The following is a 52058-nucleotide window of genomic DNA, read 5'->3' on the forward strand; positions in this document are numbered from 1 at the left end:
CCACCCGCTACGACAAACTCGCCGTCGTCTACCGCGCCGCCGCCGTCCTCAACGCAGTCATCGCCTGGACCCGACATTTGTCAGACATGCTCTAGTTCACGTCGCGGCGGTGGAAGACCGCGCCGCCGAGCAGGACCAGGACCACGAAGAGCGCTGCCAGGTACCAGGCGCCGTGCTCGAACGACAGCGACTTCTGGACGAAGTCGCAGATCGTGCCGTCGCTCTCGGTCCGGCACTCGGTCACGTTGTACTGCGTGCCGTGCAGGACGAACGCGTCGACGTTGAGCCGCACCAGCCACGGCTGCGCTTTCTCCAGGAACGAGCCGAACACGCCTTCGATCAGCACGACGTACCCCATCACAACGCCAATCGCGGCGGCGGTGTGCCGGAGCAGCAGTCCGGTCACGCTGCCGAGCACCGCAGCGGCAGCGGTCGTCAGCGCGGCACGACCGGCGAGCGCGAGCAGGTCGCCCCAAACCTTCCCGGTCGCGCTGGTGGTGTCACCCAGCCGGTCGATGATCAGGTACGTCCCGAACAACACGATCGCGAGGGCGATCGCGGCGACCGGGACGAAGCCGAGCGCGGCGGCGAGCAGCTTGCTGCCGTACACCCGCAGCCGACGCGGCTCGAACGTCAACCAGTTGCCGATGGCACCTGAGCTGAATTCCGCGGCCAGGAAGCTGGCCCCGATCAGGAACGCCGCGAACGCGAGGAAATACGTCGTTGCGTGCAGCAACTCGGGCGCGATCTGGGTGAACACCGCCTGCGGCTTGCCGAACTCCTCCAGCCTCGGCTCGGGATACGTACACATCTCCTCGACGCTCGGCTTCGGGTCTGGCTGGGCCTTCCAGTCCGCCTCGCACTGCGCGCGGATCTCGTCGCCCCGCTCGGCCCACTCCTGGTGCGCGCGCTCGAACTGTTCCTGGGCACGCCGCTGCTCTACCTCGGACAACGGGCGGGCGTCGAACCAGGTGGCCACGAGCAGCAGCAGCGTGATCAGAAACAGGCCCGCGAGCCCGATCACCGTCAGCCGACGGGCGATCAGCCGGCGCAGCTCGACCTTCGTCAGGCGAATCATCACAGGCCCTCGCCTTCGGTGAGCTCGAGGAAGACCGACTCGAGATCGGCCCGGACCGGGACCAGCTCGGACACGTACAGCTCGTGCTGCGCGAGCCGCCGGGTCACCTCGGCCGGATCCGGAGCGCCTTCGACCAGCAAATGGTTGCCGTCGGCCCGGACCGTCATCCCGGCCTCGGTGAGGATCCGGGTCGCGGCCTCGTGATCGCGTACGGCGACCTTCACCGCGGCCGCCGTACCGCCGCCGATGACGTCCGCGACGGTGCCCGACGCGAGCAGCCGACCGTGGCCGATGATCGACACGGTGTCGGCGACCTGTTCGACCTCGGCCAGGATGTGACTGCTGACCAGGACCGTCCGGCCCTGGGCACCGAGCCCGCGCATGGTCTCGCGGATCTCCCGGATACCGGCCGGGTCGAGGCCGTTGGTCGGCTCGTCGAAGATCAGCAGGTCCGGCTCCTTGAGCAGGGTCGCGGCGATCGCCAGCCGCTGCTTCATGCCCAGCGAGTACGACCGGAACCGGTCGTTGCCGCGCTCCCCGAGTGACGTCTGCTCCAGCACCTCACCGACCCGGCGGCGCGGTGCGCCGATCGCCTCGGCGAGCAGTTCGAGGTTCTTCCGGCCGGTGAACGCCGGGAAGAACTTGGGTGACTCGACGATCGCGCCGATCCGCGCCACCACCTGCGGCAGCCGCGCCGGTACCGGTTCGCCGAAGACCGTCATCGTCCCGGCGTCCGCGCGCACCAGCCCGAGCAGCATCCGGATCGAGGTGGTCTTCCCGGAACCGTTCGGCCCGAGGAAGCCGTGCACGCCGCCGGCCGGCACCTCCAGGTCCAGCCCCTGCACCGCCACCACCCGGTGACCGCGCCGGTTCCGGTACGTCTTGCGCAGGCCCCGCGTACTGACGGCCAGGTCGGTCATCCCCACCCCTTTCCTCGATCCAGCAGACGCACAGCGTGCCAGCTTTGTTCACCCGCCGCCATCACCCCACCGCCTGCGGTGTCGGGTCGAGTAGCGACGTACTGTGATCCTGAATACCCCCACTAGGTATCCGAGAGGACTTGTGTTTGATACCCGGAGGGGGTAATTTCATGGACGTGGAGATACCCCCAAGGGGTAGCTGAGGCGAGAGGACCACGAGATGACCAGTGAGCAGACGCACGTACACGGCTACACCGCCGAGAAGAGCAGCCACCTGAAGCGGCTGCGGCGGATCGAGGGGCAGATCCGCGGTCTGCAGCGAATGGTCGAGGAGGACAAGTACTGCATCGACATCCTGACCCAGGTGTCGGCGGCCACGAAGGCGCTGCAGTCGTTCTCGCTCGAGCTGCTCGAGGAGCACCTGTCGCACTGCGTCGTCGATGCCGCGAAGAAGGGCGGCCCGGAGGCGGACGAGAAGGTCCGCGAGGCCTCCGACGCGATCGCCCGCCTGGTCCGCAGCTGACTTCCACCAACCCGCAAGACGCACGCAACCCGTTTCGAGCAAGGGAGATCGCTATGAGCACCACCACGACCTACTCCGTCGCCGGCATGACCTGCGGCCACTGCACCGCGGCCGTCACCGAGGAGCTCAGCAAGCTCGTCGGTGTCCAGGACGTGAAGATCGACCTCGTTGCCGGCGGCACCTCCGCGGTGCAGGTGACGAGTGAGTCCGCTCTCGATGAGGCCGCGGTCCGCGAGGCCGTCGACGAGGCGGGCTACGAACTGGTGGCGTCGTGAGCCGGGCCGCCGCGCTCCGGCTCGGCGCGTTCGCCGGTGCGCTGGCGCTCGCCTTCGTGGCGGCGTTCGGCATCGGCTCCGCGGTCGACCCGATCGCGGCGGCCGACGAGCCCTCCGCGCCGGCGCACGGAGAAGAGATGGGTGGCATGGAGCAGACCTCAGGACATGGCGGCGGGCACCAGGAGTCCGGGCAGTTGCCCGGACTGGCGGTGTCCGACGCGGGGTACACGTTCGCCCCGGTGACAACGTCCTTCACCAGCGGCACCAAGAACGACCTGCGTTTCGTGATCCAGGGGCCTGACGGCAAGCCGGTCACGCAGTACACACAGACACACGAGAAGAACCTGCACCTGATCGTGGTGCGGCGGGACCTGTCCGGGTTCCACCACCTGCACCCGGTGATGGCGGCGGACGGCACGTGGAGCATCCCGTTCACGTTCACCGCCGGCGGCACCTGGCGGCTGTACGCCGACTTCCAGCCGACCGGCCACGACAGCACACTGACTCTCGGCACCGACGTCAACGTCACCGGGATGTACGTCCCGGTCCCGGTCGCCGAACCGGCGAGCGTCTACAGCTTCCACGGGTACGACGTGACGCTGCAGGGCAATCCGGTCGCGGGCAAGGAGTCCGAGCTGACCTTCACGGTGAGCCGTGACGGCAAGCCGGTCACCGACCTGCAGCCGTACCTCGGCGCCTTCGGGCACCTGGTCTCGCTGCGCGGCGGCGACCTGGCCTACCTGCACAACCACCCGGCCGAGCACGCCGAGCCCGGCTCGAAGGGCGGACCGTCGATCACCTTCGGGACGACCTTCCCGACCGCGGCGACGTACAGCCTGTTCCTGGACTTCCAGCACGCGGGCGCGGTCCACACGGCCGAGTTCACCGTGAAGGTGGGTGCGGATGGGACCACGATCACCCCGCCGAGCCCGAAGCCCACCGCCGTACCGACGGCACCGACTGCACCGACTGCACCGACCAAGACGGTCATCGAGCCCACGGACAAGCCGAGCACCCCGGCGCACGCCGAGACCCCACATGGCCACTGAGAGGAGGCACGTCGCATGACCACCAGCGAGCCCGGTCGTTCCGTCGAACTCATCATCGGCGGTATGACGTGCGCCTCGTGCGCCGCCCGGGTGGAGAAGAAGCTGAACCGGATGGAGGGTGTCAGCGCGACCGTCAACTACGCCACCGAGAAGGCGAAGGTGACGTATCCCGAGGGCATCAGCACCGATGACCTGGTCGCCACCGTCGAAAAGACCGGGTACACCGCCAGCCTGCCCGCCCCTGCCGTCGCGCCGGACACAGCGTCCGGCGCAGGGTCGGGCGGCGGGTCGGGGGCGGCGGAGCCGGACGCGCTCAAACCGCTGCGGGACCGGTTGATCGCGAGCATCGTGCTCGCGGTGCCGGTGATCGCATTCGGGATGATCCCGGCGCTGCAGTTCGACTTCTGGCAGTGGGCGTCACTGACGCTGGCGTTCCCAGTGGTGACGTGGGCGGCGTGGCCGTTCCACAAGGCCGCCTGGACCAACCTGCGGCACGGCGCCGCCACGATGGACACGCTGATCTCGATGGGCGTGCTGAGCGCGTTCGTGTGGTCGCTGTACGCGCTGTTCCTCGGCGACGCGGGCGAGCCCGGCATGAAGATGCCGTTCGCGCTGATCCCGTCCCGCAGCGGCGGCGCGGAGGAGATCTACCTCGAGGTCGCGGCCGGCGTGACCACGTTCATCCTGGCCGGCCGGTACTTCGAGGCGCGGGCGAAGCGTCGCTCGGGCGCCGCCTTGCGGGCGCTGCTCGAGCTCGGCGCGAAGGACGTCGAGGTCCTGCGAAACGGGACCGAGACGCGGATCCCGGCCGACCAGCTGGTGGTCGGTGACGAGTTCGTCGTCCGGCCCGGCGAGAAGATCGCCACCGACGGTGTGGTCGTGACCGGCAGCAGCGCGGTCGACGCGTCGATGCTGACCGGCGAGTCGGTGCCGGTCGAGGTCGGCGAGGGCGACGCGGTCGTCGGCGCCACGGTGAACGCGGGCGGCCGGCTGGTCGTCCGGGCGACCCGGGTCGGCGCCGACACCCAACTGGCGCAGATGGCGCGGCTGGTCGAGGACGCCCAGAACGGCAAGGCTGCGGTCCAGCGGCTGGCCGACAAGGTGTCCGGGATCTTCGTGCCGATCGTGATCGCGCTGGCGCTCGGGACCCTCGGCTTCTGGCTGGGCAACGGTTCGCCGGTGGAGATCGCGTTCACTGCCGCGGTCGCCGTCCTGATCATCGCCTGCCCGTGTGCACTGGGCCTGGCCACGCCGACCGCGTTGCTGGTCGGCACCGGCCGGGGCGCGCAGCTGGGCATCCTGATCAAGGGTCCTGAGGTGCTGGAGTCCACCCGCCGGGTCGACACCGTCGTCCTGGACAAGACGGGCACCGTCACCACAGGCCGGATGGAGCTGGTCGACGTACTGCTGGCTCCCGGTCAGGACCGGACCGAGGTCCTGCGGCTGGCCGGCGCCCTGGAGCACTCGAGCGAGCACCCGATCGCGCAGGCCGTCGCACGGGCAGCGGCCCAGGAGACCGGGCCGCTGCCCGAGGTCGAGGACTTCGGCAATGTCGAGGGCCTCGGCGTCCAGGGCATCGTCGACGGACACGCAGTCCTGGTCGGACGGACCCAGCTGCTGGAGGAGTGGAGCCAGCACCTGCCGGACGAGCTCGCACACGCCAAGGAGCACGCCGAGGCCGAGGGCAGTACGGCGGTCGCGGTCGGCTGGGACGGGGAGGCGCGCGCGGTGCTGGTGGTCGCGGACACCGTGAAACCCACGTCCGTGCAGGCGATCAAGGACCTCAAGGCACTCGGGCTGCGGCCCGTACTGCTCACCGGTGACAACGAGGCAGTGGCAACCAAGGTGGCGGCCGAGGTCGGCATCGACGAGGTGATCGCCGAGGTGCTGCCGGCCGGCAAGGTCGACGCGGTGAAGAAGCTGCAGGACGAAGGCCGCGTGGTCGCGATGGTCGGCGACGGCGTCAACGACGCGGCCGCCCTCGCCCAGGCCGATCTCGGGCTGAGCATGGGCACCGGGACGGACGTCGCGATCGAGGCGAGCGACCTGACGCTGGTGCGCGGTGACCTCCGCGCGGCGGCGGACGCGATCCGGCTGTCCCGCAGTACGTTGCGCACGATCAAGGGCAACCTGTTCTGGGCCTTCGCCTACAACGTGGCCGCCCTGCCACTCGCCGCAGCCGGCCTGCTGAACCCGATGCTCGCAGGTGCCGCGATGGCCTTCAGCTCGGTCTTCGTCGTCTCGAACAGCCTGCGCCTGCGGCGGTTCCGTCCGCTGGCCTGACCCCGGCGGGACAGGCAACCCGCCAACCCCAGGCAGCACCTTCCAACCCCAGGCACCACCTTCCACACCCCGGCGCCACCTTCCACACCCCGGCGCCACCTTCCACACCCCGGCGCCACCTTGCACAAGGTATTACCTGTGCAAGGTCCGTCCCGCCTGGCTCAGGTCTTGTGCGGAAGTGCAGGGAACCGGCGGGCTGTGGAAGGTCCCAACCGGCTGGGCACCGTACCGCCCACCTGTGCAAGGACGCCGCCGGCCAGGCGAACCTTGAACAGCCGCGCGAGACCTTGCACAAGGTATTACCTGAGCAAGGTCCCGCGTGATTGTGCAAGGTGACGCCTGGGTGTGGAAGGTGACGCCCGGGTGTGCAAGGTGACGCCTGGGGCGGTAAGTGCCCGCGGGGTGGGGGTTCGGGGGCAAGAGTGTGGGGTCAGCGGATCCAGGCGGTGGCGTCGGACGGCAGTTGGCCGTGCTCCAGCGGGATGCTGGTGAGGAGGACCTCCCGATACGGCGGGAGCTCGGTCGACGCCGTACCGAAATTGGTGACGCAGGTGAGGTTTTCGCGACGAAAAGCGAGGACGTCGGGTGCGGTGTCCAGCCAGGTCAACGTGCCGTCGCCGAGCAGTTCGCGTCGTAGCCGCAACCCGGTGCGGTACAGCGTGAGCATCGAGTTCTTGTCGTCGTACTGGGACTCGACGGTAAGGTTCTTCCAGTCGGCCGGCTGCGGCAACCACGGCGTACCGGCGCCGAAGCCGAACGGCGGTTCCTGGCCGGACCACGGTAGGGGCACCCGGCAACCATCGCGGCCGCGATCGGTGCCGCCGGATCTGGTGAAGATCGGGTCCTGCAGCACGTCGTCGGGCAGGTCCTCCACCTCGGGCAGGCCAAGCTCCTCCCCCTGGTAGACGTAAAGCCCGCCGGGCAGCGCCATCGCGAGCAGTGCGGCCGCCCGCGCGCGGCGCTCGCCGAGGACGAGATCGCTCGGCATCCCGTGCTTGCGGTCCTGATGCGAGAACGACGTGTCCGGCCGGCCGTACTTCGTCACCGGCCGGGTGACGTCGTGGTTCGACAGCACCCACGTGGGCGGTGCGCCGATCGGGACATGGGTGGCCAACGTCAGGTCGACCGACGCCTTGAGTTCGGCGGCCTCCCACGGGCGGGACAGGAAGTCGAAGTTGAACGCGGTCTGCAGCTCGTCCGGCCGCAGGTACAGCGCGAACCGCTCCTGGTCCGGCATCCACATCTCGCCGACGAAGAAGCGGTCGGCGTAGGAGTCCGCGATCCGCCGCCAGCCGCGGTACACCTCGTGCACGTCGTCGTGGTCGGTGTACGACTCCTCGACGCTGTCCAGGTCCTTGAACAGTACGGCGGCGCTGTCGATCCGGATGCCGTCGACGCCGCGGTCGAGCCAGAACCGGAGGATGTCGTGGAACTCCTGGACGACCTCGGGGTTGCGCCAGTTGAAGTCGGGCTGTTCGGGCGCGAACAGATGCAGGTACCACTCGCCGTCCGCGACCTGCGTCCAGGCCGGCCCGTTGAAGATCGACTGCCAGTCGTTGGGCGGACCATCACCGCGGCCGGGGCGGAAGAGGAAGCGGTCGCGCTCGGGTGAGCCGGGCCCGGCGCGCAGTGCCTGGACGAACCAGTCCTGCTCGATCGAGCCGTGGTTCGGCACGATGTCGATGATCGTGCGGATGTTCAGCGCGTGCGCCTCGGCGATGTACGCCTCCGCCTCGGCCAGGGTTCCGAACGCCGGGTCGATCGCACGGTAGTCCGCGACGTCGTACCCGCCGTCGGCCATCGGCGAAGGGTACCACGGGTTCAGCCAGATCGCGTCGATCCCGAGCTCGGCCAGGTACGGCAGTTTTGCCCGCAGCCCGGCCAGATCGCCGATCCCGTCGTCGTTGCCGTCGGCGAAACTCCGCAGGTAGACCTGGTAGATCGCGGCTCCGCGCCACCATTCGTCGGCCATCGAATCTCCTTAACCTTTGAGGCTTCCGGCGGTGAGCCCGGCCATGATGCTCCGCTGGAAGACGAAGAACACTGCGATCGTGGGCAGGCTGGCGATCACCAGCGCTGCGATCAGCACGTTCTGCGGCAGCTGCGCGGACAGCGACGCGATCCCGACGCTGATCGACATCTTCTCGGTCTCCGGCAGCACCAGCAGCGGCCAGACGAAGTCTTTCCAGACCGTGACCACGGACAGGATCGACACCACGCCGATGATCGGCCGCGACACCGGCAGCACGATCGACCAGAGAATTCGCAGCGGCGAGGCGCCGTCGATCTGCGCGGCCTCCAGCAACTCCTTCGGGATCGAGTCGAAGAACCGCTTCAGCAGGAACACGAAGAACCCGTTCGCTGCCGCCGGCAACCAGATCGCCCACGGCGTGTTGAGCAGATCGAGATGCAGGATCGGCAGATCCTTCGCCACCAGGTACGTCGGCAGCAGCAGCACCATCGGCGGGATCATCAGTGTCGCCAGCATCGCGCCGAGGACGAGCTTGCCGAGCACCGGCCGCAACTTCGACAGCGCGTACGCCGCGCTGACGTCGACCGCGAGTGTGAACAGCCACGCACCACCGGCGTACAGAGCGGTGTTCCTGAGGAAGACGCCGAGCTGCAGCTGTTCCCAGGCGTCCTTGTAGACACTGAAGTCGAAGTGCTGCGGGAAGAAGCTCGGCGGGATCTGCGCCAGTTCGTCGGGCGACTTGAGCGCGCCGGTCACCATCCAGTACAGCGGGAACACGAACGCACCGGTGAATCCGAGCACCGTCACCGTCAGCACGGTCCAGTAGGTGATCCGGCCGCGCGTGGTCCGGAGTGCGAGAGGTGACACCAGGGTTCTCATCGCGGCGCCTCCTCACGTGACACCCGCAGGTAGATGGTCGAGAACACCAACAACACGATCATCAGCATCAGCCCGAGCGCGGAACCGCCGCCGAAGTCACCGAAGTTGAACGCGTACTGGTACATCAGGTAAGCCACGGTGACGGTCGCGTTCTCCGGTCCGCCGCCGGTCAGCAGGTACGGCTCGATGAAGACCTGCATGGTCGCCACGATCTGGAGCAGCAGCATTACCAGCAGGATCAGCTTGGTCTGCGGGATCGTCACGTGCCGCAGCCGGCGCAGCAGGCCGGCGCCGTCCAGCTCCGCGGACTCGTACAGCTCGCCCGGGATGCTCTGCAGTGCGGCGAGATAGATCAGCGTGCCGGTGCCGAGGTTCATCCAGGTCGACACGATCACCAGACTGACCAGCGCCGTACTCGTGGAGTCCAGCCAGCTGAGCTGCGGGAGATGGGCCGCGTCGAGCACCTGGTTGAACAAACCGTTGCCCGGATCGTAGAACCACTTGAACAGCAGCACGGCCACCGCCGGCGGCAGCATCACGGGCAGGTACACAACGAACCGCAGGTACGCCTTCGCGTGCTTCAGCTCGTTGAGCACCACGGCCAGCACGAACGGTACGGCGTACCCGATCACCAGCGCCAGCCCCGTGAACGCCGCGGTGTTCAGCCACGCGGACCGGAACGCCGGGTCCGCGATCACCGTCCGGAAGTTCTCGAACCCGACCCACTCACCCGGGTCGACGAAGTTGTTCTGCTGGAAGCTGAGGACGATCTCGCGGACCATCGGATACCAGGAGAACAACGCGAAACAGATCAGCGCGGCGCAGAGGAAACCGTAGGCCGTGACGTTCCGGCCGATCGTCCTGCGCAGGGCGCCGTGGTCGTCGCCTGACCGCGGGTCCGTCGTCCCCACGCGCTGGGGACGACGGACCCGCTCCTCGGTCACCGTCATTACGTGTTCTTCGCGAGGATCTTGTTGGCCTTGCCCTCGGCGTCGCTGAGCAGCTTGTCGATGTCGGCGTCCTTGCGGGTCAGGACGGCGGACATCGCGACGTCGAGGACGGCGTACAGCTCCTGCGCCTTCGGCGGCTCGAGCTTGTTCGTGATGTTGCCCTGGGCACTCACGTACGGCGCGAAGTTGTCGACCGGGACGGTCGCGTACTGCTTGCGCAGGGCATTGATCTCCTGGCCCGGAGCTCTGTCCCCGTACAGGTCCGGGATCGGCAGACCCACCGGCCGGCCCTGCTCCTTCGACCGCTGGTAGTTGAACTGCCCCTGGCCCGGCGTCAGCTCGTGGAACTCCAGCCACAGCAGACCGGCCTTGATCTTCTCCGGCGACGCCTTCGGGTTGAACATGTACCCGTCACCGCCGCTGAGCGAGAACTTGCCCTCCGACTCCGGGACCGCGGTCACACCGTAGTCCTCGAACTTGCCCTTGAAGTCGTTGTTCACCGACTGCACGACATCCGGCGCACCGACCATCATGCCGAGCTTGCCGGCGCCCATCATGCGCATCAGGTCCTCCCACTGCAGCAGCTGCTTGCTGCCCATGGAGTTGTCCTCCCAGCGCATCTTCTGCAGGGTCTGCAAGACCGCCTTGCCCTCGGGGCTGTTGAACGCCGCGGTCTTGCCGTCCTCGCTGACCATCGACCCGCCGCGCGCGTACAGCTCCGCGGCGAAATGCCAGCCGCCGGTGTTGCCGGCCGAGTACTCACCGAAGCCGACGTACCCGGGGCCGAGCGCGGCGATCTTCTTCGCGGCCGCCCGCACCTCGTCCCAGGTCTTCGGCGGGTTGGCCGGGTCGAGTCCCGCCTGGCTGAACAGCTTGCGGTTGTAGACCAGGCCCATGTTGTAGTTGTTGCGCGGCAGGCCGTACGTCTTGTCGCCGTCGGTGAAGACGCTCATCACGTCCGCGCGCAGGTCTTTGACCTTGCTCACGCTGCCGACGTACTGGCTGATGTCGGCGGCCTGCTTCTTCTCGATGATCTTGCGGACATCGGTGTAGTAGACGTAGAAGACGTCCTCCTGCGTCCCGCCGGCCAGCTTCGCCTGGAACGTGTCCGGGTTGATGCAGGGGAACGCGTCCTTGCCCTCGACCGTGATGTTCGGGTGCGCCTTCTGGAACGCGGCGACATCGGCATCCCAGGCCTCGCGCTCCTTCGGATTGCTCTTCGGCGGCTGACAGCCGACCGTGATCGTCACCGGGCCGTCGCCGGCCGCCGGTGTCTCGTCGTCCCCCGACCCGCAGGACGCGGCCACCAGCCCGAGTCCCGCAACCAGCAGCAGGCTGAGCCCGCGGCGCGTTGTCGTCATCTCCACCCTCTCCCTCGGATCGTGCGCCAACCGTAGGGAATCGAACGCAGGACCGCAATACTTCGATGAGCTATTGCAAATTCGTGACTACTGGTGGGAGATTGGCGGGAGACGGGCACACGACAACAGCCGCCGACCTGATGGTCGACGGCTGCCAGGTGCTGCGTCGTACGGGCGTCGTACTGCGTCGCGCTCTGGCCGCGCAGGGTTCGGCGGGTCAGGTACGGGCGCGGGCCGTGGAGGCGCGGACGACCAGCTCGGGTTCGAAGAGGAGTTCGTCGGCGGGTACGGCGGCGCGCTCGATCAGCGCGACCAGCATGTCGACCGCGGCGCGGCCCATCGCGTCGATCGGCTGGCGGACCGTGGTCAGCGGCGGGTCGGTGCAGTTCATCATCGCGGAGTCGTCGTACCCGATCACCGAGACCTCGTCGGGCACGCTCAGGCCGGCGCGGCGGACGGCGCGGATCGCGCCGAGCGCGAGGATGTCGCTGGCGCAGACGATGCCGGTGACGCCCTGGTGCACCAGCTTGGTCGCGGCCGCATGCCCGCCCTCGAGCGAGAACATCGTGTGCTCGACCAGGTCCGGATCCGCCTCCGGCGACGCCTGGAAGGCCTCGAGCTTCCGCCGCGACGGGATGTGGTCGCGCGGCCCGAGCACCATGCCGATCCGGCGATGCCCGAGTGCCCGAAGGTGACCGATCGCCATCTCGGCGGCGACATAGTCGTCGGACGAGACCTGCGGGAAGCCGAGGTGGTCGACCGCCGCGTTCACCAGCACGGTCGGCAGCTTGCGCTCCTGGATCAGCTGGTAGTGCTGGTGCGGCGCGTCGGCCTGCGCGTAGAACCCGCCGGCGAACACCACCCCGGACACCTGCTGCTGCAGGAGCAGATCCACATAGTCGGCCTCGGAGACACCGCCGACCGTCCGCGTGCACAGCAAGGAAGTGAAACCCTGCTGCGCGAGCGCACCGCCGACAACCTCGGCGAACGCGGGAAAGATCGGGTTCTGCAACTCGGGCAGCACCAGACCGACCAGCCGGGCGCGGTCGCCGCGCAGCTGGGTGGGCCGCTCGTACCCGAGCACGTCGAGCGCGGTGAGCACCGCCTCCCGGGTCGCCTCGGACACGCCGGGCTTGCCGTTCAGCACCCGGCTGACGGTCGCCTCGCTGACGCCGACCTTCTTGGCCACCTCTGCAAGTCGTCGTGTCATGACGCAAACTCTACGCCAGATCACGCAAGTTCTTGCAAGCACTTGCGTGCTCTCGCTGAAGCCTCAGGATTCCTGACAGACTGGGCGCCGTGCCTCGATTCGTCGCCACCCGCCCGGACACCGGTCTGCTGTCACTCCCGTGGGACATCCCGCTGGCGGACTGGCCCGAGGACCAACTGGTCGCGCTGCCGCGCGGTATCTCGCGGCACGTGGTCCGATTCGTCCGCGTCAACGGCAGCGTGTACGCGATCAAGGAGGTCCTCGAGCACCTCGCGCTGCACGAGTACCGCCTGCTCCGCGACCTGGAGCGGCTGGAGGCACCGTCGGTCGAACCGGTCGGCGTCATCACCGACCGGGTGGACCGCAACGGTGAGCCGATCGACTCGATCCTGATCACGCGGCACCTGCAGTTCTCGCTGCCGTACCGGGCGCTGTTCTCCAGCACGCTGCGCCCGGACACGGTGAACCGGCTGATCGACGCACTGGTCGCGCTGATCGTCCGGCTGCACCTGAACGGGTTCTTCTGGGGCGACTGCTCGCTGTCCAACACGCTGTTCCGCCGCGACGCCGGCGCGTTCGCGGCGTACCTGGTCGACGCCGAGACCGGTGAGCTGCACCAGGACATCTCCGACGGGCAGCGCGCGCACGACCTCTACACCGCGGAGATCAACCTGTTCGGCGAGCTGCTCGACCTGCAGGAAGGCGGTCTGCTCGACGAGGCGATCGACCCGCAGGAGACCGTCGAGTCGATCCAGAAGCGGTACGAGGCGTTGTGGGCCGAGCTGACCGCGCCGGAGGAGTTCGCCACCGACGAGATGCACCGGCTCGACTCGCGGATCCGCCGGCTCAACGAGCTCGGCTTCGACGTCGCGGAGATCGACATCATCACCGACTGGGACGGCAGCCAGGTCCGCATCCAGCCGAAGGTCGTGGACGCCGGTCACCACTCGCGGCGACTGCTGCGGCTCACCGGGCTGGACGTGGAGGAGAACCAAGCCCGGCGGCTGCTCAACGACCTGGACTCGTACGCGGCGGCCACCGACCAGCAGAACGAGGACGAGGAGATCGTCGCGCACCAGTGGCTGACCGAGGTCTTCGAGCCGGTCGTGCGGTCGGTCCCGCGGAACCTGCGCCGCAAGCTCGAACCCGCCGAGGTGTTCCACGAGGTGCTCGAACACCGCTGGTTCCTGTCCGAGCAGGCCGGCCACGAGGTCGACACGATGGAAGCGGCCCGCTCGTACGTGAACGACGTACTGGCCGCGAAACCGGATGAGAAGCTCGCGCTGCCCACGCCCACCGGCCTGACCGAGTCCGACTGAGTGCTCGGCGTCCTCATCACCTCCTGAACCCGGCCCCGACCGAAGGAGAACCATGAAGATCGTCGGTTTTGAAACGTTTTTGGTGGCACCGCGGTGGCAGTTCCTGCGGATCGACACCGACGAAGGCATCAGCGGGTGGGGCGAGCCGATCGTCGAGGGACGTGCCGAGGCCGTGCAGGGCGCGGTCGCGGCCCTGATGGAGTACCTGATCGGCACCGATCCGCTCCGGATCGAGGAGCACTGGCAGGTGATGGCCAAGGGCGGCTTCTACCGCGGCGGCCCGGTGCTGTCGAGCGCGCTCGCGGGCATCGACCAGGCGTTGTGGGACATCAAGGGCCGCCACCACGACGTTCCGGTGCACGAGCTGCTCGGCGGCCCGGTCCGCGACCGGGTGCGTGTCTACACCTGGGTCCACGGTCGCGACAACGCCGAGCTCGTCGACGCCGCGCAGGCCAAGGTCGCGAAGGGGTTCACGGCGCTCAAGCTCAACCTGTCCGAGGCGCTGCCGCCGATCCCGTCGGCCGCGCACCTGCGGGCCGCGGTGAGCCGGGTCGAGGCGCTCCGCGCAGCGCTCGGTGACGGCGTCGACATCGCGCTCGACCTGCACGGCCGGTTCAGTACGGCGGCCACGCGGCAGATCCTGCCGCTGCTCGAACCGCTGCTGCCGATGTTCATCGAGGAACCCGTCCTGCCCGACTTCTCCCGCGACCTGCGCCGGATCACCGAGTCGACCAGCATCCCGATCGCCACCGGCGAGCGGCTGTTCTCGCGCTGGGACTTCCGCGACGTGCTGCCCACCGGGATCGCCGTCGCGCAGCCCGATGTCTCGCACGCCGGCGGCATCTCCGAGGTCCGGCGGATCGCCGCGATGGCCGAGGCGTACGACGTCAGCGTCGCACCGCACTGCCCGCTCGGACCGATCACGCTGGCCGCGAGCCTGCAGCTGGACTTCGCCGTACCGAACTTCCTGATCCAGGAGCAGAGCCTCGGCATCGAGTACGGCGGCGGCAATGCACTGCTCGACTACCTGGTGGATCCGGAGGTGTTCGCCTTCACCGACGGGCACGTGCAGCGCCCCGCCGGTCCCGGCCTGGGCATCGAGGTCGACGAGGACGCCGTCCGGGCCGCGGCCGCCGAACCACATCGTTGGCGCTCCCCCGTCCTGCGGCACGACGACGGATCGTTCGCGGAATGGTGAACCCGCCGATGGGCTGGAACAGCTGGGACTGTTTCGGCACCACCGTCACCGAGGCCGAGGTGCTGGCCAACGCGCAGGTGATGCACGACGAGCTGCTGCCGTTCGGGTGGGACACGGTGGTGGTCGACATCGCGTGGTACGACCCGACGGCCCGGTCGCACGGCTACAACGAAAACGCCCCGGTCGTGCTGGACGGGTATGGGCGGCAGTTGCCGGCGCCGGAGCGGTTCCCGTCAGCTGCCGGTGGTTCGGGATTCGGGCCGTTGGCCGCGGAGGTACACGCATTGGGGCTCAAGTTCGGGCTGCACATCATGCGGGGCATTCCGCGGCGCGCGGTCGAGCTGGATCTGCCGGTGTACGGGACCGAGTGGACGGCACGGGAGGTCGCCGACTTCGACCACGTGTGCGCGTGGAATCCGGACAACGTCGGGCTCGATCACGACCACCCTGGCGCGCAGGCCTACTACGACGCGCAGGTCGCGCAGTTCGCCGCCTGGGGTGTCGACTACATCAAGGCCGACGACATGCTGGCGCCGTATCACGACCGCGAGATCGCGGCGTACGCACAGGCGATCCGGCGTAGCGGACGGGACATGGTGCTGTCGTTGTCGCCCGGGACCTGGCTGTCGACCCATCACGTCGAGCACCTGCGGGAGCATGGGCAGCTCTGGCGGATCTCGGACGATCTGTGGGACCGGTGGGAGGACGTGCACGCGCAGTTCGCCCGACTGGCGCGGTGGGCGCCGTACCAGCAACCCGGCGGCTGGGCGGACGCGGACATGCTGCCGCTCGGTCATATCGGGATCCGGGCGGAACGCGGCGACGACCGGGACAGCAGGCTGACGGTCGACGAGCAGAAGACGCTGCTGACCTTGTGGGCGATGGGTCGCTCGCCGCTGATGATGGGCGGCGATCTGCCGACCACCACGCCGGAAACCCTTGCGCTGTTGAAGAATCCTGCCCTCGCCGCACTGCTGCGCAACTCGTCCGGCAACCGCGAGATCGTCCGCGAACCGCTGGACGACGGCGAAGTCATCGTCTGGACAGCCCAGGGTGACGGGTGTTCGTACGCCGCACTGTTCTGGACCGGGGCCGCACCCCGAGATGTTCAATTACCTGCGGAGCTTCCTGTGCCGGCCAAGGACCTGTGGACCGGCGAGGTGAGCAGCGAGCGCACCTTCACCGTGCCCGCGCACGGCGTCCGCTGGCTCGCGCTCAGCCCGGCGCTCTGAGGGTTACTTGTAGACGACCCACGCCGGGGTTTCCTCGGCAGGGTTGTACCCGCCGCCGGGAAGGCCCCATCGGCGGGTGTCGGCGTACGAGTGGCGGACGACCAGGAATCGGCCGTCCGCCTGGCGCAGCAGCGCCTTCACGCCGAAGGTGGTGGGTTTGCGCAGGCGCCACCACAGCTGCACGAACGGCGAGCCGGCGCGGAGCAGCGCCGAGCGGAAACGCATCAGCGCGGCGGCATCCGGAGCGCGCCGTCCAGGCGGATGACCTCACCGTTCAGCAACTGGTTGTCGAGGATGTGCCGGACCAGCGCGGCGTACTCCGACGGCTTGCCCAGCCGCGACGGGTGCGGGACCTGCTGCTCCAGCACCGTCCGGGTCTCCTCGGGCAGCCCGGCGAGCATCGGCGTCTCCATCGTGCCCGGCGCGATCGTCACGACCCGGATGCCCTTGTCGGCGAGATCGCGTGCGGCGGTCAGCGTGAGCGCGACGATCCCGCCCTTGCTGGACGCGTACGCCGCCTGCCCGATCTGACCGTCGTACGCCGCGATCGACGCGGTCATCACGACGACACCGCGGTCGCCGTCCGCGGTGGGCTCGGTGGCCAGCATCCGCTCGGCGGCGAGCCGCAGCACGTTGAAGGTCCCGATCAGGTTGATCTCGATCACCTGACGGAAAGTTGCCAGCGGCAACGGGCCCTTGCGGCCGACGACCCGGCCGGGGGTCGCGACGCCGGCGCAGTTCACCACCACCCGCAGCGTGCCCAGCTGCTCCGCCGCGTCGAGCGCCGCCGCCACCGCGGCCTCGTCGGTGACGTCGGCCGGCGCGAACACCACCCGGTCACCCAGCTCGTCGGCGACCGCCTTGCCCGCGGACGACGGCAGATCGACGATCACCACGCCGAGCCCGTCCGCCGCCAACCGCCGTACGGTCGCCTCGCCGAGCCCCGAACCCCCACCCGTGACCAGCGCGACGTCGGACGGGCTGAAATGCATCACACACTCCTCAATACGTCGCGGCCGATGACGAGCCGCTGGATCTGGTTGGTGCCTTCGAAGATCTGGGTGACCTTGGCCTCGCGCATGTACCGCTCGGCCGGGAAGTCCCGGGTGTAACCGTACCCACCGAGCACCTGGACGGCGTCCGTCGTGACCTTCATCGCCGCATCGGTGCAGATCAGCTTCGCGATCGCGGCCTCGCGGGTGAACCGGCGGCCGAGGTCACGCCGGCGCGCGGCGTGCAGGTACGTCGCCCGCGCCGACTCGACCGCGGCCGCCATGTCGGCGATCAGGAATTGCAGCCCCTGGAAGTCCGCGATCGCCTGCCCGAACTGCTGCCGCTCCTTCGCGTACGACGCCGCGAGGTCGAGTGCCGCCTGGGCCAGACCGGTCGCGCACGCCGCGATCCCGAGCCGCCCGGAGTCGAGCGCGGACAGCGCGATCCGCATCCCGTCGCCCTCGGCGCCGATCAGGTTGCCGGCCGGGACGCGGACGTCGTCGAAGTTGACCAGCGTGGTCGTCGACCCGGTCAGGCCCATCTTCCGCTCCGGCGCCCCGAAGCTCAGCCCGGCCGCGTCGGCCGGCACGTGAAACGCCGAGATTCCGTGCGTGCGGTCGTCGGAGGTTCGGGCGAACGTGGTGTAGAAGTCGGCGTGCGAACCGTGGCTGATCCACGCCTTCGTCCCGTTCAGGACGTACGAATCGCCGTCGCGGACGGCGCGCGTGGTCATCCCGGTGATGTCGGACCCGGCCTGCGGCTCGGACAGCGCGTACGCCCCGAGCAGCTCGCCGCCGACCATGTCCGGCAGCAACCGCTCGCGCTGCTCCTCGGTCCCGTACGTCGCGACCGCGTAGCTGGTCATGGTGTGCACCGAGACGCCGACACCGACCGACATCCAGGCGGACGCGATCTCCTCGAGCATCTGCAGGTACACCTCGTACGGCTGCTCGGCGCCGCCGTACTGCTCCGGGTACGGCAGGCCGAGCAGGCCGGCCTTCCCGAGCGTGCGGAACGCCGCGCGCGGAAACGCCTCGGTCTCCTCGGCGTGCGCGGCGTGCGGGGCGAGCTCGTGCTCGCACAACTCACGCACCAGCGCCAGCAGCTCGACGGACTCGTCGGTGGGCAGGAGTCGGTCGACAGCCATCAGTGCCCCCTCTCGGCAAACCCCCGTGACGTTCCTGAAATGATACTCAGAACGATACTGAAGCACGCAATCCAGTATCGTTCTATGCTGTCTCGATATGACAACAGTCGTTCCCGGGCGGCGTACCCGCCGGCAGTCCGAACTGCTCGACCGGCTCCTGGCCCTGTTTCTCGAGCAGGGATTCAGCCGCTTCACCCTGGACGACCTGGCCGCCGAGCTGCGCTGCAGCAAGACGACGCTGTACGCCCTCGCGCCGAGCAAGGAGCAGCTCGCCGTCGAGGTGGTCAAGCACTACTTCAAGCACGCCACCGCGCAGGTCGAGTCCGCGGTCGCCCGGCAGACCCGGCACGATCGCCGGATCGCGGCGTACCTGAACGCGGTCGCCGACGCGCTGCGGCCGGCCAGCCGGACGTTCCTCGACGACGTGGCGACCTTCGCGCCGGCCCGTTCGGTGTACGAGCGGAACACCCGGATCGCGGCCGAGCGGGTCCGTCAGCTGATCGAGGACGGCATCAACCACAAGACGTTCCGCCAGGTGGACATCGCGTTCGCGGCCGAGATGATCGCGCACACCATGCAGGCGATCCAGCGCGGCGACATCGCCCGGCGGACCGGTCTGAACGACGCCGAGGCGTACCGCGAACTCGCGTCGTTCGTGCTGCACTCGCTGCGGCTCGATTGAAACCGCGCCTGGACCGGACGGCGGCTCGATTGAACCGCGGCGGGAAATAGGGTTGGGCGACGTCCGCTTGCTGCCACAGCACGCACTGAAGCCGTATGCCCCGGAAGGCTGATGGTATGAAAACTCTTCGTCGAACAGCGGTCCTCATGGTGACCGCCGCGCTGGCCATGACCGCCGCCGTCCCGGCCGGGGCCGACCCCGTGAAACCGCCGCCCCGGCTGTCCGCGAAGTCGATCGTGGCAACGCTGAACAAGCAGATCTACACACCCGGTACGGCGTGGCAGACGCAGCCGGACGGCACCGTGCTGGTGTCCTACGACCCGACCGTGACCGGGACCAAGCTGACCAAGCTCACCGGTCTGACCAAGCAGCTCGGCGCAAACGTCAAGCTCGAGAAGCTCCCCGGCAAGCTGACGAAGTACATCAGCGGCGGGATGCCGACGTACGGCGGCGAATACACCTGCAGCGTCGGCTTCAACGTCCAGCGCCGCGGGAAGTACTACTTCCTCACCGCGGGCCACTGCGGCAAGGAGGCGTCCCGCTGGTACCAGGACCCGGGGCACAAGATCTACACCGGCGCGGTGCACCACGCCAGCTACCCGTGGAACGACTACTCGCTGGTCGTCTACCGCACCGACATCAAGACGAAGCCCCCGGGCGGCAGCGTGTACCTGTACAACGGCCGCTCGCAGGACATCACGACGGCGATGACGCCGGGCCTGAACCACCTGGTGTACCGCGCGGGCGCCACCAGCGGCCTGCACAGCGGCCGGGTGACCGGGCTGAACGCGGTGGTGAACTACGGTGACGGGCGCGTGGCCGGCCTGATCCGGACCAACGTGTGCGCCGAGCCGGGTGACTCCGGCGGTCCGCTGTTCTACCGGCAGTGGGCGTTCGGCCTGACCTCGGGCGGTTCGGGCGACTGCAAGTCGGGCGGCGTGACCTATTTCCAGCCCGTGGTGGAAGCTCTGAACGCGTACGGGGTCTCCGTCTACTGAGCGCAGGATTCCCCTACTCTCCGAGATTGTTTGAATACTCAGGGAGATAGTGGGTAGGACTCGTCACGGTTGAGTCAAGGACGTCCCGCCCCGAAGGCGTCCTCATCGTGAGGAGGTTCAACCGTGAACAAGTCCCCATTGCGCCGTACTTTCGCCGTCCTGGCCGCGGCCGGGCTTGCCGCCAGCGGACTGCTGGCCACGCAAGCCTCGGCCGCACCGGTCGACCCGTCCACCCTGTCCGTCGCCGCGATCACGTCCGAACTGAGCGAGAACGCGACCATCCCGGGCACCGCCTGGCAGACCGCCCCCGACGGCCGCATCATCGTGTCGTACGACGAAACCGTCACCGGCGCGAAGCTGGCGAAACTGACCAGCGTGACCAAGCAGTTCGGTCAGCGGATCACGCTCGAGAAGATGTCCGGCAAGCTGACCAAGTACATCCGCGGCGGCGACGCCATCTACGGCGGGCAGTACCGCTGCTCGCTCGGCTTCAACGTCCGCAGCGGCAGCACGTACTACTTCCTGACCGCGGGCCACTGCGGCAACATCGCCTCCAGCTGGTACGCGAACTCCAGCAAGACCACGTTGCTCGGCACCGTCGCCGGGTCGAGCTTCCCCGGGAACGACTACGCGATCGTGCGGTACAGCTCGTCGTACACCAACCACCCCGGCACGGTGAATCTCTACAACGGTTCCACCCAGGACATCACGTCCGCCGGCAACGCCTACGTGGGCCAGGCGGTCAAGCGCAGTGGGAGCACGACCGGTCTGCACAGCGGTTCGGTCACCGGCGTGAACGCCACGGTGAACTACGCCGAAGGCACCGTGACCGGCCTGATCCGCACCAACGTGTGCGCCGAAGGCGGCGACTCCGGCGGCGCGCTGTTCGCCGGCACGGTGGCCCTCGGCCTCACCTCCGGTGGCTCCGGCAACTGCTCCTCGGGCGGCACCACCTACTTCCAGCCCGTCACCGAGGTCCTCTCCCGCTACGGCGTCAGCGTCTACTGACCCACCCACCACAACTGCGCCCCGAACCCTAGGGCCCGGGGCGCAGTTGTGTGTCAGGAGGGTGACAGAACCGGGAAACCAAGTTCCTCGGCCGCGGTAACCAACTCCTTGTCATACGTGACGAACTCAGACAGTTCCGACCGGAACGGTTCCGCGCTGGCGAGGTGAAGCGCATCCAGCGATCCGAGTCTTGCTGTCCGATAAGCCATCGCCCGGCCGAGGACCGTTGAGGTGAGATCCACCAGAAAGACACCGCGGATCGCCTGAGCAGCAAAGTACGGGACCTGCCGGTGATCGATGCCGGCCCGGAGGAGCGTGCGAGTGATCTCCAGGCTCGCCAGCTCGCTGGTGAGCAACTCGGTCTCCGCCGGCAGGGCCTGGCGCCAGGCGCGCAGAGCAGCTGATTCGGCCTCCGGCTTGATGAACTTGAGCAGAGCGCACGAGTCGAGGTAGATCACCGGCGCCGCTCCTTGTCCCGATCCTCGATCAGCAGGTCGGACAAACTCGCGACGTCAGGTGCCAGCTCCATTATCAGATCCGGCATGCCCAGCTCAGCAGGCGGAGTCACCTCTCCCGAATCGATCAGATGCTGCAGCACCCCGGGACGGGCGTCCTCGGGCACAAGCCGCAATACCGGACGCCCGCGATCGGTCACCACGATGGTTTCACCCGCACGCACCCGAGCGACCGCCTTCGACGGGTTCTGGTTCAGCTCCCGGAGCCCGATGGTTCTCATGTCCCCAATGTAACTACATCATGTAGTTACATCAAGGGCGCGGCGGCGGGAGATTTCGTAGAGGGTTACGCCGGCGGCGATGCCGGCGTTGAGGGATTCGGTGGCGCTGGTCATCGGGATCGAGACGATCAGGTCGCAGTTCTCCCGGACCAGACGGGCCAGGCCCTTGCCCTCGGAGCCGATGACCAGGACCAGCGGCTCGGTGGCAGCCGCGAACGACGGGAGGTCGACGGCGCCGTCCATGTCGAGGCCGATGACCAGCAGGCCGGCCTCCTTGTACGACTTGAGCACCCGGTTCAGGTTGGTGGCGCGGGCGACCGGGATCCGGGCCGCGGCACCGGCCGAGGTCTTCCACGCCGACGCCGACATCGACGCGGTACGGCGTTCCGGTACGACGACCCCGTGCGCACCGAACGCGGCCGCGGACCGGGTGATCGCGCCGAGGTTCCGCGGGTCGGTGACACCGTCGAGCGCGACGATCAGCGGCACCTCCTTCGCGTCGTACGCCCGGTCGAGCAGGTCGTCCGGATGCGCGTACTCGTACGGCGGGATCTGCAGCGCGACGCCCTGGTGCGCGCCGCCCGCGGTGACCCGATCGAGCTCCGTGCGCGGCACCTCGAGCACCGAGACACCGGTTTCGACGGCGACCAGCAGCGCCTCCCGCAGCCGGGCGTCCCGTTCGGTGCCTTCGGCAACATGCAGCGCCGTTGCCGGAACGCCGGCCCGCAGCGCCTCGACGACTGGGTTGCGCCCGTACACCCATTCGTTGGTGGCGTCGCCGTCCTTGCGCGACCGACTGCGGTTCTTCTCCCGCTCCTTGGCCCGCTCGGCGGCCTTCGCCCGCTTGTGCGCCGGGTGCTTGACCCGGTCCACCGCCTTCGGTGTCGGTCCCTTGCCCTCGAGTCCGCGGCGGACCCGGCCGCCCGATCCGGCGGTCGGGTTGCCGCGCGGCTTCTTCCGGACGGCGCCCTTGCGCCGACTACTGCCTGGCACGTCAGTTTCCCTCGGTTGTGGTGGACCCGGCCAGCGACCAGCGCGGCCCCTGCGGGGTGTCCTCGACGACGACGCCGAGTGCCTTCAACCGGTCGCGGACGGCGTCCGCGGCGGCATAGTCCTTGCGTTCCCGGGCGGCCTGGCGCTGCTCGAGCAGTGCCTGCACCAGCCCGTCGACGACCTCGGTCAGCTCGTCGCTGCCGCCGGCTCGCGACACCCACGGCTCAGCCAGCGGGTCCAGCCCGAGCACGCCGAGCATCCCGCGCACGGCCGCGAGCGTCTCGCGGAGCGCCTCGGAGTCGCCGTCGGCAGCCAGCTTGTTGCCGTCCCGGACGGTGTTGTGCAGTACGGCGATCGCGGCCGGGGTGCCCAGGTCGTCATCCATCGCGGTGACGAAGTCGAACGGCAACTCGGCGGCCGGCTCGACGGCTCCGGAGAGCTCGACGGCTCGGGTCACGAAACCCTCGAGCCGCTGGAAGCTCTTCGCCGCCTCGTCAAGCGCCTCGAACGAGAACTCGACGACCGAGCGGTAGTGCGACTGCACGAGGTAGTAGCGCAACTCGATCGGCCGGACCCACTCGACGACGTTCCGGACGACGGCGCTGTTGCCCATCGACTTCGACATCTTCTCGCCGGCCGTGGTGACGAGCGCGTTGTGCATCCAGAACCGGGCGAGCTTCTGCCCGACCGCGGTCGACTGGGCCAACTCGTTCTCGTGGTGCGGAAACCGGAGGTCCAGCCCGCCGCCGTGGATGTCGAACTCCGCGCCGAGGTACTTGCCGGCCATCGCCGAGCACTCCAGGTGCCAGCCCGGGCGGCCGCGGCCCCACGGCGTCGGCCACGAAGCGGTCCGCGGCGTGCCCTCGACGTACCCTTTCCAGAGCGCGAAGTCGCGCGGGTCGCGCTTGCCGCGCGGGTCCGCGTCCTCGGCGGCTTCCATGTCGTCGATCCGCTGGTGCGACAGCTTCCCGTACTCCGGCCACGAGCGGACGTCGAAGTACACGTCCCCCGATCCGTCCGGAGCGACGTACGCGTGCCCGCGGTCGATCAGCTGCTCGATCATCTCGAGCATCTCCGGGATGTGACCGGTGGCGCGCGGCTCGTACGTCGGCGGGCGGCAACCGAGCACGTCGTACGCCCAGTGCAGCTCGCGCTCGAACTCGTAGGCGTGCGCCCACCACGGGATGCCGCGCTCGGCGGACTTGGCGAGGATCTTGTCCTCGATGTCGGTCACGTTCGCGATCACGGTGACCTCGTAGCCGGACCGTTCCAGCCAGCGGCGCAGAACGTCGAAGACCACTTCCTTGTAGATGTGCCCGACATGCGGGGCACCCTGCACCGTCAGCCCACAGTGGTAGATCCCGACCTTGCCCGGGTGGACCGGCTCGAAATCTCGCACTGCTGCCGTTGCGGTGTCGTACAAGCGAAGTGTCACCGGTCAAGGGTAACGGGAGGTGACGCCGGTAAATAATCACCGAACTCCCGGCGCACAGGGTTGGATCTTGGCGAAGGCGGGTAAGACCATCGGCGAGCGCTCTATCCGCCCCTTAGACGCTGTAGGAGGATCCGTGAAGTCCGCCCTTTTCACGGGTGCCGCCGTCGCTCTCGGCCTGATCCTGGCCACGACCGGCTCCGCCCACGCCAGTACCACCCCGGAATCCCAGCCCACACTCCAGCCGACGGCACAGGCCCGTCAGCACGGCATCGACAAAGCCGGCGACGCCTACCTGGGCTGGACGCAGAACTCCACCACCGCCTCGGCCCCGGCCGGCAACGCCCCCGCAGCCACCGTCGAAGGCATGGACGTGTCCAGCCATCAAGGCAACGTCAACTGGAGCTATTGGTGGGGCCAAGGAAAACGGTTCGCCTATGTGAAGGCGACCGAAGGCACGTCGTACAAGAACCCGTACTTCGCCCAGCAGTACAACGGGTCCTACAACATCGGCATGATCCGCGGCGCGTACCACTTCGGGCTGCCGAACAGTTCGAGCGGCGCCACGCAAGCGAACTACTTCGCCACCAACGGCGGCGGCTGGTCCAAGGACGGCAAGACGCTGCCGGGTGTGCTCGACATCGAGTACAACCCGTACGGCGCGACCTGTTACGGGCTCAGCGCATCGGCGATGGTCAGCTGGATCCGTGACTTCGTGAACACCTACAAGGCCCGCACCGGGCGCGACGCGGTGATCTACACGAACTACGACTGGTGGAGCCGCTGCACCGGCAACAGCACCGCCTTCAACTCGACCAACCCGCTCTGGGTGGCGCGCTACTCCTCGTCGCCGGGGACACTGCCGGGCGGCTGGCCGTTCTACACCTTCTGGCAGTACACCTCGTCACCGCTGGACCAGAACCGCTTCAACGGCGCCTACGACCGCCTGCAGGCACTGGCCAACGGATAAACCGCTTGCGCGGTCCGCAGGGTCGCTTAGTCTCGATCGGTGGCTTACTCGCTGCCGATCGAGACCGACCGACTGACCCTTCGACGCTACGTCGAGGACGACTACGACGACCTGCTGCGACTGCAGTCGAACCTGGACGTCGCCCGCTACCTGCTGTACGACGCCCGCACGCCGGAGCAGGTGAAGGAGTCCCTCGCGAGCCGGCTGATCGATGTCTCGATGGACACCGACGGGCAGGCGCTGTCCCTCGCCGTGATCCTGCGGGACACCGGCCGGCACCTCGGCGAGGTGACGCTGTTCGTCAACAGCACCGAGCACCGCACCGGTGAGCTCGGGTACGTCTTCCACCCCGAGTCGCACGGTCACGGGTACGCCGCTGAGGCCTCGGTCGAACTGCTCCGCCTCGGATTCGAGGAACTCGGCATGCACCGGATCATCGCGCGGCTGGACGCCCGCAACACCGCCTCGGCCAACCTGCTGCGCCGGCTCGGCCTGCGTCAGGAAGCGCACTTCGTGCGGAACGAGTTCCTCAAGGGCGAGTGGACCGACGAACTGGTGTTCGCGATGCTCGCGGACGAATGGGCCGACCGCTCGTAACTTTCTGTCCACGGCGCTCCGTCTTGATGACACCGACTGCCGAGCGGTCTACCGTCGGAGTATGAGATCCGCCCGCCCCTTGACCGCCCTGATGCTGGGCGTGGTCGTGTGCAGCGCCGACGTGCTGCCGAGTGAAGCCGTGAAGGTCGCCCCGGCGCGACAGATCGCCTATCGGGCCTGGACGTCGAACGCCGACTTCCTGGCCGGTCAGCAGTTCGGCACCACGGTCGCCGACGGCGCCCTCGCGTTCGGTACGTCGACCGGCACCACGTCGTACGTCGACCCGTTCGGCGACGGCTCCGCCAAGACGTACGACCGGACCAGCTGGGTGTCACCGCCGGTCAGCACCGGCTTCGGACTGACCGAGCTGGTCGCATCCTGGAACGCGGACACCCCGCCGGGAACCTGGGTCGAGGTCTCGCTCGCGGGGACGACGAACCAGGGCACCACCACCAAGTGGTACGTGCTCGGCCGGTGGTCCGGCGGCGACGACACCGCGGCGGGTGACATCCACCGGACGTCCGTGCCGAGCCAAGGTGACGCCGACGGCTCCGTTGCCGTCGACACCTTCCAGGCCGCGAAGAACAAGTGGCTGGACCGGTGGCAGCTGAAGGTCACGCTGTACCGGTTGAGCGGCAGCACGCAGTCACCGACGGTTCGCTCCGTCGGGGCGATGGCGTCCCGGTTGCCGTCCGACAAGAAGGTTGCCGCCAGCCCCCTTGGCGGCGCGGAGGGCATCGTCCTCGACGTACCGACGTACTCGCAGGAGACGCACATCGGTCACTACCCGCAGTGGGACAACGGCGGTGAGGCCTGGTGCTCGGCGACGTCGACGGCGATGGTGCTCGACTACTGGGGCGCCGGTCCGAGTGCCGAGGAGACCGCGTGGGTCGATCCGTCCGACGCGGATCCGCAGGTGGACCACTCCGCGCGGTCCGTCTTCGACTACGCGTACGACGGAGCGGGCAACTGGCCGTTCAACACGGCGTACGCCGGTGCGCGCGGTGTGGATGCCTTCGTGACGCGGCTGCGTTCGCTGACCGAGGCGGAGCAGTTCATCAAGGCGGGGATCCCCCTGGTCGCGTCGCTGTCGTTCAAGAAGGACGAACTGCCCGGTGCGGGCTACGGCACCAACGGGCACCTGATGGTGATCGTCGGCTTCGACGAGAACGGTGACGTGGTCGTCAACGATCCCGCGTCCCATCTGATCCCGAGCAACGACCAGGTGCGGACGACGTACGACCGGGAGGCGTTCGAGAACGCCTGGGTGCCGCACTCGGGCGGACTGGTCTACGTGATCCGTCCGGACGGCACACCGTTGCCGCCGCCAACGGGTCCGCAGCACAACTGGTAGGCGCTCGAAGACGACAGTGCCCGTCACGCCGGGGCGGCGTGGCGGGCACTGTTTCTCGTGGTTGCCTCAGCGGGCGAACAGGGCGCCGGTCAGGTTCGTGGTGAGGTTGCGGAGCGAGTCCGGCAGGTACTGCAGGTGCCAGCCGCTCGGACCGCGGTACCAGGGGAAGCCCTCGTCCGCCTCGTCCGGCGTGGTGTCGGTGGCGACCAACGCGTCGATCCAGCGGTCCGATCCGCCGAGTACGACGGCGTACGGCAGGGCGCGCGAGCACAGCTCGGTGTGCTGGTCGGCCGGGAGTTCGCTGACGTCCATCTCCAGCAGCTCACCGCGGATCGCCGCCACCTGGCCGAGGACGCGACCGGCGGCCGGGGCCTTCGCCGGCATGTAGCGGCCGACGACGAGCAGGCCGACACCGACCAGGGTGATCGCGAGACCGAGCAGGCCCCACGTCGTCAGCAGCGCCAGCAGGACGGTGGCGATGACACCGACGACGGTGGTCGCGATACCGATCGTTGCCCACAGCGACCGAGTCCGGTCCGGGCGCTCGGTGAACCAGCCGCGCTTCACCACACCGTCGTACAGCGCGTCCTGGACCTGGGCAAGGTTCGCCCGGACCTGCTTGCCCAGCTCGGAGACCAGCACCGAGTCGGCGTCGCCGAAGATCGCGCGGATCAGCACGTTCTCGTAGCGCTGCAGCTCCTCGGACGGGGCGTTGGGGACCCGGCGCAGCTCCCAGTCCGGCCGCGCGAACTCGGTGCTGTGCTCGAGCTCGGTGATGGTCAGGTGACCGCGGACCGCCAGGTCGATGATCGTCGCTGTCACGTCGACCGGGTCGATCCGCTCGTCGATCAGCGTGCCGACCTCACCAGGGCGCAGGTCGGACGGCGGCGTGAAGTCGATCCGGGTGTCGGCGCCCAGGCTGAACAGCGACGCCGGGACGACCCGGTGCGGGTCGACCTGGTCGCGGCCGCGCACCCGGTACAGCACGGCCAGCGCGATCGCGCCGAGCAGCAGCACGGCCAGGGCGGTGATCAGCTGCGCGGCGTCGGTGGAGAAGGCGCGCTTGAAGGTGTGCCGGTACTCGATGATCGCGTTGTCGGCGATCTGACCCTGCGGGAAGCCGACCGCCATCCGGATCGTGTTCCCCGGTGGCAGCGCGGTCTGCTGGAACGTCGGACCGGACGTCTCACCGATCTGCGCCAGCGTGCAGGGGATGTTGCTGTCGACCGGACCCGCGAAGCAGGAGACGTGCGACACCTCGGGGACGCTGAAGACCACGTTCGCGGTCTGGATCGGGAGGCTGATCCCGGTCAGCGGCGCGAACCGCACCTCGGTGCCGTCGAGTGTCTTCGACACCGCACCCTTCACCGTGTACGAGAACTCGAGCTGCGCCGTACCGCTGGTGACGTCCGGGACCGCGATCGACGTCACGTCGCCCTCGGTCTTCAGCTCGGCCTTCTTGTCCTGACCGCCGGCCTTGACCTGCAGGTCGCCGATCTCCTGGACGTGGTCGACTTCGTCGGGCAGGTGGTTCCGGGTGACGATGAAGCGGGTGAAGGTCCCGTTCACGTTGCTGAGCTTCCAGGTCTCGGCGACCCGGAGCAGACCGTCCCGCTCGACCCGGACCTGGCTGTCGTAGTTGGTGACCACCGGGTCGGCGGCGGCACCGGTCGCGTCCGCCGCCGAGGCAGCGGCTGGAACAGTCGACAGGCCGAGCAGGCCGAGGGCACACAGGGACAGCCCGAGGAGACGTAGACGCATCGCCCAATCACACCGTAGAGAGAGGGTCAGGTTGACACCGGGCACGATAGCGTCTGCGAGGTGGCAGGCCGCCAACGGGGACCGGCACCTGGACGGGCTCCCCGGCCCGAGTAAGTTGAGCCCTGGCTCCGGTAGCGTCCTTGGTGTGTCAGGCAACCAGTGGGGACCACCGTCCGGCCAGCAGCATCCGCAGCAGCCACCTCCGCCTTGGCAGCAGGGTCCGGGGCACGGCGGTCCGCCACCTGGACAGCCCAGTCAGCCCGGACAGCACAGTCAGCCCGGACAGTACAGTCAGCCCGGACAGTCTGGTCAGGGGTACGGCGGTACGCCGCCTGGGCAACCGCCCGCGGGAGCGCCGTACGGGCCGCCCTCTGGTCCGCAGTACGGTCCGCCGTCGGGGCCGCAGTACGCTCCGCCGCCCGGGCCGTCGTTCCCCAGTCAGCCGTTCCAGGGACAGCCTTTCCAGGGACCGTTCCAGGGTCAGCCGCAGTTCGGGTGGGGCGCTCCACCTGGTGGATCGAAGCCGCCGAAGAAGAGCCGCGGCGGGCTGATCGCGGTGTTCGTCGTGCTGGGTGTGGTCGTTGTCGGCGGCATTGTTCTCAAGGTCATCGCCGCCGCCATGGACCGCGACGATCCGCCGTACGCGCGGCCGACCACCACCACGTCGTACAGCCCGAGCCCGTCGGAGTCACCGTCGGTCGCCCCGTCCAGCACCACGTCGACACGGCCGACGACCACCCGGACCACGCAGCCGCCGCGGCCGACCGCGCCCCGCACGACCGCGACCACCAAGCCCACGCCCAAGGGGCCGAGCGACAGCGACCTCGTGGTGAAGAACCGGCTGTACAAGGCCGGCGGGATGGCGGCCGTCGGCTGCCGTGAGTCGAGGTCCCGGCCGAGCACGGTCGCCGGTGCCCGCGCCAACTACTCGAATCTGCTGGGCTGCTTAAACAGGTCGTGGGCGCCGCTGGTCGCCAAGGCCGGCGGGCGGTTCCGCGCGCCGAAGGTGCAGGTGTTCAGCGGGACGGTGTCGACGCCCTGCGGGACCGGCCGGGACACCGGTCCGCCGTTCTTCTGCGGCACCAACGACACCATCTACATGAACCTGACCGAGGACGTCGGCAACTACAACCGCTACTCGCAGAGCTACCAGAAGGTGTGGGCGCGGATGTGGATGCTGCACCAGTTCGCCCACGAGTACGGGCATCACGTGCAGTACAACATGGGCATCCTGCAGGCGTACTCGCGGATCCGCTACGAGCGGCCGAACTACGCGATGGAGCTGCAGGACAGCCGGCGGCTCGAGCTGCAGGCGTCCTGCTTCTCGGACATCTTCATCGGCGCGAACCGGCGGACCTATCCGGTCACCGGGCAGTCGCTGGTGCAGTGGCGCTGGCTGATCGGGCACGTCACCGACTACGCGAACGACCACGGTGACGCGAAGAACCACCAGTACTGGGCGATGCGCGGGTGGAACGCGCGGAACCCGAGCGCCTGCAACACCTTCGTGGCCCCGGCCGCCAGGGTGCAATGAGCCGCGACACCGGTCTGCTGCGGGGCGACCTGCCGGGATAGCTAGCCTGGTGGGTCCGGATCCCGCAGAGTATGTCGCGCAGGACATGTCGCGCAGGATATGTCCGGGGGAGGCGGCTTCGGCGCCCCAACCTACGAGCTACACCCAGCAAGGTCGTGAGGAGCATCGATGTCGGACAAGTGGAACCAGACCCCGGGGAGCGACCCGGCTGACGATCAGCCGGGTCGACCGCAGGAGTCTGGTCCCGGCCGGCCGCCCGCCGGTCAAGGACAGGGCCCGGGCCACGGGCCGGGTCAGAGGCAGGATCAGAGTCAGGGTCAGGGGCAGGGTCAGGGTCAGGGGCCGAATCGCGGGTGGTTCGAGGCCCGCAACGAGGAGGGCGGCCCGCGCGGGCCGGTCGCCGGCGAGCCGAGCCACGGCAACCAGCCCGCCAGCTGGTGGTCCGGCGACAGTGACGCGAAGCGCGAGTTCAGCAGCCCGACGCCGGCCGAGCAGCCCGCCAACAACTGGTTCGACGGCGGCTGGGACCCCACCCGCCGCGAACACCCCGACCAGCCAGGTCCTGCTCAGTCCGGTCCTGCTCAGTCCGGTCCTACCCACTCCGGTCCCGCACAGCACGGTCCGGCACAGACCAACCCGTGGCAGTCCGGTCCGGCTCAGCCGCGCCCAGGACAGGCCGGCCAAGGACAGGCGGGTCCCGGACAAGCAGGACCCGGACAAGCAGGCCCAGGACAGGCGGGCCAGGCACAGGGCGGTTCCTGGCAGTCCGGTCCGATGCCGCCCGCGCAGTCCGGCGGATCCTGGCAGTCCAACCCCCAGCAGCCGAGCCCGCCGCAGCAGAGCCCACAGCAGCCGAGCGCACCGCAGTCGAACCCCCAGCAGTCCGGCTCCAGCGCCTGGCAGGCTGCCCCACAGCAGCAACCACCGAAGCAGCAGAGCGGCCCGCACTCGGAGAACTCCTACCTCTGGGGTCCGCAGGGCGACCAGAACCAGCAGAACCAGCAGCAGTCCCCGTGGAGCAACGCCCTCCCACCCCAGCAGCAACAGCAACACCAACAGGGCGGCCGCCACGCCGCACCGCAGAGCGGCGGTCCCAACCAGGGCCCGCAGATCGGCCCGATGGGTCAGCCCGTCCAGCAAGCACCGACATGGCAGTACCCACCGATCCCGATCCCGCAGCCCCCGGGCGGCCGCCGGCGCCGGAAGAAGAAGGTCTCCCGCAACCTGCTGATCGGCATCGTCGCCCTCGCTGTCCTCGTCGTCGGCTCCGGAGTAACGCTGGCTGTCCGTGCCTTGGGCAGCGACGACCCCGAGGCGAAGCAAACCCCGACCGCGCCCGCGTCGGAGACCCCGTCCCAGACCCCTTCGGAGTCACCGTCCCCGTCGACGCCGCGTGGCCCGACGGTCGACGAGGTCGTGAAGAGCAGCAGGCTGTACACGGTCGGCCCGGTGACGGCGTCGAAGTGCGTCGAGCCGCCGTTCGCACCGGTCACAGTGGCGGCAGCGCGGCAGTACTACGGCCGCCTCCTGCCCTGCATGAACCGCACCTGGTGGCTGGCGATGAAGAAGGTCAACCTGCCGTTCCGCCTGGCGAAGTCGGTCGTGTACGTCGGCAAGATCCCCTCACCGTGCGGCATCCAGCGCGGCGTGCGTGCGTCGTACTGCGCCGCGAACGAGACGATCTACCTGCCGTTCGCCGTCGACAACGGTGCCTACACGAGGGATCCGATCCACGCCCGGGCGCTGATGCTGAACACGTTCGCGCACGAGTACGGCCACCACGTGCAGAAGCTGGCCGGGATCCTGCCCGCGTCGATGACGCGCGCGCAGCGGATGTCGCCGAACCAAAAGCTGCTGGAGAGCCGCCGCCGTGAGCTGCAGGCGACCTGCCTGGGCGCGGTCTACCTCGGCGCGAACGCGACCTTCATCCCGATGAACGGCGTTCTGCTCGCCAAGTGGAAGGTTCTGATCACGCACCTGGGCGACGACTACTCGCGCCCGCGGGTCCACGACCACGGCAACCGGGTCAGTAACTACCAATGGACCATTGCCGGCTACAACAACAAGAAGCCTGACTCCTGCAACACCTTCACCGCAGCCGAGGTTCGGGTCAACTGAAGCGCGTAGTCACTGAGCCGCCGCCCGTCAGCCGAACAGGCGACGGGCGGTGGTCAGTGAGCCGCCGAACGACGTGACGAAGTTGCTCAGCGACTCCCCGATGTCGGACAGGTGCCAGTTCTCCGGACCGGAGTACCAGCCGATGCCAGCGTCGGGGTCGTCGTCGTCATCGGTCGCGGCGATCTCCAGCGCCCACTTCTCGGTCAGCCCGAGCACAGCGGCGTACGGCAGGCAGCGGGAGGCAAACTCGAGCCGGTGCGTCTGGGGGAGGTCGGCGGACGACTCGTTGGCCAGGTAGTGCTGCAGACCGGCCACCCGGCCGAGAACCGCCGCACCGCGCGCGGTCCGGGCCGGTGCGGCCTGGCCGACGAGTGCGAGCACCAGGCCGGCCGCCATGACCGCCAGCCCGACCAGGGCGAACTTGCTGACCACTGCCAGCACGATGGTGACGACGGCACCGGCACCGAGCAGCACCAGCCCCGCGGTGGTCCAACGGTTCCGCACTGCGTCAGGGCGGTTGCTGAACCAGCCCTGCGTGACGACGTCGGCGTACAACTGCTCGCGGACCAGGTTGAGCCGCGGGCGCAGCGACGGGCCGAGCGCGGAGACGAGCACCCGATCGCCGTCCGCGAACACCGCGTCCAGCAGGGCCTTCTCGTACGGCAGCAGCTCGGGGCCGCCCGGGTGCAGACGCTGCAACTCCCAGTCCAGCTTGCCGTACTGCGACTGACGCGGCTGCTCCACGATGGTGAGGTAGTTGCGCACGGCAAGGTCCAGCAGCGTCGCGGTGATGTCGACGACGTCGGCCGTCTCGTCGACCACCGTGCCGACCTGACCGGGACGGATGCCGTCCGGTGCGGCGAACTGCGGTCCGTCGGCGCCGTCGAGCACCGGGCGCTCCGGTGTCCCCGCACCGACCTTCGCCGCGTCCCGACCGCGGAAGAACCACAGACCGACCGCGCCAAGCAGTCCGAGCCCGAAGACCAGCACTGCCAGACCGCCGGTGGTCGAGTCGACGGTGAACGCGCGCCCGAGCGACCAGCGGGTCGAGAACTCCGCATTCGGCTGCACGTTCGCGTCACCGCTCAGCCCGGTCAGGAACGTCACCCGGCCGCCCGCGGGGACGCCGTTCTGCTGGATCTCCAGCGCCGCCGATTCGCCCAGCTGCGACGACGTACACGGCATGCTCGAGCCGGCGCGGCCGGCGAAGCAGGTCACCCAGGTCGCGAACGGCACCGTGACGCTCAGCTCGGCCTTCGGGATCGCCGTACTGAAGCCTTGGACGATCGGCCAGCTCACCTGGCGGCCGTCGACCGAGTCGGCGACCACGTTGTCCACGGTGTAGCTGTAGACGATCTTCGACTGGCCGGACACGTTCAGCGTCAGCTCGCGGCCGTCGTCGGTGCTCTCGTTCCGGAAGCCCTCGGCGGGCTGTCCGTTCACCGTCGCGGACACGTCCTTCAGCTCGTACGTGCGGTCCCGCTCGGCGTCGGAGCGGACGCGGGTGGCCAGCGTCCGCGTGAACGTCGTACCGCCCGCGGTCAGGTCGACCGTCTCCTTGACCTGCAGCTCACCGTCCTTGGTCAGCGTGGCGTCTGCCGAGTACGCCGTGATCTGGTCGTCGGCGCGGGATGCGGCGTGCGCCGGCAGCATGCCGACGGCAACGAACAGCGGGGCGGTCAGGGACATCAGCAGGGCAGCCGTGGAGAGGCGGCGCTTCGGTGACATGGGTCGAGGGTAGTCTCGTGCCGGTTCGTGCAGCGAACTCGACCGACCACATGGAGGCCACAGCGTGAGCAGCCCCTACGGCTACGGCGGCCCACCCCAAGGCGCACCACCGGGCCGGCCCGTCGGCCCGCCGCCGGGTGTCCTGCCACCGCCGCAGGCTGCGCCGTGGCCGCCGCAGCAGGGCGGGTACCGGCCGGGGCCGGGTCAGCAGCCGGTTCAGCAGCCGGGCCAGTACCAGGGGCCGTACCAGGGTCAGCCGTACCCGGGGCAGCAGTACCCGCCGCAGTACCAGCCCCAGTTCCCGCCGTACGGCGGGACGGGGCAGTTCAACGGCTTCCAGCCACCGCGGAAGCGGGGCGGCGGGCTGCGACTGGTCCTGCTCGGTTTCGGCATCCTCACCTTCATCGGTATCTCGCTGGCGGTCCTGGCCGCGCTGCTCGGCTCCAACGGCTCGCAGAACACCGCCGAGCCCAAGGTGGACGGCGGCCCGGAGATCGTGCCGACGCCGACCACGTCGCCCGAGAAGGGCACGGCCGAGGACTACCTGCTGAACGCCGACGTCTACCGGACCGGTCCGCTGCCGGTGCAGAACTGCCCGGCGACCAACCTCGGCAGCGGCAGCCTGACCTCGCAGAAGGCCTACTACGAGCGTCTGTTCAAGTGCCTCAACGACGCATGGCGGCCGATCTTCCGTGAGCTCGGGCAGGACAAGCCGGACCCGGGCCTGGTCGTGTTCGACCAGCCCGTGACGACCGCGTGCGGCAACTTCCAGCCGCTGTCGGGCCGGGTGCTCGCGTTCTACTGCTACGGCAATCAGGTCATGTACGTCGACGTGAAACAGATGAACCGTGCCTTCGGCCCGCAACAGGACCTGGCGTACCTGATGACGATCGCGCACGAGTACGGCCATCACGTCCAGGGCATCACCGGCCTGTTCTACGCCCGCGCCGTCTACGTGCAGGAGAACCCGGACAAGAAGCTGGAGAGCTCGCGGCGCAACGAGTTGCAGGCGTCCTGCTTCGCCGGCGTGTTCAGCAAGGCCGTGGCCAGGACGTACCCGCTGACGAGCCGGCTGAACGAGTTCAAGGAGCAGTCCAGCAACAGCTTCGGCGAGTCCCCGAGCACCCCCGCGGACGAGCGGACGCACGGGCTGGCGACCAGTCAGGGCTTCTGGATCCAGAACGGCTTCAACGTCGGCGCGAACAAGGCGTGTGACACCTTCGCGGCCTCGGCGGACCTGGTGCAGTGACCGATTGGTGGCCTGCGGCAACGAGCGACCTACGAGCTATCCGAAGCAGGAGATGGAACGACTCCCACCGAACCAGGCCAGTCTGGCCCGCGGCGTCCCGGACGCCCAGCCGGGCACGATCTTCGTCCTGAGCATCGCCGGTGGCGTCACCGCCGACGCCGAGCCGCAGCGCACCATCCTGTTCGGCCGCAACCGAGCCGAGGTGCACGTCTGCGTCGGCGAGGACGATCCACGGGTCAGCCGGCTGCACGGGTCGATCAGCTACCGCAACGGGCGCTGGCAGGTCGCAGTGACTGGCCGGCTGCCGGTGCGGTTCCCGCGCGAGCAGACGCTGTTCGCAGGTGAGGACCCGATGCCGCTCGCGGTCGGGTACACGCCGCTGTTCGTGCAGGGCACCAGCGGTCGTCAGCACCTGCTGGAGGTGTACGTCGTCGGCGACAGCGGCACCCGCCCGGTACGTCGGCCGCGCGAACAGACCCACCCGCCCCGCACCTGGTCACTGTCCATGACAGAGAAGCTCGCGCTGGTCGTAGTGGGCCAGCGGTACTTGCTGCGCGATCCGCACCCGCTACCGCTGTCGTGGCGTCAGGCCGCGGACCAGCTGGCCGAGCTGCAGCCGGACGAGGGCTGGACCGCCAAGCGGGTTGAGCACCTGGTCGCGAACGTCCGCGGCCGGCTGTCGCGTGACGGCGTACCCGGGCTGACGCGTGAGGAGGTCGGGGAGCCGGTGGGCAATGCGCTCAACGACAACCTGTTCCGGGAGCTCCTGTTGTCCACCACGCTGGTCCCGGCGGACGTCGACGTACTCGACTGAGCTCGGGAGGGGTCCCCGGCGACCCGGCCTACCTTCGCGGCATGACGAGACCAGTGTGTTGTGCAGCCCGTGACAACTCCATCAACGTTCCGGTGTGACTCTCGGCCGACAGCTTTCAGGAGCGTGCGACCTCGACGGCGGCCTTGACGAAGCGCTCCGTGAGCGGCGTCCTGGTCGCCCAGGCTGCGCCGATCCACCAGGTGGCGGCGCGGCCGGGCAGCGGCACCAGCCGGACTTCCGGCGGGGCGATCCGTTCGGCCGACTGCGGTACGACGGCAGCGCCGACGCCGGCCGCGGTCAGGGCGAGGACGGTCTGCAGGTCACCGGCCTCCTGCAGTACTTGCGGGTGGCAACCAAGCTCGGCGTACAGCGTGCTGATCTGCCCTGCCAGTCCAGGCCCGCGATCCGGCGTCAGCCGGACCAGCGGGCGCCCGTCGATCCAACCGGTGAGATCGCGCGGCAGCTGCTGCTCGGCCGGTACGGCGAGGGTGAGACGGTCGCGTCGTAGCCGCAGGTGCTCGATCCGCGCGGGCACCGGCAACCGGACGAACCCGATGTGCAGAGTGCCCGCCAGCAGCCGCTCGTACTGCACCGCCGACGACATGTCCTCGAGCGAGATCGTCACTTTCGGCCACCGACTCCGGAACAGCGCGACCGCCCGCGGCGCCAACTCGATCCCGGACAACCCGAACCCGACTGCCAGCGCGCCCTCGGCACCGGAGGCGACCTGCGCGGCCTTGCGTTCGAACGCGTCCGCGCGCTCCAGCAATTGCAGAGCGTCAGCAAGCAGCAGCTCGCCCGCCGGGGTCAACCGAGCGCCGTGCCGGCCGCGGTCGAACAGCACCGACCCGACCCGCCGCTCGAGCACCTGGATCTGTTTGGTCAGCGCCGGCTGACTCGTCGACAGCTCGGCCGCCGCGGCCCCGAAGTTCCGCAGGCCGGCCACCGTGACGAACGCCCGGAGGAGCCGAAGATCCATAACCCCAGGATATGAAATGTCGCCAAATCCCTATTGGACGTCATGGATGTCCGCGCGTTTCGATGGCGGTATGACGTCCTTCCGCGCAGCAGTGGTCCAGTTCGAACCGGCTCCTGACGATCCCGCGACCAACCTCGCCACCGTGGAGCGGCTCGCCCGCGGCGCGGTCCGCGGCGGCGCTCGACTGGTGGTCTTCCCCGAGCTGTGTCTGCTCGGCTACTGGCATCTTCGGCGCCACTCGCAGGCGCGGCTGCGCGAGTTGGCTCAGCCTGCGGACGGGCCGCTGGTCAGCCGGGTCCTTGCCTTGGCCAAGGAACTCGACGCGGGCCTCGGCGTCGGGTTCCTGGAGGAGGCCGAGGGCACGTTGTTCAACGCGTACGCGGTCTGTCTGCCGGACGGACAGGTCCACGTGCATCGCAAACTGCATGCCTTCGAGCACGAAGAGATCGCTGCCGGATCGGCGTACACGGTCTTCGACACGCCGTGGGGTTTCCGGGCCGGTGTGCTGATCTGCTGGGACAACAACCTGGTCGAGAACGTGCGGATCACCGCGCTGCTCGGCGCGACCGTCCTGCTCGCGCCACATCAGACCGGCGGCACGAACTCACGCAGCCCGCACGGCATGAAACCGATCCCGCTGTCGGTCTGGAGAACCGGATCGACGATCCTGCCGCGGTCGAGGAAGCGTTCAACGGGCCGAGCGGGCGTGGTTGGTTGCTGCGCTGGCTGCCGGCGCGGGCCCATGACAACGGGCTGTTCGTGCTGTTCAGCAACGGTGTGGGGCGCGACGACGACGAACTGCGCACCGGCAACGCGATGATCATCGACCCGTACGGCCGGATCGTTGCCGAGACACCCGTACCCGACGAAGCCGTGGTCAGCGCCGACCTCGACCTGGGTCTGGTGCCTTTGGCAACCGGTCGGCGCTGGTTGCGCGGCCGCCGTCCGGAGCTCTACGGCCTGCTGACGCAGCGGTTGGGCAACGAACTCGATCCGCGCGCGACCCGCTTCTCCGACACGCCGGTCGAGGTGATCGCGCCTCAGTAGACGAGGGCGGTGGCGATGGCGGCGATGCCTTCGCCGCGGCCGGTGAGGCCCAATCCGTCGGTGGTGGTGGCGCTGACGCTGACGTCGGCGTCGCAGGCGGCGCTGAGGGCCTTCTCGGCTTCTTCGCGGCGGGCGGCGAATCTCGGACGGTTGGCGATGATCTGCACCGCGACATTGCCGATCTCGAAGCCGGCGGCACGGACCCGGCGAGCCGTCTCCGCGAGCAGGGCCGCACCGGATGCGCCGGCCCATTCCGGCTCGGTGGTGCCGAAGTTGGAGCCGAGGTCACCGAGTCGTGCGGCGCTCAGCAACGCGTCGCAGATCGCGTGCGCGGCCACGTCACCGTCGGAATGACCTGCCGGGCCGGAGGTTTCCTCCGGCCAGTGCAGCCCGGCCAGCCACATCGGCCGTCCGGCTTCCAGCGGGTGGACGTCGACACCGTTGCCGACTCGCGGCATCTTCATCGCGCCGCCCCTTCCGCGGATCGCTGCGCCAGCAGGGCTTCCGCCAGCAGCAGGTCCTGCGGGCGGGTCACCTTGAAGGCATCCGGCGACCCTTCGACGGTTTGCACCGTCACGCCGAGCCGCTCGCACATCATCGCGTCGTCGGTCACCCCGGCGTCAGCACCTGCGGCATGCGCGCGCCGCAGTACGTCGGGAGCGAACCCTTGCGGTGTCTGCACTGCCACCAAACTCGAACGATCGGGCGTGTCGACCACTTCACCCGACGGCCCGATCCGCTTGATCGTGTCTGTCACCGGCACCACCGGTACGACGGCCTCGGCGCCACCGCGCACCGCCGCCACCACGCGCTCGATCGCGTCGACCGGCACGAACGCCCGCGCCGCGTCGTGCACGAGAATGCAGTCGATCCCGTCGACCGGCACCACGTCCAGCGCCGCGCGCACCGATTCGGCCCGCTCGCCGCCGCCGGCCACCACGCGCAGCTGCGCGTCCCCGACGTACGGCATGAGCTCCTTGGCGACCGTTTCCTCGGTGCCGGCCGGCACCGCGACCACGAAACAGACGAGGTCGGCGGCGGCCGCTGCCTTCAGCCCACGCACCGCGTGGACCAACAGCGAGTCGCCACCGACCTCTCGAAACGCTTTCGGGGTCTCACCACCGAGTCGCAGCCCCAGCCCGGCCGCGGGAATCACGACCGCGCTACTCATACCGACTGCTTCAGGAAGCGAGAACCTCGTCGAGGATGGCCTCGGCCTTGTCCTCGTTGGTGTGCTCGGCCAGCGCCAGCTCGGAGACCAGGATCTGGCGAGCCTTCGCCAGCATCCGCTTCTCACCGGCGGACAGACCGCGGTCACGCTCACGGCGCCACAGGTCACGGACGACCTCTGCCACCTTCAGCACGTCACCGGAGTGCAGCTTCTCCAGATTCGCCTTGTACCGTCGCGACCAGTTGGTCGGCTCCTCCGTGTGCGGTGCACGCAGCACGTCGAAGACGCGCTCCAGGCCAGCCTGATCCACGACGTCACGCACGCCGACGAGATCGAGGTTGCACGCGGGGACCCGGACGACCAGGTCGTTCTGAGCGACGATCCTCAAGACCAGATAGGTCTTGTCCTCACCTTTGATCTGACGGGTCTCGATGTCCTCGATGACGGCCGCTCCGTGATTGGGGTAAACAACCGTCTCGCCGACTGTGAAAGTCATATGTCACGTGCCCCTTTCCGAGATCTATCCTACCACGCGGTTCGTGGTCCGGTCGGGGCGTTTGCGCTGGTCAGAGGCCACTTCCTGCCTTGACAAACGCTGTCTTGCGTGCCTCGCGTGCGCGCGTACTGTTCTTTTCCGGACCGCCGCGGACCCCCTTTCGGGGCATCCCGGCGTCGGGCTCGCCGAGGCCGAGAGCTACGCTGTGGTGCGCCGGAGGCCGCTGCCTGACGGCGCCCACGATTGAGGCACACCGTGCCGCAACAGGCCGAAACAGCTTGCACGAGAGGGATTCCAGTGCCGATCACGTTGTCCTCGCGGTTCGCCCGGCGTACCGTGCTGGCGGGTGCCGCCGCCACTCTCAGTATCGCGCTGGGGGCGTGCAGCGCGAACTTCTCCGCGCCGACCCTGCAGCCGTACCAGGCCGCCGAGGGCACCAACGCCGAGTCCGGGCAGCTGAAGGTCCGCAACATGATCGTGCTGGCCGACGCCGAGGGCAACGGCGAGTTGCACAGCGTGATCGTCAACGACGGCGCCGAGCCGGACACCCTGGTCAGCATCAAGCAGGCCCCGCCCGGCACCCAGGACGGCCAGGACGGCGGCGACCAGCCCGGCAACGTCAGCTTCACCGGCATCACCGAGCCGATCGAGCTCGCGCCGAACACCGCGGTCGTCATCCCCGGCAGCGCGGCCGGCGAGTCCACCGAGACCCCGGCGACCCCCAGCGAGACGCCGACCGAGACCCCCACGGCCCCGACCCCGGGCGCCGAACAGGGCGGCCCCACCGTCATCGTCACCGGTGCCAAGCCCGGTCAGATGGTCAACGTCACCATCACCTTCGGCGCGGCCGCCCCCATCAACACCTACGTCCCGGTCCTCACCGACGACCACTACTCCCCCTCCGCCGCCCCCGCCGAGTAGGTCCGCGCGACAACCCACCCGCACTCAGGACCCCGCCGTACCCGCGCCACCAGGCGCGGTACGCGGGGGCCCTCCCGGTACGGCCTGAACACCCCCCAGTGACCATGAACAGACCCCGGCAGGCGTGAACAGACCCCGGTAGGCGTGAACAGGACCCGGTAGCTGTGAACAAACCCCGGTAGGCGTGGACAAACCCCGGTAGGCGTGGACAGGACCCGGTGCCTGTGAACAAGCCCCGGCGGGCGTGAACAAGCAATAACCTGTTCAGAGCCCCCACATCAGATCCCCACCCCCACAAACCGCCCGGTCGCCGCTCGCCCGCCACGCGACCCGAACGCAGTACAGCGTCAGCGCACCAAGCCCGAGCCCGCACGGCGAGCACACCGACCACACGCAGTACTGAACCGGCGGGCGTGGACAAGCCCCGGCGAGCGTGGACAAGCCCCAGCGGGCGTGAACAAGCAATAACCTGTTCAAACCCCCCACACCAGATCCCCACCCCCCACAAACCGCCCGGACGCAACTCGCCCGCCACGCGACCCGAACGCAGTACAGCGTCAGCGCACCAAGCCCGAGCCGCACGGCGAGCACACCGACCACACGCAGTACTGAACCGGTGGCCGTGAACAAGCCCCAGCGGGCGTGAACAAGCAATAACCTGTTCAAAGCCCCCACATCAGATCCCCACCCCCCACAAACCGCCCGGACGCAACTCGCCGCCACGCGACCCGAACGCAGTACAGCGCCGGCACACCAAGCCCGAGCCCGCACGGCGAGCACACCGACCACACGCGGCGCTGAACACGCACCGGCTGGCGTCAACAGCTACCGGTCAGCGTCAACACCCGCCGGTCGGTGTGAACACCTATTGGGGGGAGAGCACCCGCAATTTCCTGTTCAACGCCCCCGAAGAGGGTGCACCGCCCCGTGAGCTGCACCGCCCGTACGACGCCCCACCGCGCACCGCCCGCCCGTACGACGCCCCGCATGTACGACGCCCCACCGCGCACCGCCCGCCCGTACGACGCCCCGCATGTACGACGCCCCACCGCACACCGCCCGCCCGTACGACGCCAATCCTCGCACCCCCGCCCGCCGTACGACGCCCCACCCCGCACCCCGCCGCCCGAACGACGCCGAGCCTTGTGCGACTGCCCATGGCCGGCGCCGACCCTTGTGCGACTGCCCGCGGCCGGCGCCGAGTCGGCGCCGAGGTGGCGCCGAGGTGGCGCTGAGGTGGCGCCGAGCCGCCCCCCTCAGGTGCACCGCCGGGGAGGCGGCTGGGTACCCGGGCACAGATACGACGCACCCGCCCGGCTCGGAGCAGGATGCTCCAAGCCGGGCGGGTGAGGAGGCGGGGTCAGCTCTTCGCGGCGGACTTGGCGGCTTGGGAGAGGCCGGGGAGGACCTGGTCGAGGACCCAGGGGACGCTCAGGACGCTGACTGCGCTCATCCCGGAGATCACCTGCTGGTCGTCCATGGCGTACACCCCGCCGGACTTGACCGCCTTCAGTGACGAGTACACCGGGTCGGCAAGGAACTTGTCCTTGCCGAGCCCGTCGACGTACGCGATCAGCACGTCGGCGTCGATGTCGCCGACCTTCTCCTTGCTGATCGAGAGCGCGAATTCTTTCTTGGTGTTGGTCTTCTCCAGCGCCTCGACACCCGGGGCGTTCTTGAAGCCCATCTCGTTCAGGATCTGCACCCGCGGGTCACCCGGCATGTACACGTAGTTCTCCGCACCGAACGACCCGACGGTCAAGGTCTTGTCCTTGAACTCGGGGTGCTCGGCCGCGACCTGCTTGATCTTGTCCTGGATGCCGGCGATCAGCTTCTCCGCCTCGGCCTTCTTGCCGAGCGCCTCGCCGACGAGCATCGTCTGGTCCTGCCAGGTGGTCTGCCAGGGCGCCCCCGGGTACGCGACGGTCGGCGCGATTCCGCTCAGGGTCTTGTACGTCGCCGCGTCGAACCCCTCGTACGGCGCCAGGATGACGTCGGGCTTGAGTGCCGCGATCTGCTCGAACGGGTACTTGTCGCCGACGTCCAGCAGTGTCGTCTTCGACTTGTCGAACTTGTCCGCGTCCCATGCGGTGACGCCCTCGGATGTCGGGCCGTACGTGACTCGCGGCATCCCGACCGGCGTCTCACCGAGCGCGTAGACCACGTCCTGGGCATTCCAGCCGAGCGTGACGATCCGCTCCGGCTTGGTCGTGATGGTGGTCTCGCCGAACGTGTTCTTCAGCGTGACCGGGAACCCCGACGACGCGGTACCGGCCGAGCTCTCGGCCTGCTTGTCGCCGTCGCTGCCGCAGGCGGTCAGGGCGGTCGTGGCGAGCAGTAAGGCGGTGATCGCACCGCTGACCGCCCGGGTGACCTTGGGACGGGACCAGGACATCAATGACTCTCCTTAGCTTGCCTCAACTAAGGAGAGCCTAAGCTAACAACAAGGCGCGGTGCGAGTCGGGGACGTGTGAGTCAGGCCTCGAATTTGTAGCCGAGACCACGCACTGTGACCAGATGCTGCGGATTCGAGGGGTCTTTCTCGAGTTTCGAGCGCAACCGCTTCACGTGCACGTCGAGAGTCTTGGTGTCACCCACGTAATCGGCGCCCCAGATCCGGTCGATCAGCTGACCGCGGGTGAGCACGCGGCCGGTGTTCCGCAGCAGCATCTCGAGCAGCTCGAACTCCTTCAGCGGCAGCCGGATCTCGGCGCCCGAGACGGTCACCACATGCCGTTCGACGTCCATCCGGACCGGGCCGGCCTCGAGCGTGTCCGGCAGTAGTTCGACATCCTGCCCGCGCCGCAGTACGGCACGGATGCGGGCCAGCAACTCCCGCGGGCTGTACGGCTTGGTCACGTAGTCGTCCGCGCCGAGTTCGAGACCGACGACCTTGTCGACCTCGTTGTCCTTCGCGCTCACGATGATCACCGGGACGTTGCCCCGGCTGCGGAGCGCCCGGCACACCTCGGTACCGGACAGACCGGGCAGCATCAGGTCGAGCAGCACGATGTCCGCACCGGCGCGGTCGTACTCGTCCAGCGCGTCCGGGCCGGTCTCCGCGACGGCGACCTCGAACCCCTCCTTGCGGAGCACGTACGACAGCGCGTCGCTGTAGCTCTCTTCGTCTTCGACGACCAGCACTCGGGTCACGAAGCTGTCTCCTTCTTCATCTGACCTGACGGGGTGGGCGCCAGGGGAACGGCCGGCCTGTCCTGGCTGGAAAGGCCGGTCTGGCCCGCCGCGGGATCGAGCCGCAGCGGAAGTCTCACGGTGAAGGTCGAGCCCTGGCCCTCGACGCTCCAGACCCGGACGTCACCGCCGTGGATCGAGGCGACGTGCTTGACGATCGAGAGGCCGAGGCCGGTGCCGCCGGTCTCGCGGCTGCGCGCCCGGTCGACGCGGTAGAACCGCTCGAACACGCGTTCCAGGTCGCTGCTCGGGATGCCGACGCCTTGGTCGGACACGGTCACCTCGACCAGGTCGCCGATCGGGTGCGCGGTGACCGCGACGCGGGTACCGTCCGGGCTGTAGTTGATCGCGTTCTCGACCAGGTTGCCGATCGCCATCGCCAACTGGTCCTCGCTGCCCAGCACCTCGAGCTCCGGTTCGCTCTTCACCACGATCCTGATGTCACGGTCGTCGGCGTCGATCCGGCAGCGGTCCACCGCGGCCTCGATGACCAAGTTCACGTCGACCGGGCCCGGATTCTCCAGCGGGTCGTCGCCCTGCAGCCGGGACAGCTCGATGATCTCCTTCACCAGCCGGCTCAGCCGGGACGCCTCGACCCGCATCCGGTCCGAGAACCGCTGCACCGCTTCGGGGTCGTCGGACGCCTCCGACACCGCGTCGGCGAGCAGGATCAGCGCGCCCACCGGCGTCTTGAGCTCGTGGCTGACGTTCACGGTGAAGTCGCGCCGGATCGCCTCCAGGCGACGCTCGCGGGTCCGGTCCTCGACCAGGACGAGCACCAGTTGGCTGCCGAGCGGCGCCACCCGGGCACTGACGTACTGCGTGGCGCCGAGCCGGCCGCGGACGATCTCGAGGTCCTGCTGCCGGATCTCACCGTCCCGGCGGACCTGCCGAACCATCGTCAGGATGTCGTCGACCACCAGCCGCTCACCACGGACGATGCCGAGCACATGCGCCGGGGCGCTGGCCTGCAGCACCTGATCCTCCGGGCCCATCACGACCGCCGAGGACCGCAGTACCGACAGCACGGTCGCGACCCCGGACGGTACGGCGGGCTCCGGGGACTCCGGGATCTTGCGCTGCGCCCGCTCCGAAATCATCATCGCGCCGAGTGAAAGCAGCGCCAGGGCCGCGCCGATGACGCCGCCCAGCACCGCAGCCAGCGTGGGGTCCACGGCAACGATGCTACGCGGGCGACCAGCAGGGAAAGCCCCGATGAGCACCGGATGACCGGGACGCGACCCAAGTGTTCATTTGCCGTTCACCACTCGTCGCCGTCCGGCAACCTCGACGCCGTACGGTCACCGGCAGGCGGGATCCGAGACCTTGTCGGCCGGTCCCGCCGCGGCACCGGACACCACAGATCGGAATCGACCACCATGCGTGACACGTACCACGAGCAGCTCGACGACATCCTCGCCGAGCTCGAGCGGATGACGCGGACGGTGTCCACCGCCGTCCGCCGGTCCACCGCGGCCCTGCTGGCCGCGGACATCCGGCTGGCCGAGGAGGTCATCGCGGCCGACATCCAGCTCGACGCCGCCGGCGAAGGCATCGAGGAGAAGGTCTTCGAACTGATGGCGCGGCAGTCCCCCGTCGCCAACGAACTGCGGATGCTCGTCGCCGCGCTCCGGATGGTCGCGGACCTCGAACGGATGGGCGACCTGGCGGCGCACGTCTCGAAGATCGCCAGGCTGCGGTACCCGGCGCCCGCCATCCCGGACGAACTGCACGACGTCATCGAATCGATGGGGTCCGTGGCCGGGAAGATGGTCGACGCCGCCGGGGACGTGATCGCCACCCGGGACGTCGAAGCCGCGTCCCGGCTGGAATCCACCGACGACGAGATGGACAAGCTGCGCTCCAACCAGTTCCGCCTGATGATGGACGCGGACTGGCCGCACGGCGTCGAGGTCGCCGTCGACATGGCGCTGCTGAGCCGCTACTACGAACGCATCTCCGACCATGCAGTCGCCATGGCGCGCCGGGTCGTGTACCTGGTGACCGGCGAACTCCCGGTCGCCATCGGCGGCACCGCGGCCGGCTCCGGCGCCGGCGCCTCCACCCCCAACCCCAACAGCCACTGACGTTTCCGGCGTTTAGTTGCCGAAGGCAGCTTCTTCGCTCGAACGGACACGCCTTTGGGGCCACTGCCTGTTGCCGCCTCGCCGCCCAGTGCGCTGGACGTGGCCCTGCGAGCAATGGTGGGCGTGAACACCTGCCGGCGGCTGTGAACAGGCAATAACGTGTTCAAGCCCACCACAGCCTGTCGCCACCCACGCCGAGGGGCCGTTTGTGGGGCGCGCAACTCCCGGCGCAACCGGGCACCGCCGCGCCGAAGGACTCGGCGCGGCGGTGGAAGAACGGGGGTCAGCGGCCCTGGTTCTTGACGGCTTCGATGGCGGCCTGGGCAGCGGCTGGGTCCAGGTACTCGCCGCCGGGCTTGAGTGGCTTGAAGTTGTCGTCCAGCTCGTAGTACAGCGGAATCCCGGTCGGGATGTTCAGCCCCACGACGGTCTTCTCGTCCAGGTTGTCGAGGTGCTTGACCAGGGCGCGCAGCGAGTTGCCGTGGGCGGTGACGAGCACGGTCTTTCCGGCGCGGAGGTCCGGCACGATCGCGTCGTACCAGTAGGGGAGCATCCGCTCGACGACGTCCTTGAGGCACTCGGTCGCGGGCAGGATCTCGGGCGGGAGTCCGGCGTACCGCGGGTCGCCGGCCTGGTCGTACTCGGAGCCGCGCTCGATCGGCGGCGGCGGGGTGTCGTAGGAGCGGCGGAACAGCATGAACTGCTCCTCGCCGAGCTCCTCGAGGGTCTGCTTCTTGTCCTTGCCCTGCAGGCCGCCGTAGTGCCGCTCGTTCAGCCGCCAGGATCGCCGTACGTCGATCCACTGGCGGCCGGCCTCCTCGAGCGCGATGTTGGCGGTCCGGATGGCGCGCCGCAGCACCGACGTGTGCAGGACGTCCGGCAGCAGGTCCCGCTCGAGCAGCAGCTGACCGCCGCGGTGCGCCTCCTCGACGCCCTGGGCGTTCAGGTCGACGTCGACCCAGCCGGTGAACAGGTTCTTCGCGTTCCAGTCGCTGTGGCCGTGGCGGAGCAGGATCAGGCGATAGGTCATGGACCCGAGTCTAACGAGGCTCGAGCCAGCCCTTGAAAGCGTCCAGGTTCCGGGTCGACTCACCGCGCGCGACCCGCCATTCGTACTCGCGCCGGATCGAGGTCGCGAACCCGAGCTCGAGGATCGTGTTGAACGAGGTGTCGGCGTACTCCAGCACCGCCCCGAGCAACCGATCGACCTCGGCCGGCGTGATCGCGTGCAGCGGCACCCGCCCGTCGAGGTGGATGTCGCCGAGGTGGTCGACGGCGAACGCGACGCCGTACATCCGCAGGTTCCGCTCCAGCAGCCAGCGGTACACGGCGGCGTGGTTCTCGTCCGGGTGCCGGGCGACGAACGCGTGCACGTGAACGGACTGCGGACCGACGGTCAGCGACACCGTGGTTTTCAGCTTCCGCTCCCCCGGCAGGTCCGCAACGAACGCCCCCGGCTCACTCTCGGCGAAGTCGAGTTCGTTCTCGGTCAGCACCTGGCGGATCACGTCCGCCGCTGAAACTCTCACCCGGCCACCTCCGCGGCGATCTCGGCCGCCATTGTCTCCGCGGCGGTCCGGTACGCCGCCAGCGTGTTCCGGGCGGTCAGTTCCCAGCCGAATCCGCGGGCATGCGCGACCGCCGCGTGGCTCATGCTCTCGCGGGTCGCCGGATCCGTCGCGATCCGCGACAGCGCGTCGGCGAAGTCGTCCACCCGATGACCGCGCACCAGGTAACCGGTCTCGCCGTCCACCACCGCAGTACTCAGGCCGCCGACCGCCGCCGCGACCACCGGCGTACCGCACGCCTGCGCCTCCAACGCGACCAGCCCGAAGGACTCCGAGTACGACGGGACGCACACGACGGAGGCCGCGCGGTACCAGTCGGCCAGCCGCTCGCGCTCCACCGGCTTCACGAACCGGGTGACGTCGTCGATGCCGAGCGCCCGCGCCAGCTCGGCGTGCGACTCGGGGTGCTCCATGCCGTTGCCGGACGGACCACCGATGATCGCGACCACGAGCCGGGACCGCAGCGACGGATCGCGTTCGAGCATCCGCGCCGCGGCCCGGATCAGCAGGTCGGGCGCCTTCAACGGCTGGATCCGGCCGACGAACGCGAGTACGACGGCATCCGCCGGCACCCCGACCGCCGCCCGCGCGGCCGCCTGGGACCTGGGGCTGAACAGCTCCAGATCCACCCCTGGATTGACCACGCCGACCTTCGCGGGCCGCGCGCCGTACAGGTCGATCAGTTCGACCGCCTCGTCGTCGGTGTTGGCGATCAACCGATCCGCGGCCTCGACCACCTGTTCCTCGCCGAGCAGCCGCGCCGGCGGCTCGGGTACGTCGTCGTCCGCCAGGCTGGCGTTCTTCACCTTGGCCATCGTGTGCATGGTATGGACCAGTGGGACCGCCCAACGATCGCGGGCGAGCAGGCCGACCTGGCCGGACAACCAGTAGTGCGAGTGGATCACGTCGTACCAGCCGGGCTCGTGGATCGCCTCGGCGCGCAGGACGGCGCGGGCGAACGTACACAGCTGGGCCGGGAGTTCGTTCTTCGTCAGGCCTTCGTACGGGCCCGCGGCAACGTTGCGGACCGTGACACCGGGCAGCATCTCGACCCGGGCCGGCAGCGCCGACGAGGTCGCCCGGGTGAACACGTCGATCTCGATCCCCAGCCCGGCGAGCTGCTTGGACAGCTCGACGACGTACACGTTCAGCCCGCCGGCGTCCCCGGTTCCCGGCTGGTCCAGCGGTGAGGTGTGCAGGCTGATCATCGCAACCCGCCGGAGAGGACGGTCGGCGGCAAATTCGGTCACGTTGTCAGGGTAACCGCGGCTCCCGCGGCACGAATCGGGAGTTCTCCCTATCCGGAGCGGCCCAGCTGGCCAGCAGTCGCAGGTTCTGCTCGGACGGCGAACCGGGCTCGACGGTGTACGTCACCAACAGCTGGTCGGTGTCGCCGGGAAGTTGCAGCGTCGCGTACGTGATGGTGATCTCGCCGACGACAGGATGCCGCAGGATCTTCGTGCCGTGGCCCTTGTCGACCACGTCGTGCCGCGCCCAGAGCTCGCGGAAGTCCGGGCTGTGGATCGACAGCTCGCCGACGAGCTCGGTGAGTTCCGGGTCGTCCGGCGCGCGGCCGGCGTACATCCGGAGGTAGTCGACGCTCTCGGCCGCGACCGCGTCCCACTCCGGATAGAGCTCGCGCGCCGAGCGATCGAGGAACACCATCCGCGGCACGTTGCGCTCGCGTGCCGGCAGCGCCTCGAAATCGGCGATCAGCGCCGCGGCCAGGTGGGGCTAGCACCACCCTGGGTGGCGGATTCGCACCACTGACTTCAGGTCCGCGCGCGAACAGCATGATGGGCATGCGTACAGTCCTCGAAGAAGTCAGGTCCTGGCATCGGCCGCTGATGCTGATGGTGCTCGTCATGTCCGGTCTGGTCGCCGTGTCCGGGATCGGTCTGCTGGTCGACGGTCGAGAGATCCTCAACGAGTCCGTGTGGCTCAAACCGTTCAAGTTCGGCCTGTCGTTCGTGCTGTACGGCGGGACGCTGGCGTGGCTGCTTCCCAAGCTGCGCAAGGCGAAACGCCTCGGCTGGTGGACGGGTACCGTCTTCGCGGTCACGGGGTTCGTGGACGTCGGGTTCATCGCGATCCAGGCGGCCCGCGGGACGTTCAGCCACTTCAACGCGAACACCGACACCTTCAACCAGATCGGCCAGCAGGTCTTCATGTCCGGGGTCATGGGGCTGTTCGGGGCCAGCCTGGTGATTGCGATCATGCTGCTGTTCCAGCGGATCGGCGACGCACCGCTGAACCGGGCGCTCCGGGTCGGCCTCGCGTTGGCCGTCGCCGGGATGGGGATCGCCTTCTACCTCGTCGGCGCGAACGGGTCGCGGCAGGAGGTACAAGACTCGTACGGGCACGAGGTGACGCTCGCGGGCAGCCACAGCATCGGCGTCGAGGCCGGCGGCCCGGGGATGCCGCTCACGCACTGGAGCACGACCGGCGGTGACCTCCGGGTTCCGCACTTCGTCGGACTGCACGCGATTCACTTCCTGTTGCTCGTGGTCCTCGCGCTGAGTCTGCTCGCCACCCGCGTCGAGTGGCTGCAGTCGGAACGCGTCCGCAATCGCCTGGTCGGCGTCGCTGCCTTCGGGTACTACGGGGTGATGGTCACTGTGACGGCGCAGGCGTTCCGCGGGCAGTCACTGATCCACCCCGACGTACCGACGCTGGGGCTGCTCGGGGCGTTCCTCGCTGTGACCGGGGTCGCGCTCGCCGCGGTGATCGGGTCGGCGCGACGATCCGTGAGACTCCCGGCCGAGCAGCCGAAGGCTTTTGAGAAACTCGGGGTATGACTTCGAGCGATCGTCCTCTGGCCGTGGTGACCGGTGCGAGCAGTGGGATCGGGGCCGCGTCGGCGCGATACCTCGCCCGTGAGGGGTTCGAGGTGATCTGCGCCGCGCGGCGTCTGGACCGGATCGAGGCGCTGGCCAAGGAGATCGACGGCCGCGCGGTGCAGTGCGACGTGACGTCCGCCGAGGACGTCGCCGCACTGACCGCCGCCGTCGGTGACGAGTTGCAGGTGCTGGTCAACAACGCCGGCGGCGCGTTCGGGCTGGAGCCGGTCGCGGAGGCCGACCTGGACGCCTGGCGGCGGATGTACGAGGTCAACGTGATCGGCGTCGCCGCGGTCACCAAATCGTTGCTCCCGGCCCTCATCGCCGGGCGCGGAACGATCATCGTGATGGGATCGACGGCCGGCCAGGTCGCCTACGAGGGCGGCGGCGGGTACGTCGCCGCGAAGCACGCCGCCAAGGCCGTCGTCGACACGCTCCGCCTCGAACTGTGGGACCAACCCGTCCGGGTCTGCGAGATCGCGCCCGGCATGGTCCGCAGCGAGGGGTTCGCCCTGACCCGCTTCGGCGGCGACCAGACCAAGGCCGACGCCGTGTACGCCGGAGTCCGCGAACCGCTCACCTCCGAAGACATCGCCGACGTGGTCGCCTGGATCGCCACCCGCCCCGCCCACGTCAACATCGACCGCATCACCGTCCGCCCCCGCGCCCAAGCCGCCCAACACAAGGTCTTCCGCGAGCAGTAACTCTCACGACGCGACCCCAAGAACCACCCACGCGCCGCCCACCCCTCGCCGACGCCCCACACCCTCGGCCGCTGACGCGGTTGGTCCGCGCGCTGCTGCACCGCTTCCGTCATGAGCGGGATGACGATGTAGCAGGGCGCCTGCGGTCCGAGGGCGATCAACCTGCGCGAGCGGCCGCCGGTTTCACCGTGGTCCCGGGTGAGGACGTCGCCCCACACACTCGCCGCCGGCTCGCACCCCTCACGCCCGGCCGACGCCCCACACCTCCTTGCCGCCCCACACCCTCGCCGTCGGCTCACAACCCCGCTGCTCACTCGCACCCGTCACGCCCGGCCGACACCTCCTTGCCGCCCCGCACCCTCGCCGCCGGCTCACAACCCCGCTGCTCGCTCGCACCCGTCACGCCTGGCCGACCACGCAGCACCTCACCCACCCGCAGCAGACCCTCCACCCGAGCAGGCAACCCTCCAGTCGGATGGGCAACCCTCCAGTCGGATGGGCAACCCTCCAGTCGGATGGGCAACCCTCCAGTCGGATGGGCAACCCTCCAGTCGGATGGGCAACCCTCCAGTTGGATGGGCAACCTCGCGGTTGTGGGGGCAACCCCAATGCCGCTCAGTTAGGGCTGGGGTGTGGTTGTCAACCGTCGTGGATGTGGATGGTGTGGGTGATCTTGTAGTTGTTGCGGTC

Annotated in this window: 51 protein-coding genes; 23 read left to right on the forward strand and 28 right to left on the reverse strand. The window is 69.0% G+C overall.

The window, feature by feature from the left end; genetic code table 11:
- Positions 1-91 precede the first annotated feature (91 nt).
- Positions 92-1078 (reverse strand): ABC transporter permease subunit, encoded by a 987-nt coding sequence (locus AB0B82_RS22800; protein WP_360171855.1) that lies wholly within the window; start codon positions 1076-1078, stop codon positions 92-94.
- A complete protein-coding gene (locus tag AB0B82_RS22805; RefSeq protein WP_360171857.1) occupies positions 1078-1998 on the reverse strand; it encodes an ATP-binding cassette domain-containing protein in 921 nt (306 codons plus the stop codon). Before AB0B82_RS22805 ends, AB0B82_RS22800 begins: the two co-directional genes overlap by 1 nt.
- Positions 1999-2218: 220 nt before the next feature.
- On the opposite strand from AB0B82_RS22805, the gene AB0B82_RS22810 reads away from it, so the two are divergent.
- The 4 genes from AB0B82_RS22810 to AB0B82_RS22825 are packed head-to-tail and all read left to right on the forward strand — an operon-like array spanning position 2219 to position 6128.
- Positions 2219-2521, forward strand: coding sequence for a metal-sensitive transcriptional regulator (locus AB0B82_RS22810; protein ID WP_360171860.1), 303 nt, complete (start codon positions 2219-2221; stop codon positions 2519-2521).
- Between the two features lie 53 nt (positions 2522-2574).
- Positions 2575-2796 (forward strand): heavy-metal-associated domain-containing protein, encoded by a 222-nt coding sequence (locus AB0B82_RS22815; RefSeq protein ID WP_360171863.1) that lies wholly within the window; start codon positions 2575-2577, stop codon positions 2794-2796.
- Positions 2793-3845 (forward strand): hypothetical protein, encoded by a 1053-nt coding sequence (locus AB0B82_RS22820; RefSeq protein ID WP_360171866.1) that lies wholly within the window; start codon positions 2793-2795, stop codon positions 3843-3845. The genes AB0B82_RS22815 and AB0B82_RS22820 overlap by 4 nt, the downstream gene beginning before the upstream one ends.
- A 15-nt stretch (positions 3846-3860) precedes the next feature.
- Positions 3861-6128 carry a heavy metal translocating P-type ATPase gene (locus tag AB0B82_RS22825; RefSeq protein WP_360171869.1) on the forward strand — a complete coding sequence of 756 codons (2268 nt, stop codon included), beginning with the start codon at positions 3861-3863 and terminating at the stop codon, positions 6126-6128.
- Positions 6129-6558: 430 nt separating this feature from the next.
- Here AB0B82_RS22825 and AB0B82_RS22830 read toward each other — a convergent pair whose 3' ends face one another.
- The 5 genes from AB0B82_RS22830 to AB0B82_RS22850 all read right to left on the reverse strand — a co-directional run bounded on the left by AB0B82_RS22830 (position 6559) and on the right by AB0B82_RS22850 (position 12500).
- Positions 6559-8100, reverse strand: a complete 1542-nt coding sequence (locus tag AB0B82_RS22830) for a glycoside hydrolase family 13 protein (RefSeq protein ID WP_360171872.1) — start codon at positions 8098-8100, stop codon at positions 6559-6561.
- Positions 8101-8109: 9 nt separating this feature from the next.
- Entirely contained in the window at positions 8110-8979 is an 870-nt protein-coding gene (locus AB0B82_RS22835; protein WP_360171875.1) for a carbohydrate ABC transporter permease, read from the reverse strand.
- A complete protein-coding gene (locus tag AB0B82_RS22840) occupies positions 8976-9929 on the reverse strand; it encodes a sugar ABC transporter permease (protein WP_360171878.1) in 954 nt (317 codons plus the stop codon). The genes AB0B82_RS22835 and AB0B82_RS22840 overlap by 4 nt, the downstream gene beginning before the upstream one ends.
- The gene (locus tag AB0B82_RS22845) at positions 9929-11290 is read right to left on the reverse strand and encodes an extracellular solute-binding protein (protein ID WP_360171881.1); all 1362 of its coding nucleotides are present in this window, start codon (positions 11288-11290) and stop codon (positions 9929-9931) included. Before AB0B82_RS22845 ends, AB0B82_RS22840 begins: the two co-directional genes overlap by 1 nt.
- A 217-nt stretch (positions 11291-11507) precedes the next feature.
- Entirely contained in the window at positions 11508-12500 is a 993-nt protein-coding gene (locus AB0B82_RS22850) for a LacI family DNA-binding transcriptional regulator (RefSeq protein WP_360171884.1), read from the reverse strand.
- A gap of 68 nt (positions 12501-12568) precedes the next feature.
- Between AB0B82_RS22850 and AB0B82_RS22855 the strand changes: the two genes are divergently transcribed.
- Genes AB0B82_RS22855 through AB0B82_RS22865 form a run of 3 tightly spaced genes read left to right on the forward strand, consistent with a single transcriptional unit; the run spans position 12569 to position 16249 of the window.
- Positions 12569-13819: a DUF4032 domain-containing protein gene (locus AB0B82_RS22855; protein ID WP_360171996.1), complete on the forward strand. Its 1251-nt coding sequence runs from the start codon at positions 12569-12571 to the stop codon at positions 13817-13819.
- A gap of 52 nt (positions 13820-13871) precedes the next feature.
- Complete coding sequence (gene dgoD / locus AB0B82_RS22860) at positions 13872-15017, forward strand: galactonate dehydratase (protein WP_360171887.1); 1146 nt, start codon at positions 13872-13874, stop codon at positions 15015-15017.
- Positions 15011-16249, forward strand: a complete 1239-nt coding sequence (locus AB0B82_RS22865; protein WP_360171890.1) for a glycoside hydrolase family 27 protein — start codon at positions 15011-15013, stop codon at positions 16247-16249. The genes dgoD and AB0B82_RS22865 overlap by 7 nt, the downstream gene beginning before the upstream one ends.
- A 3-nt stretch (positions 16250-16252) precedes the next feature.
- Here AB0B82_RS22865 and AB0B82_RS22870 read toward each other — a convergent pair whose 3' ends face one another.
- Genes AB0B82_RS22870 through AB0B82_RS22880 form a run of 3 tightly spaced genes read right to left on the reverse strand, consistent with a single transcriptional unit; the run spans position 16253 to position 18389 of the window.
- Positions 16253-16474: an NUDIX domain-containing protein gene (locus AB0B82_RS22870; RefSeq protein WP_360171893.1), complete on the reverse strand. Its 222-nt coding sequence runs from the start codon at positions 16472-16474 to the stop codon at positions 16253-16255.
- Entirely contained in the window at positions 16474-17241 is a 768-nt protein-coding gene (locus AB0B82_RS22875; RefSeq protein WP_360171896.1) for an SDR family NAD(P)-dependent oxidoreductase, read from the reverse strand. The genes AB0B82_RS22870 and AB0B82_RS22875 overlap by 1 nt, the downstream gene beginning before the upstream one ends.
- Positions 17241-18389 (reverse strand): acyl-CoA dehydrogenase family protein, encoded by a 1149-nt coding sequence (locus tag AB0B82_RS22880; protein ID WP_360171899.1) that lies wholly within the window; start codon positions 18387-18389, stop codon positions 17241-17243. The genes AB0B82_RS22875 and AB0B82_RS22880 overlap by 1 nt, the downstream gene beginning before the upstream one ends.
- Before the next feature lie 97 nt (positions 18390-18486).
- Between AB0B82_RS22880 and AB0B82_RS22885 the strand changes: the two genes are divergently transcribed.
- The 3 genes from AB0B82_RS22885 to AB0B82_RS22895 all read left to right on the forward strand — a co-directional run bounded on the left by AB0B82_RS22885 (position 18487) and on the right by AB0B82_RS22895 (position 21077).
- Positions 18487-19071 (forward strand): TetR/AcrR family transcriptional regulator, encoded by a 585-nt coding sequence (locus AB0B82_RS22885; protein WP_360171902.1) that lies wholly within the window; start codon positions 18487-18489, stop codon positions 19069-19071.
- A gap of 116 nt (positions 19072-19187) precedes the next feature.
- A complete protein-coding gene (locus tag AB0B82_RS22890) occupies positions 19188-20069 on the forward strand; it encodes a S1 family peptidase (protein WP_360171905.1) in 882 nt (293 codons plus the stop codon).
- A 123-nt stretch (positions 20070-20192) separates the two neighbouring features.
- Positions 20193-21077, forward strand: coding sequence for a S1 family peptidase (locus tag AB0B82_RS22895; RefSeq protein WP_360171908.1), 885 nt, complete (start codon positions 20193-20195; stop codon positions 21075-21077).
- 53 nt (positions 21078-21130) lie between these two features.
- On the opposite strand, the gene AB0B82_RS22900 is transcribed toward AB0B82_RS22895, so the two are convergent.
- The 4 genes from AB0B82_RS22900 to cysS are packed head-to-tail and all read right to left on the reverse strand — an operon-like array spanning position 21131 to position 24241.
- On the reverse strand, positions 21131-21535 hold the full coding sequence (locus tag AB0B82_RS22900; RefSeq protein ID WP_360171911.1) for a type II toxin-antitoxin system VapC family toxin: 405 nt from the start codon (positions 21533-21535) through the stop codon (positions 21131-21133).
- Positions 21532-21813: a type II toxin-antitoxin system prevent-host-death family antitoxin gene (locus AB0B82_RS22905; RefSeq protein ID WP_360171914.1), complete on the reverse strand. Its 282-nt coding sequence runs from the start codon at positions 21811-21813 to the stop codon at positions 21532-21534. The genes AB0B82_RS22900 and AB0B82_RS22905 overlap by 4 nt, the downstream gene beginning before the upstream one ends.
- Before the next feature lie 18 nt (positions 21814-21831).
- Positions 21832-22806, reverse strand: coding sequence for a 23S rRNA (guanosine(2251)-2'-O)-methyltransferase RlmB (gene rlmB, locus AB0B82_RS22910; RefSeq protein WP_360171916.1), 975 nt, complete (start codon positions 22804-22806; stop codon positions 21832-21834).
- A 1-nt stretch (position 22807) separates the two neighbouring features.
- Positions 22808-24241, reverse strand: a complete 1434-nt coding sequence (cysS, locus tag AB0B82_RS22915; RefSeq protein ID WP_360171919.1) for a cysteine--tRNA ligase — start codon at positions 24239-24241, stop codon at positions 22808-22810.
- A gap of 133 nt (positions 24242-24374) precedes the next feature.
- Between cysS and AB0B82_RS22920 the strand changes: the two genes are divergently transcribed.
- The 3 genes from AB0B82_RS22920 (at position 24375) to AB0B82_RS22930 (ending at position 27159) form a co-directional block, all read left to right on the forward strand.
- On the forward strand, positions 24375-25208 hold the full coding sequence (locus tag AB0B82_RS22920; RefSeq protein ID WP_360171922.1) for a lysozyme: 834 nt from the start codon (positions 24375-24377) through the stop codon (positions 25206-25208).
- Positions 25209-25247: 39 nt separating this feature from the next.
- The gene (locus tag AB0B82_RS22925; RefSeq protein WP_360171925.1) at positions 25248-25805 is read left to right on the forward strand and encodes a GNAT family N-acetyltransferase; all 558 of its coding nucleotides are present in this window, start codon (positions 25248-25250) and stop codon (positions 25803-25805) included.
- Between the two features lie 61 nt (positions 25806-25866).
- Positions 25867-27159 carry a peptidase C39 family protein gene (locus AB0B82_RS22930; RefSeq protein WP_360171928.1) on the forward strand — a complete coding sequence of 431 codons (1293 nt, stop codon included), beginning with the start codon at positions 25867-25869 and terminating at the stop codon, positions 27157-27159.
- 66 nt (positions 27160-27225) lie between these two features.
- On the opposite strand, the gene AB0B82_RS22935 is transcribed toward AB0B82_RS22930, so the two are convergent.
- On the reverse strand, positions 27226-28920 hold the full coding sequence (locus tag AB0B82_RS22935; protein ID WP_360171931.1) for a DUF2207 domain-containing protein: 1695 nt from the start codon (positions 28918-28920) through the stop codon (positions 27226-27228).
- 145 nt (positions 28921-29065) lie between these two features.
- Here AB0B82_RS22935 and AB0B82_RS22940 point away from each other — a divergent pair, with 145 nt between their 5' ends.
- Positions 29066-30454, forward strand: coding sequence for a neutral zinc metallopeptidase (locus tag AB0B82_RS22940; protein ID WP_360171934.1), 1389 nt, complete (start codon positions 29066-29068; stop codon positions 30452-30454).
- A 138-nt stretch (positions 30455-30592) separates the two neighbouring features.
- On the opposite strand, the gene AB0B82_RS22945 is transcribed toward AB0B82_RS22940, so the two are convergent.
- The gene (locus AB0B82_RS22945) at positions 30593-31525 is read right to left on the reverse strand and encodes a pentapeptide repeat-containing protein (RefSeq protein ID WP_360171937.1); all 933 of its coding nucleotides are present in this window, start codon (positions 31523-31525) and stop codon (positions 30593-30595) included.
- Between the two features lie 48 nt (positions 31526-31573).
- On the opposite strand from AB0B82_RS22945, the gene AB0B82_RS22950 reads away from it, so the two are divergent.
- Positions 31574-32572 (forward strand): neutral zinc metallopeptidase, encoded by a 999-nt coding sequence (locus tag AB0B82_RS22950; RefSeq protein WP_360171940.1) that lies wholly within the window; start codon positions 31574-31576, stop codon positions 32570-32572.
- 27 nt (positions 32573-32599) lie between these two features.
- On the opposite strand, the gene AB0B82_RS22955 is transcribed toward AB0B82_RS22950, so the two are convergent.
- On the reverse strand, positions 32600-34300 hold the full coding sequence (locus tag AB0B82_RS22955) for a DUF2207 domain-containing protein (RefSeq protein ID WP_360171942.1): 1701 nt from the start codon (positions 34298-34300) through the stop codon (positions 32600-32602).
- A 64-nt stretch (positions 34301-34364) separates the two neighbouring features.
- On the opposite strand from AB0B82_RS22955, the gene AB0B82_RS22960 reads away from it, so the two are divergent.
- Together AB0B82_RS22960 and AB0B82_RS22965 are read left to right on the forward strand one after the other, a co-directional pair.
- Positions 34365-35549, forward strand: a complete 1185-nt coding sequence (locus AB0B82_RS22960; RefSeq protein WP_360171945.1) for a neutral zinc metallopeptidase — start codon at positions 34365-34367, stop codon at positions 35547-35549.
- Between the two features lie 52 nt (positions 35550-35601).
- The gene (locus AB0B82_RS22965) at positions 35602-36363 is read left to right on the forward strand and encodes a hypothetical protein (RefSeq protein ID WP_360171948.1); all 762 of its coding nucleotides are present in this window, start codon (positions 35602-35604) and stop codon (positions 36361-36363) included.
- A 115-nt stretch (positions 36364-36478) separates the two neighbouring features.
- Here the strand turns inward: AB0B82_RS22965 and AB0B82_RS22970 are convergent, their stop codons facing one another.
- Entirely contained in the window at positions 36479-37342 is an 864-nt protein-coding gene (locus AB0B82_RS22970; RefSeq protein ID WP_360171951.1) for a LysR family transcriptional regulator, read from the reverse strand.
- Between the two features lie 70 nt (positions 37343-37412).
- Here AB0B82_RS22970 and AB0B82_RS22975 point away from each other — a divergent pair, with 70 nt between their 5' ends.
- The gene (locus AB0B82_RS22975) at positions 37413-38162 is read left to right on the forward strand and encodes a nitrilase-related carbon-nitrogen hydrolase (protein ID WP_360171954.1); all 750 of its coding nucleotides are present in this window, start codon (positions 37413-37415) and stop codon (positions 38160-38162) included.
- A complete protein-coding gene (locus AB0B82_RS22980) occupies positions 38102-38389 on the forward strand; it encodes a hypothetical protein (RefSeq protein ID WP_360171957.1) in 288 nt (95 codons plus the stop codon). The genes AB0B82_RS22975 and AB0B82_RS22980 overlap by 61 nt, the downstream gene beginning before the upstream one ends.
- On the opposite strand, the gene ispF is transcribed toward AB0B82_RS22980, so the two are convergent.
- The 3 genes from ispF to AB0B82_RS22995 are packed head-to-tail and all read right to left on the reverse strand — an operon-like array spanning position 38383 to position 40056.
- Positions 38383-38853: a 2-C-methyl-D-erythritol 2,4-cyclodiphosphate synthase gene (gene ispF / locus AB0B82_RS22985; RefSeq protein WP_360171960.1), complete on the reverse strand. Its 471-nt coding sequence runs from the start codon at positions 38851-38853 to the stop codon at positions 38383-38385. The two genes, AB0B82_RS22980 and ispF, sit on opposite strands and share 7 nt — an antisense overlap.
- Complete coding sequence (ispD, locus tag AB0B82_RS22990) at positions 38850-39560, reverse strand: 2-C-methyl-D-erythritol 4-phosphate cytidylyltransferase (RefSeq protein ID WP_360171963.1); 711 nt, start codon at positions 39558-39560, stop codon at positions 38850-38852. The genes ispF and ispD overlap by 4 nt, the downstream gene beginning before the upstream one ends.
- Before the next feature lie 10 nt (positions 39561-39570).
- Positions 39571-40056, reverse strand: a complete 486-nt coding sequence (locus AB0B82_RS22995; protein ID WP_130446326.1) for a CarD family transcriptional regulator — start codon at positions 40054-40056, stop codon at positions 39571-39573.
- A gap of 297 nt (positions 40057-40353) precedes the next feature.
- On the opposite strand from AB0B82_RS22995, the gene AB0B82_RS23000 reads away from it, so the two are divergent.
- The gene (locus AB0B82_RS23000) at positions 40354-40977 is read left to right on the forward strand and encodes a hypothetical protein (RefSeq protein WP_360171966.1); all 624 of its coding nucleotides are present in this window, start codon (positions 40354-40356) and stop codon (positions 40975-40977) included.
- A 1360-nt stretch (positions 40978-42337) separates the two neighbouring features.
- On the opposite strand, the gene AB0B82_RS23005 is transcribed toward AB0B82_RS23000, so the two are convergent.
- The 3 genes from AB0B82_RS23005 to AB0B82_RS23015 all read right to left on the reverse strand — a co-directional run bounded on the left by AB0B82_RS23005 (position 42338) and on the right by AB0B82_RS23015 (position 45344).
- On the reverse strand, positions 42338-43372 hold the full coding sequence (locus AB0B82_RS23005) for an iron-siderophore ABC transporter substrate-binding protein (protein WP_360171969.1): 1035 nt from the start codon (positions 43370-43372) through the stop codon (positions 42338-42340).
- Positions 43373-43452: 80 nt separating this feature from the next.
- Positions 43453-44130, reverse strand: a complete 678-nt coding sequence (locus AB0B82_RS23010; RefSeq protein ID WP_360171972.1) for a response regulator transcription factor — start codon at positions 44128-44130, stop codon at positions 43453-43455.
- The gene (locus AB0B82_RS23015) at positions 44127-45344 is read right to left on the reverse strand and encodes an ATP-binding protein (RefSeq protein WP_360171975.1); all 1218 of its coding nucleotides are present in this window, start codon (positions 45342-45344) and stop codon (positions 44127-44129) included. The genes AB0B82_RS23010 and AB0B82_RS23015 overlap by 4 nt, the downstream gene beginning before the upstream one ends.
- 204 nt (positions 45345-45548) lie before the next feature.
- Between AB0B82_RS23015 and phoU the strand changes: the two genes are divergently transcribed.
- On the forward strand, positions 45549-46256 hold the full coding sequence (phoU, locus tag AB0B82_RS23020; protein ID WP_360171978.1) for a phosphate signaling complex protein PhoU: 708 nt from the start codon (positions 45549-45551) through the stop codon (positions 46254-46256).
- A gap of 283 nt (positions 46257-46539) precedes the next feature.
- On the opposite strand, the gene AB0B82_RS23025 is transcribed toward phoU, so the two are convergent.
- From AB0B82_RS23025 to AB0B82_RS23040, 4 genes are read right to left on the reverse strand one after another with little or no spacing between them, the layout of a single operon-like run.
- Complete coding sequence (locus AB0B82_RS23025) at positions 46540-47286, reverse strand: phosphoglyceromutase (RefSeq protein WP_360171981.1); 747 nt, start codon at positions 47284-47286, stop codon at positions 46540-46542.
- A 10-nt stretch (positions 47287-47296) separates the two neighbouring features.
- Positions 47297-47785, reverse strand: a complete 489-nt coding sequence (locus tag AB0B82_RS23030; RefSeq protein ID WP_360171984.1) for a YbjN domain-containing protein — start codon at positions 47783-47785, stop codon at positions 47297-47299.
- A complete protein-coding gene (gene mshA, locus AB0B82_RS23035) occupies positions 47782-49074 on the reverse strand; it encodes a D-inositol-3-phosphate glycosyltransferase (RefSeq protein WP_360171987.1) in 1293 nt (430 codons plus the stop codon). The genes AB0B82_RS23030 and mshA overlap by 4 nt, the downstream gene beginning before the upstream one ends.
- Positions 49075-49078: 4 nt before the next feature.
- Positions 49079-49552: a hypothetical protein gene (locus tag AB0B82_RS23040; RefSeq protein WP_360171999.1), complete on the reverse strand. Its 474-nt coding sequence runs from the start codon at positions 49550-49552 to the stop codon at positions 49079-49081.
- Between the two features lie 74 nt (positions 49553-49626).
- Between AB0B82_RS23040 and AB0B82_RS23045 the strand changes: the two genes are divergently transcribed.
- Together AB0B82_RS23045 and AB0B82_RS23050 are read left to right on the forward strand one after the other, a co-directional pair.
- Positions 49627-50622, forward strand: coding sequence for a hypothetical protein (locus AB0B82_RS23045; RefSeq protein ID WP_360171990.1), 996 nt, complete (start codon positions 49627-49629; stop codon positions 50620-50622).
- On the forward strand, positions 50619-51368 hold the full coding sequence (locus AB0B82_RS23050) for an SDR family NAD(P)-dependent oxidoreductase (RefSeq protein WP_360171993.1): 750 nt from the start codon (positions 50619-50621) through the stop codon (positions 51366-51368). The genes AB0B82_RS23045 and AB0B82_RS23050 overlap by 4 nt, the downstream gene beginning before the upstream one ends.
- The last annotated feature ends 690 nt before the right edge of the window (positions 51369-52058 follow it).

This window comes from Kribbella sp. NPDC048915 (genome assembly GCF_040649595.1).
GTDB lineage: Bacteria > Actinomycetota > Actinomycetes > Propionibacteriales > Kribbellaceae > Kribbella.

Coding starts and splice junctions, on each gene's coding strand:
- AB0B82_RS22805 (WP_360171857.1), bottom strand. CDS start 1,998: ATGACCGACCTGGCCGTCAGTACGCGGGGCCTGCGCAAGACGTACCGG.
- AB0B82_RS22970 (WP_360171951.1), bottom strand. CDS start 37,342: ATGGATCTTCGGCTCCTCCGGGCGTTCGTCACGGTGGCCGGCCTGCGG.
- AB0B82_RS22890 (WP_360171905.1), top strand. CDS start 19,188: ATGAAAACTCTTCGTCGAACAGCGGTCCTCATGGTGACCGCCGCGCTG.
- AB0B82_RS22875 (WP_360171896.1), bottom strand. CDS start 17,241: ATGCATTTCAGCCCGTCCGACGTCGCGCTGGTCACGGGTGGGGGTTCG.
- dgoD (WP_360171887.1), top strand. CDS start 13,872: ATGAAGATCGTCGGTTTTGAAACGTTTTTGGTGGCACCGCGGTGGCAG.
- AB0B82_RS23005 (WP_360171969.1), bottom strand. CDS start 43,372: ATGTCCTGGTCCCGTCCCAAGGTCACCCGGGCGGTCAGCGGTGCGATC.
- AB0B82_RS22815 (WP_360171863.1), top strand. CDS start 2,575: ATGAGCACCACCACGACCTACTCCGTCGCCGGCATGACCTGCGGCCAC.
- AB0B82_RS22905 (WP_360171914.1), bottom strand. CDS start 21,813: ATGAGAACCATCGGGCTCCGGGAGCTGAACCAGAACCCGTCGAAGGCG.
- AB0B82_RS22865 (WP_360171890.1), top strand. CDS start 15,011: ATGGTGAACCCGCCGATGGGCTGGAACAGCTGGGACTGTTTCGGCACC.
- AB0B82_RS23045 (WP_360171990.1), top strand. CDS start 49,627: ATGCGTACAGTCCTCGAAGAAGTCAGGTCCTGGCATCGGCCGCTGATG.
- AB0B82_RS22825 (WP_360171869.1), top strand. CDS start 3,861: ATGACCACCAGCGAGCCCGGTCGTTCCGTCGAACTCATCATCGGCGGT.
- AB0B82_RS22840 (WP_360171878.1), bottom strand. CDS start 9,929: ATGACGGTGACCGAGGAGCGGGTCCGTCGTCCCCAGCGCGTGGGGACG.
- AB0B82_RS22870 (WP_360171893.1), bottom strand. CDS start 16,474: ATGCGTTTCCGCTCGGCGCTGCTCCGCGCCGGCTCGCCGTTCGTGCAG.
- ispF (WP_360171960.1), bottom strand. CDS start 38,853: ATGAAGATGCCGCGAGTCGGCAACGGTGTCGACGTCCACCCGCTGGAA.
- AB0B82_RS22810 (WP_360171860.1), top strand. CDS start 2,219: ATGACCAGTGAGCAGACGCACGTACACGGCTACACCGCCGAGAAGAGC.
- AB0B82_RS22995 (WP_130446326.1), bottom strand. CDS start 40,056: ATGACTTTCACAGTCGGCGAGACGGTTGTTTACCCCAATCACGGAGCG.
- AB0B82_RS22845 (WP_360171881.1), bottom strand. CDS start 11,290: ATGACGACAACGCGCCGCGGGCTCAGCCTGCTGCTGGTTGCGGGACTC.
- AB0B82_RS22830 (WP_360171872.1), bottom strand. CDS start 8,100: ATGGCCGACGAATGGTGGCGCGGAGCCGCGATCTACCAGGTCTACCTG.
- AB0B82_RS22850 (WP_360171884.1), bottom strand. CDS start 12,500: ATGACACGACGACTTGCAGAGGTGGCCAAGAAGGTCGGCGTCAGCGAG.
- AB0B82_RS23025 (WP_360171981.1), bottom strand. CDS start 47,286: ATGACCTATCGCCTGATCCTGCTCCGCCACGGCCACAGCGACTGGAAC.
- AB0B82_RS22930 (WP_360171928.1), top strand. CDS start 25,867: ATGAGATCCGCCCGCCCCTTGACCGCCCTGATGCTGGGCGTGGTCGTG.
- AB0B82_RS23050 (WP_360171993.1), top strand. CDS start 50,619: ATGACTTCGAGCGATCGTCCTCTGGCCGTGGTGACCGGTGCGAGCAGT.
- AB0B82_RS22935 (WP_360171931.1), bottom strand. CDS start 28,920: ATGCGTCTACGTCTCCTCGGGCTGTCCCTGTGTGCCCTCGGCCTGCTC.
- AB0B82_RS22835 (WP_360171875.1), bottom strand. CDS start 8,979: ATGAGAACCCTGGTGTCACCTCTCGCACTCCGGACCACGCGCGGCCGG.
- AB0B82_RS22885 (WP_360171902.1), top strand. CDS start 18,487: ATGACAACAGTCGTTCCCGGGCGGCGTACCCGCCGGCAGTCCGAACTG.
- AB0B82_RS22975 (WP_360171954.1), top strand. CDS start 37,413: ATGACGTCCTTCCGCGCAGCAGTGGTCCAGTTCGAACCGGCTCCTGAC.
- AB0B82_RS22880 (WP_360171899.1), bottom strand. CDS start 18,389: ATGGCTGTCGACCGACTCCTGCCCACCGACGAGTCCGTCGAGCTGCTG.
- AB0B82_RS22965 (WP_360171948.1), top strand. CDS start 35,602: ATGGAACGACTCCCACCGAACCAGGCCAGTCTGGCCCGCGGCGTCCCG.
- AB0B82_RS22950 (WP_360171940.1), top strand. CDS start 31,574: ATGGGTCAGCCCGTCCAGCAAGCACCGACATGGCAGTACCCACCGATC.
- AB0B82_RS22955 (WP_360171942.1), bottom strand. CDS start 34,300: ATGTCACCGAAGCGCCGCCTCTCCACGGCTGCCCTGCTGATGTCCCTG.
- ispD (WP_360171963.1), bottom strand. CDS start 39,560: ATGAGTAGCGCGGTCGTGATTCCCGCGGCCGGGCTGGGGCTGCGACTC.
- AB0B82_RS22800 (WP_360171855.1), bottom strand. CDS start 1,078: ATGATTCGCCTGACGAAGGTCGAGCTGCGCCGGCTGATCGCCCGTCGG.
- phoU (WP_360171978.1), top strand. CDS start 45,549: ATGCGTGACACGTACCACGAGCAGCTCGACGACATCCTCGCCGAGCTC.